The 57,671-nt window shown below is 61.2% G+C and carries 46 protein-coding genes (2 of these 46 only partly in view); 25 read left to right on the top strand and 21 right to left on the bottom strand.

All coding sequences use genetic code 11. The features are described 5' to 3' along the window. From ABIB36_RS05845 to ABIB36_RS05830, 4 genes are all read left to right on the top strand, one after another. Positions 1-69, top strand: partial view of a helix-turn-helix transcriptional regulator gene (locus ABIB36_RS05845; protein WP_354560315.1) — the 3' portion only. Its footprint begins 2,022 nt before the window's first position; only the last 69 of its 2,091 coding nucleotides appear in the window; the start codon falls outside the window, past its left edge; its stop codon occupies positions 67-69. After that, entirely contained in the window at positions 59-1,678 is a 1,620-nt protein-coding gene (locus tag ABIB36_RS05840) for a type I restriction-modification system subunit M (RefSeq protein WP_354560317.1), read from the top strand. Before ABIB36_RS05845 ends, ABIB36_RS05840 begins: the two co-directional genes overlap by 11 nt. After that, positions 1,675-2,871 carry a restriction endonuclease subunit S gene (locus ABIB36_RS05835; protein ID WP_354560319.1) on the top strand — a complete coding sequence of 399 codons (1,197 nt, stop codon included), beginning with the start codon at positions 1,675-1,677 and terminating at the stop codon, positions 2,869-2,871. The genes ABIB36_RS05840 and ABIB36_RS05835 overlap by 4 nt, the downstream gene beginning before the upstream one ends. A gap of 1,352 nt (positions 2,872-4,223) precedes the next feature. Then, positions 4,224-4,589, top strand: a complete 366-nt coding sequence (locus tag ABIB36_RS05830) for a hypothetical protein (RefSeq protein WP_354560321.1) — start codon at positions 4,224-4,226, stop codon at positions 4,587-4,589. Positions 4,590-5,673: 1,084 nt separating this feature from the next. Here ABIB36_RS05830 and ABIB36_RS05825 read toward each other — a convergent pair. Then, positions 5,674-6,252: a DUF4352 domain-containing protein gene (locus ABIB36_RS05825; protein WP_256895874.1), complete on the bottom strand. Its 579-nt coding sequence runs from the start codon at positions 6,250-6,252 to the stop codon at positions 5,674-5,676. Positions 6,253-6,303: 51 nt separating this feature from the next. Further along, a complete protein-coding gene (locus tag ABIB36_RS05820; RefSeq protein ID WP_354560322.1) occupies positions 6,304-6,801 on the bottom strand; it encodes a hypothetical protein in 498 nt (165 codons plus the stop codon). 182 nt (positions 6,802-6,983) lie between these two features. Here ABIB36_RS05820 and ABIB36_RS05815 point away from each other — a divergent pair, with 182 nt between their 5' ends. Further along, positions 6,984-10,187 (top strand): type I restriction endonuclease subunit R, encoded by a 3,204-nt coding sequence (locus ABIB36_RS05815; protein WP_502944901.1) that lies wholly within the window; start codon positions 6,984-6,986, stop codon positions 10,185-10,187. Positions 10,188-10,209: 22 nt separating this feature from the next. Here the strand turns inward: ABIB36_RS05815 and ABIB36_RS05810 are convergent, their stop codons facing one another. The 5 genes from ABIB36_RS05810 to ABIB36_RS05790 all read right to left on the bottom strand — a co-directional run bounded on the left by ABIB36_RS05810 (position 10,210) and on the right by ABIB36_RS05790 (position 15,097). Further along, a complete protein-coding gene (locus ABIB36_RS05810; protein WP_354560326.1) occupies positions 10,210-11,034 on the bottom strand; it encodes an ABC transporter ATP-binding protein in 825 nt (274 codons plus the stop codon). After that, positions 11,031-12,044: a FecCD family ABC transporter permease gene (locus ABIB36_RS05805; protein ID WP_354560605.1), complete on the bottom strand. Its 1,014-nt coding sequence runs from the start codon at positions 12,042-12,044 to the stop codon at positions 11,031-11,033. The genes ABIB36_RS05810 and ABIB36_RS05805 overlap by 4 nt, the downstream gene beginning before the upstream one ends. Before the next feature lie 26 nt (positions 12,045-12,070). Further along, positions 12,071-13,057: a FecCD family ABC transporter permease gene (locus ABIB36_RS05800; RefSeq protein ID WP_502944907.1), complete on the bottom strand. Its 987-nt coding sequence runs from the start codon at positions 13,055-13,057 to the stop codon at positions 12,071-12,073. Between the two features lie 44 nt (positions 13,058-13,101). Further along, positions 13,102-14,130, bottom strand: a complete 1,029-nt coding sequence (locus ABIB36_RS05795; protein WP_354560328.1) for an iron-siderophore ABC transporter substrate-binding protein — start codon at positions 14,128-14,130, stop codon at positions 13,102-13,104. A 199-nt stretch (positions 14,131-14,329) separates the two neighbouring features. Continuing rightward, the gene (locus ABIB36_RS05790; RefSeq protein WP_084348357.1) at positions 14,330-15,097 is read right to left on the bottom strand and encodes a helix-turn-helix domain-containing protein; all 768 of its coding nucleotides are present in this window, start codon (positions 15,095-15,097) and stop codon (positions 14,330-14,332) included. 76 nt (positions 15,098-15,173) lie between these two features. Here ABIB36_RS05790 and ABIB36_RS05785 point away from each other — a divergent pair, with 76 nt between their 5' ends. Beyond that, positions 15,174-15,512: a cupin domain-containing protein gene (locus tag ABIB36_RS05785; RefSeq protein ID WP_269302005.1), complete on the top strand. Its 339-nt coding sequence runs from the start codon at positions 15,174-15,176 to the stop codon at positions 15,510-15,512. Positions 15,513-15,875: 363 nt separating this feature from the next. On the opposite strand, the gene ABIB36_RS05780 is transcribed toward ABIB36_RS05785, so the two are convergent. Both ABIB36_RS05780 and leuS read right to left on the bottom strand, forming a co-directional pair. After that, positions 15,876-16,247 carry a hypothetical protein gene (locus ABIB36_RS05780; protein ID WP_084348355.1) on the bottom strand — a complete coding sequence of 124 codons (372 nt, stop codon included), beginning with the start codon at positions 16,245-16,247 and terminating at the stop codon, positions 15,876-15,878. Positions 16,248-16,350: 103 nt separating this feature from the next. Further along, positions 16,351-19,185 carry a leucine--tRNA ligase gene (leuS, locus tag ABIB36_RS05775; protein WP_354560331.1) on the bottom strand — a complete coding sequence of 945 codons (2,835 nt, stop codon included), beginning with the start codon at positions 19,183-19,185 and terminating at the stop codon, positions 16,351-16,353. A 69-nt stretch (positions 19,186-19,254) separates the two neighbouring features. Here leuS and ABIB36_RS05770 point away from each other — a divergent pair, with 69 nt between their 5' ends. The 3 genes from ABIB36_RS05770 (at position 19,255) to ABIB36_RS05760 (ending at position 21,891) form a co-directional block, all read left to right on the top strand. Next, the gene (locus ABIB36_RS05770; RefSeq protein WP_084348354.1) at positions 19,255-19,659 is read left to right on the top strand and encodes an SdpI family protein; all 405 of its coding nucleotides are present in this window, start codon (positions 19,255-19,257) and stop codon (positions 19,657-19,659) included. Between the two features lie 7 nt (positions 19,660-19,666). Then, positions 19,667-20,650, top strand: coding sequence for a DUF1648 domain-containing protein (locus ABIB36_RS05765; protein ID WP_084348279.1), 984 nt, complete (start codon positions 19,667-19,669; stop codon positions 20,648-20,650). A 299-nt stretch (positions 20,651-20,949) separates the two neighbouring features. Then, entirely contained in the window at positions 20,950-21,891 is a 942-nt protein-coding gene (locus ABIB36_RS05760; RefSeq protein WP_354560333.1) for a GGDEF domain-containing protein, read from the top strand. A gap of 88 nt (positions 21,892-21,979) precedes the next feature. On the opposite strand, the gene ABIB36_RS05755 is transcribed toward ABIB36_RS05760, so the two are convergent. Both ABIB36_RS05755 and ABIB36_RS05750 read right to left on the bottom strand, forming a co-directional pair. Beyond that, the gene (locus tag ABIB36_RS05755; RefSeq protein WP_084348275.1) at positions 21,980-22,588 is read right to left on the bottom strand and encodes a YqgE/AlgH family protein; all 609 of its coding nucleotides are present in this window, start codon (positions 22,586-22,588) and stop codon (positions 21,980-21,982) included. 63 nt (positions 22,589-22,651) lie between these two features. Then, entirely contained in the window at positions 22,652-23,338 is a 687-nt protein-coding gene (locus tag ABIB36_RS05750; RefSeq protein WP_084348351.1) for a TetR/AcrR family transcriptional regulator, read from the bottom strand. Positions 23,339-23,457: 119 nt separating this feature from the next. Between ABIB36_RS05750 and ABIB36_RS05745 the strand changes: the two genes are divergently transcribed. Genes ABIB36_RS05745 through ABIB36_RS05735 form a run of 3 tightly spaced genes read left to right on the top strand, consistent with a single transcriptional unit; the run spans position 23,458 to position 27,304 of the window. Next, complete coding sequence (locus tag ABIB36_RS05745) at positions 23,458-24,390, top strand: NAD-dependent epimerase/dehydratase family protein (RefSeq protein ID WP_354560336.1); 933 nt, start codon at positions 23,458-23,460, stop codon at positions 24,388-24,390. Between the two features lie 38 nt (positions 24,391-24,428). Further along, a complete protein-coding gene (locus ABIB36_RS05740) occupies positions 24,429-25,748 on the top strand; it encodes an MFS transporter (protein WP_502944902.1) in 1,320 nt (439 codons plus the stop codon). Between the two features lie 56 nt (positions 25,749-25,804). After that, positions 25,805-27,304, top strand: coding sequence for a glycoside hydrolase family 183 protein (locus tag ABIB36_RS05735; RefSeq protein WP_084348273.1), 1,500 nt, complete (start codon positions 25,805-25,807; stop codon positions 27,302-27,304). Here ABIB36_RS05735 and ABIB36_RS05730 read toward each other — a convergent pair. Continuing rightward, a complete protein-coding gene (locus ABIB36_RS05730; RefSeq protein WP_354560611.1) occupies positions 27,297-28,709 on the bottom strand; it encodes a CCA tRNA nucleotidyltransferase in 1,413 nt (470 codons plus the stop codon). The genes ABIB36_RS05735 and ABIB36_RS05730 overlap by 8 nt on opposite strands. A 149-nt stretch (positions 28,710-28,858) precedes the next feature. Here ABIB36_RS05730 and ABIB36_RS05725 point away from each other — a divergent pair, with 149 nt between their 5' ends. The 8 genes from ABIB36_RS05725 to ABIB36_RS05690 all read left to right on the top strand — a co-directional run bounded on the left by ABIB36_RS05725 (position 28,859) and on the right by ABIB36_RS05690 (position 40,439). Continuing rightward, positions 28,859-29,455 (top strand): NUDIX hydrolase, encoded by a 597-nt coding sequence (locus ABIB36_RS05725; protein ID WP_084348270.1) that lies wholly within the window; start codon positions 28,859-28,861, stop codon positions 29,453-29,455. Then, complete coding sequence (locus ABIB36_RS05720) at positions 29,455-31,839, top strand: DUF6049 family protein (RefSeq protein WP_502944908.1); 2,385 nt, start codon at positions 29,455-29,457, stop codon at positions 31,837-31,839. The genes ABIB36_RS05725 and ABIB36_RS05720 overlap by 1 nt, the downstream gene beginning before the upstream one ends. Then, complete coding sequence (locus ABIB36_RS05715) at positions 31,836-35,987, top strand: lipid II flippase MurJ (protein ID WP_354560341.1); 4,152 nt, start codon at positions 31,836-31,838, stop codon at positions 35,985-35,987. The genes ABIB36_RS05720 and ABIB36_RS05715 overlap by 4 nt, the downstream gene beginning before the upstream one ends. A gap of 125 nt (positions 35,988-36,112) precedes the next feature. Beyond that, a complete protein-coding gene (gene sigM, locus ABIB36_RS05710) occupies positions 36,113-36,706 on the top strand; it encodes an RNA polymerase sigma factor SigM (RefSeq protein ID WP_084348267.1) in 594 nt (197 codons plus the stop codon). 89 nt (positions 36,707-36,795) lie between these two features. Further along, positions 36,796-37,518, top strand: coding sequence for an RsmA family anti-sigma factor (locus ABIB36_RS05705; RefSeq protein ID WP_084348266.1), 723 nt, complete (start codon positions 36,796-36,798; stop codon positions 37,516-37,518). Between the two features lie 140 nt (positions 37,519-37,658). Beyond that, positions 37,659-38,648, top strand: coding sequence for a thioredoxin-disulfide reductase (trxB, locus tag ABIB36_RS05700; protein WP_084348265.1), 990 nt, complete (start codon positions 37,659-37,661; stop codon positions 38,646-38,648). A 38-nt stretch (positions 38,649-38,686) separates the two neighbouring features. Then, a complete protein-coding gene (trxA, locus tag ABIB36_RS05695; protein ID WP_084348264.1) occupies positions 38,687-39,019 on the top strand; it encodes a thioredoxin in 333 nt (110 codons plus the stop codon). 226 nt (positions 39,020-39,245) lie between these two features. Continuing rightward, positions 39,246-40,439, top strand: coding sequence for an N-acetylmuramoyl-L-alanine amidase (locus tag ABIB36_RS05690; RefSeq protein WP_084348263.1), 1,194 nt, complete (start codon positions 39,246-39,248; stop codon positions 40,437-40,439). 26 nt (positions 40,440-40,465) lie between these two features. Here ABIB36_RS05690 and ABIB36_RS05685 read toward each other — a convergent pair whose 3' ends face one another. The 9 genes from ABIB36_RS05685 to rpmH all read right to left on the bottom strand — a co-directional run bounded on the left by ABIB36_RS05685 (position 40,466) and on the right by rpmH (position 51,210). Next, entirely contained in the window at positions 40,466-41,152 is a 687-nt protein-coding gene (locus ABIB36_RS05685; protein ID WP_084348345.1) for a hypothetical protein, read from the bottom strand. 221 nt (positions 41,153-41,373) lie between these two features. Continuing rightward, positions 41,374-42,408 carry a ParB/RepB/Spo0J family partition protein gene (locus ABIB36_RS05680; RefSeq protein ID WP_354560345.1) on the bottom strand — a complete coding sequence of 345 codons (1,035 nt, stop codon included), beginning with the start codon at positions 42,406-42,408 and terminating at the stop codon, positions 41,374-41,376. 4 nt (positions 42,409-42,412) lie between these two features. Continuing rightward, positions 42,413-43,414: a ParA family protein gene (locus ABIB36_RS05675; protein ID WP_354560346.1), complete on the bottom strand. Its 1,002-nt coding sequence runs from the start codon at positions 43,412-43,414 to the stop codon at positions 42,413-42,415. 64 nt (positions 43,415-43,478) lie between these two features. Beyond that, a complete protein-coding gene (gene rsmG / locus ABIB36_RS05670) occupies positions 43,479-44,156 on the bottom strand; it encodes a 16S rRNA (guanine(527)-N(7))-methyltransferase RsmG (RefSeq protein ID WP_354560612.1) in 678 nt (225 codons plus the stop codon). Positions 44,157-48,549: 4,393 nt separating this feature from the next. Next, entirely contained in the window at positions 48,550-49,194 is a 645-nt protein-coding gene (locus ABIB36_RS05665) for a Jag family protein (RefSeq protein ID WP_084348259.1), read from the bottom strand. Between the two features lie 29 nt (positions 49,195-49,223). Beyond that, entirely contained in the window at positions 49,224-50,330 is a 1,107-nt protein-coding gene (gene yidC / locus ABIB36_RS05660; RefSeq protein WP_354560347.1) for a membrane protein insertase YidC, read from the bottom strand. Between the two features lie 4 nt (positions 50,331-50,334). Further along, on the bottom strand, positions 50,335-50,658 hold the full coding sequence (gene yidD, locus ABIB36_RS05655; RefSeq protein WP_354560348.1) for a membrane protein insertion efficiency factor YidD: 324 nt from the start codon (positions 50,656-50,658) through the stop codon (positions 50,335-50,337). Next, positions 50,655-51,035 (bottom strand): ribonuclease P protein component, encoded by a 381-nt coding sequence (gene rnpA, locus ABIB36_RS05650; RefSeq protein WP_354560350.1) that lies wholly within the window; start codon positions 51,033-51,035, stop codon positions 50,655-50,657. The genes yidD and rnpA overlap by 4 nt, the downstream gene beginning before the upstream one ends. Positions 51,036-51,066: 31 nt before the next feature. After that, on the bottom strand, positions 51,067-51,210 hold the full coding sequence (rpmH, locus tag ABIB36_RS05645; protein ID WP_026347786.1) for a 50S ribosomal protein L34: 144 nt from the start codon (positions 51,208-51,210) through the stop codon (positions 51,067-51,069). A gap of 659 nt (positions 51,211-51,869) precedes the next feature. On the opposite strand from rpmH, the gene dnaA reads away from it, so the two are divergent. The 5 genes from dnaA to ABIB36_RS05620 form a co-directional block, all read left to right on the top strand. Continuing rightward, positions 51,870-53,402 (top strand): chromosomal replication initiator protein DnaA, encoded by a 1,533-nt coding sequence (gene dnaA / locus ABIB36_RS05640; protein WP_354560614.1) that lies wholly within the window; start codon positions 51,870-51,872, stop codon positions 53,400-53,402. A 639-nt stretch (positions 53,403-54,041) separates the two neighbouring features. After that, positions 54,042-55,226: a DNA polymerase III subunit beta gene (gene dnaN, locus ABIB36_RS05635; protein WP_354560354.1), complete on the top strand. Its 1,185-nt coding sequence runs from the start codon at positions 54,042-54,044 to the stop codon at positions 55,224-55,226. Between the two features lie 76 nt (positions 55,227-55,302). Next, complete coding sequence (gnd, locus tag ABIB36_RS05630; protein ID WP_354560355.1) at positions 55,303-56,223, top strand: phosphogluconate dehydrogenase (NAD(+)-dependent, decarboxylating); 921 nt, start codon at positions 55,303-55,305, stop codon at positions 56,221-56,223. Positions 56,224-56,225: 2 nt separating this feature from the next. After that, positions 56,226-57,437, top strand: a complete 1,212-nt coding sequence (recF, locus tag ABIB36_RS05625; RefSeq protein ID WP_084348253.1) for a DNA replication/repair protein RecF — start codon at positions 56,226-56,228, stop codon at positions 57,435-57,437. Next, positions 57,437-57,671, top strand: partial view of a DUF721 family protein gene (locus ABIB36_RS05620; protein WP_084348340.1) — the 5' end (the start) only. 320 nt of this gene lie beyond the right edge of the window; 235 of the gene's 555 nt are visible here — the first part of the coding sequence; it begins with the start codon at positions 57,437-57,439; its stop codon lies off the right edge, out of view. Before recF ends, ABIB36_RS05620 begins: the two co-directional genes overlap by 1 nt.

Here is a 57,671-nt window from a genome sequence, read left to right as displayed (position 1 = left end):
CACGGAGTGCTCGCCGTCGGTGCCGATATACAGCTTCCACACGAAAGGGCTCCACAGAATGCCTCCTAGGAAACGGGCGGCGGCAGTCAACACGCCGTCGACGATGAAGGAACTCAAGGACACGCTCTGGAAGGCCGCGGACAAACTCCGCGGTTCGATGGATGCATCGCAGTACAAGGACGTCATCCTCGGCCTGGTGTTCCTCAAGTACGTCTCCGACGCCTTCGACGAGCGTCGTGAGCAGATCCGTGCGGAACTCCTCGCCGACGGTATGACCGAGGATCAGATCGGTGATCTGATCGACGATGAGGACGAATACCTGGGCAACAGTGTGTTCTGGGTGCCCGAGACCGCTCGGTGGAAATACCTCGCGGAGAACGCAAAAGGCATCCAAGAGTCCGTCGGTGTGACCGGCAAGTCCACAGGTGAGCTGATCAATGCCGCGATGGTGTCGATCATGGCGTCCAACTCGACCTTGACCGGCACCCTGCCCGTTGTGTTCAACAACGACAGCATCGATCAGCGACGTCTCGGCGAGCTGATCGACCTCCTCACCGATACTCGTTTCACCGGTCATGGTTCTACGAAGGCACGCGACCTCCTCGGTGAGGTGTACGAGTACTTCTTGGAGAAATTCGCTCGCGCAGAGGGTAAGCGAGGCGGCGAGTTCTACACGCCCTCGAGCGTCGTTCGCGTTTTGGTCGAGGTTCTCGAGCCGTACAGCGGTCGCGTGTACGACCCGTGCTGTGGGTCGGGTGGCATGTTCGTTCAGACCGAGAAGTTCATCGAGAATCACGGCGGCAATACCGCTGATGCTGCGGTGTACGGCCAGGAAGCCAATCAGCGGACGTGGCAGATGGCGAAGATGAACCTTGCCATCCACGGCATTACCGGCAACCTCGGCGACCGCTGGGAAGACACCTTCGCTCACGACAAGCATCCAGACTTGAAGGCGGACTTCGTGCTTGCGAATCCACCGTTCAACATCAAGGACTGGTCACGGCGCGAGGACGACAAGCGTTGGAAGTTCGGTGTGCCACCTGCCGGCAACGCGAACTACGCGTGGATCCAGCACATCATCTCGAAGCTGGCCGAGCGTGGGAGCGCAGGTGTGGTCATGGCGAACGGTTCGATGTCGTCGAACTCCGGTGGTGAAGGCGACATCCGCGCGCAAATGGTCGAAGCTGATCTGGTGTCGTGCATGATCGCACTGCCGACCCAGCTGTTCCGAAGCACGGGAATCCCGGTGTGTGTCTGGTTCTTTGCGAAGGACAAGACAGCGGGGCCCAAGGGATCCATTGATCGGCAGGGTCAGGTTCTGTTCATCGACGCCCGGAACATGGGCTACATGGTCGACAGGGCTGAGCGGGCGTTGAGTGATGAAGACATCGCGAAGATTGGTATGACTTTTCACTCGTGGAGGGGTACTGATTCGTCGGACGGTATCGAGTACGCGGATGAGGCTGGCTTCAGTCGCTCGTCGACTATCGAGGATGTTAAAGCTACGGGGTACGCCTTGGCTCCAGGACGTTACGTCGAGGCCTCAGACATCGAGGATGACGGTGAGCCGATACTTGAGAAGATCGAACGCTTGACCGAGGATCTGCTACTGCGGTTCGACGAGTCAAACACACTTCAGGCTAACCTTCGTGAGCAGTTGGAAAAGGTCATACGATGAGCATCCTAGTCACCCGACCCTTCACCGAATTATTGTCCAAAATAGTGGACAACCGAGGCCGATCGTGTCCAACCTCGGATTCCGGATTCCCTTTAATAGCCACCAATTGCATTAAGCCAAACTCAATCTATCCAGTGTTTGAGAATGTTCGCTATATCGACGAAACTACCCGTCGAGATTGGTTCAGAGGGCACCCATTGCCTAACGATCTATTATTTGTATGCAAGGGGAGTCCGGGACGAGTTGCCATTGTGCCAGATCCGGTTCCATTCTGCATTGCTCAAGACATGGTCGCGATTCGTGCAAATCAAGATATTATCGACTACAAATATCTGTTTTACTTGCTGCGAGCACGGTCTACCCAGAAAAAGATTGAAAATATGCATGTCGGTACACTTATCCCGCACTTCAAGAAGGGCGATTTCGGAAAGCTTTCCCTCACATTTCATCAATCAATCCCTGAGCAACGTTCGATTGCTGGCGTACTTGAGGCAATCGACTTAAAAATCGAGTCGAACCGGGCGCTTGTCACAGATGTCGAGGCGCTCATGCAGTCCATCTTTCTGTCCAGCACGGAAGGCATGACTCCCATACCGTTGTCGCAAACAGCGGAGTTCTGGAATGGTGGAGCATTCACAAAGAATGCCAGCGGGAGTGGGCGAGTGGTAGTTCGAATAGCGGAATTAAATTCAGGAATTACCGGTTCCACCGTATTTAGCGATTCCGATGTGCCATCTAAGAATATGGCTACCTCAGGAGACATACTCTTCGCATGGTCGGGTTCTTTAACTCTGCATCGATGGTTCCGTGAAGACGCAATAGTGAATCAGCATATTTTCAAGGTAATACCAAAAGACCCCTTCCCACCTTGGCTAGTATTTCAACTAATAAAAAAGAAGCTTCGAGAATTTAAGGGTATTGCAGCAGACAAGGCCACTACAATGGGTCACATCCAGCGAAAACATCTCGACGACCCAGTTCTGGTCCCCGATCAAGGGACGGTAGACGAGTTGAATCCGGTCATGTCTTCCCTCTGGGAGAGATGCCTGATCGCAGAGGTGGAATCCGAGCGACTGATGGGTCTTCGCGAAACACTTAGCCCACAATTACTTGCCGGGATTGTGCGCGTGCGTGATGCCGAAGAGTGGATCACGAATCCGCGAGCGCCGACCAGTAAGCAAGGCGCATCGTGACCACCAGTTCAGGGCTCGAAGCCCGCACCCATACCTGATCTCAGATAAAGCATCTAAAACGAGCTGACATCAAGTCTCAAGCGGTACTCCGCAACGGATACCTACATAGGATCACAAGCAGAACAGCATGTTCCGCTGTGGGCAGTTTCGTCGATCGTCATGGACGCCCGATAAGTGCTTGGCTAACTCGCACAGATCGTCCTCAGGGGCGTGCCCGTATTGGCAACCATGTTGCGAGGCCTCTCGAGCAGTGTGGACGAGCTGCTCGGGAAGGAAAGCGACACCAGCGCCGAGTTCGTAGTCAGCACGCGCAGAACCTCAGCACAATGGCTGAAGCCGGTACCGGTACCGGAATGCTCAGCCTCGACAACCCCGACTGGACCGCACGCAATTGCCTTGTGGCATAAGAATGTGCTGGCATCGACTGGGAGCAAGTCACGCACTGGAACGTCTGCCCGTTCCCCACAGCCAATACCAAGAACGGGGCGTCTCTCGCTGCGGAGCGTGTGCGCGGAGCACAGCGGACCCGAATGCTGCTTGCGTTATGTCCGGAGATCGAGATCGTGCTTCCACTGGGCGAAGCTGCCAGTGACGGATGGAAACGAACTGCGGTCAACCGAACGACTTTGCAGGACGGCTAATTCCGTACTGCGGAAACCGAGGGTTGAATTCGATCAAAGGGAACAGAGACCTTTTCGGCGGAGCCATCCGTGACCTCAAAGTCATGCTGGGCTAGCTTCAGACCAACCCAGAGGACACCCATGAATGTGCACGCCACGGTATTCGTCGACCTACGAGCCTGTTTGTTCCACGCCACGGCGAATTGTTCGGAGGGTGCACAAGCAGCTCACTGGTGCTCCGCGTCCAGTGCCTATCGCAGTCGACTGTTGCCATGCGGCGTCTGTGCGAAACCGCTGATGAGTTCGCTTCGTGAACAGCTTGGAAGCATCCCGAGCGGCGCTCGACGAAGCCTGAGGCTTCCTGCTGTCCAAAAACTTCCAGGCCGGACTGATGAGGACGACATCGACACGAACGTGCCTGAAATCTTGCGGTACGGCGAACCGGACGCTCCCAACAACCTACTCTTCCAAACGCGTTCGGCACTGGGATGGGCACGGCATCCTTCGGTCGTGACCCGGACGAGTTTCTGGGCGGACCGACCGATGACGACAACGACTGGCGCGGAGGCAACGCGATGTATGAGTAAACCGTCGTCTCAGCGGAACTCCGCATCAGTTGCATGCGAAGGGTCGCGAAACCACAGCGGTGCTGGACCGGCCCGCCGCGGTTTGCCGTGCAGAATCGTCCGGGAAAAGCCACGTCGTCATCGACATGGACATGGAGAACAAGCAGTGGGTGAAAGAAGCACTATCCACGCGTTCAATGACGGTGCCGACGGAGATGTTGCGCGACGTGACGACGAGACGTATCCGGTGATCGTAGTGTCGGTCTCCTTGCGCTACCAATACGACCGGAACCAGCTTGGACGCGCCGGGCAGAAGATGCTCGAACCAGGCGAAAGACGAGAACCGATGCGGTCCGCAGCGGATGAGGCCGCGGAGTTGATCCATTGGTTCTACACAGCATCGCAGATCGCTGACAAGGCTTCCGACCAAGCGCGACTGGACCGGAACAGACAGCGCGGAGCAACTGGTAGCGCCAAGGTCGTGGGCAGCCGACGGTGGATGGCCGACGCCACAGACACTTGGCGCGTGTAGCTCGAAGTGAACGAGCGCGCCGAAGATTAAACGGTCGCTTCATCGAACTGCAGGTAGATCCCCTTAGTTCGGGTTTTTCGTCGAGTTGGAATTCGACGTCAGGCAGGAAGGGGTCGATCCTGTAGCTTCCGCAGTGAAGGTGTAACTTGCCAGGTGATTCCGCAGTGAGCCTCAGGTGTGGCCTGAACAGCGAGTTCTCGAAGTTGTAGCACCTGCAAGCCAGCCAAATGTACAAAACAAATTTCTGAAGTTCCTTAGGATCCCGACCGAATGCCGAAGACGGCCCGATCTGCTCTACTGGGGGGCTGATCGGCTCCTGAAGTGCTGGTGCTTTCCGATCGACTCGATCAACCGCTGCCTGGTTGCGTTCAAGTTCGCCAACCGTCGACTGATAGGCGCCTGGGGTTGCTTGTTGATCTCTGCAATGTGCTTCTCGACTCGAGCAAGGTCGGCCCTCAGTTTGCGGACCTTCTGTCCCGACGTCGATGATGGCGCAGGTACGGGTTTCTGAACTCGCGCGCCTGTGGAACCCTTGGACGTCGCTTCTTCGCGGCAACCTGTTTGCGCGATGGCGCGGCCGCCTTCCTCACCTTGTTCAGTCCACGTTGAGCACTGGCCGCCCTACTGCGAATGTCTGCCTCTGCGACAGAATCTGCTGCCAGTGACCCACCAAGGGGTCTCAGTCCATGCAATGCGAGATGTCTTGTCGCCTCGAGAATGATCTTTTCGAGGTTCTTGCACCGCTTGCATCGACGCGGGGTCGAGGCATCGACCTTGCTCGTAGACCCACACCACTGACATGCCTGCGTTCTGGGTTTCGTCGTCACTTTCGGTAGTGCGAACTCCGGATTCGAACCCTTCACATCACGCCCACCCCACGGGGGCGCGTACGCGCCCGGTGGATTTCCAGTGTGCAGTCGAACTCGGCTTCGCGCCATCGCCTACCTCAGCTCCAATCCATGACGACCGGCCCCAACCGGTGTCTTTGCGTGAACGTTCACGAGTGCCGAACCCAGCTTGGAGCTAGGCCCGACACTCGTGGTTGACAATCCGAATCCGATCTTCGAGAGACCGCGTCATCGGATCATCTCAGCGCGACGCGAGTCCCGCCAGAGAACATCGAATCGTGCAGCTCGATCTCCGCCGGAACCGCGCCCACCGGCATGTCGAACACGACCTTCATGGTGACGCTGTTGCCCGGGTTGATCTCGTCCCAGATCGCGACATCACTGTCGAGGCCGATCGCAGCAGAAGTATCCGCACTGAACTTCCGTCCCTCGGCGTCGTACAACTCCTGCGAATCGGGGCTGAGCCCCTTCGGCTCGGCCGATGTGTTGTGGACAGAAACGGTGACAATGGTGAACTGGCCCTGAGCTTTCTCCACCAGGTACGGGTTGTCGCCAACTTCGCTGAGCCCGGTCTCCACGTCGGTGACAGTGAACTCGAACTTGCCATCACGCACCGGGGCACCGAGACCCGGCAGGGCGGCCGGCGGGGTGCCTGCACTGTCAGAGGCGTCCTCGACGACGACGGCTTGGGCAGGTGCTTCGGTCTTCGGTTCGGGATCCGAGAGGTTGGCAAGGACTCCGAAGGCGACCAGAACCGCGGGGATACCGACCCAGGGCCACTTCTTCGACTTCTTCTCCGTTGGTGCTACTGGCATGTTGGTCATGATGCTTCTCTCTTTCATGGGATAGATGTGGTGTCAGCCGAGCTAAAAGGCAAGGCCTGCTTCGGCTTCGGCTTCGGTATAGGTGAGCTCGCCGCGGTGGCTGACTTCGACCTTGTAGAACTGACTTCCGCGGGGAACGGACGGCACGGTGAAGGCCAACGAACACCCGCTGGCACCGCCGGAGCTCGTGCCGATGGCGCCCTTGGCGAGCAAAGTGCCGGCCTCGTCCATCACCGTCACCGCAACGCCCGGACCGATGTCCTTGTAGCCGCCCTTGCCTGCACACTCGTAGCCGTCGGGCAGCCCGGAGGTCGTGATGTTGTCCTCGAGGGTGATGGCGCCCTGGATTTCGAAGGTGTCCGGCGCCCGATCAGCTGTGAATGCAACGACGGCCACACCGATGATCGAAGCGATGATCGCGACCGCACCTGCGCCGACGACAGCTGCCAGAATTATCGGGCGACGTGACCTCGAGTTGGTGGCCGGCAGTGGTTCCGGTTGCGGTTCCGGTTGCGGCTCTTGTAAATCCGGGACTGTCATCCAGTGCTCCTTGATAGCGGGTGTCTGACCACAATCTTGTGGCCCACCCGTCCACGAGCCGCATCATCACGTGATAACGCCCCTTATCGAGTGGCACGGATTGCGTTTCTGGATTCCACATATCCTTCGACAGTCGAACCAGTTACGTCACCGACCAACCGTTACCGTTTAAGTTGGACAGCATGGGAGCACGAATGAACTCGCACGGACCGTCGGAGGACGACTGGGAGCAGATGGCACTAGACGACCTCGGCGAACTCGGCTGGCGTCACATAAATGGAGCCGATATTGCGCCGGGCACCGGTGAACGGGCCGGATGGGACGAGTTGCTCATTCGGCCTCGACTGCGCGCCGCTATCGCCAAGTTCAACCCGCATCTTCCGTCTTCGGCCGTCGACGATGCAGTAGCGATAATCGCGACGGCCGGGTCCACCGATGCCATCTCCGAAAACGAAGTGGTGCACGGCTACCTGACCCAAGGTCTGCGGAAGGTGCGCTATATCAACGAAGATGGCGTCTCGGTGACCCCCACCGTCCGACTGCTGTCGATGGACCCCGACGAAAACGACTGGCTCGCCGTCAATCAAGTCACAGTGTCCCGAGGCGACTACAAGCGCCGATTCGACATCGTGCTCTATCTCAACGGAATGCCTGTCAGCATCGTCGAACTGAAGAAGGCCGGCAACGCGCACACAAGCCTCGCGCAGGCCCACGCCCAACTACGAACTTATGTGCGGGAATTCCCTCTGGCGTTCAGATTCTCCGTCTTCAGCCTGGTGTCCGATGGCATTACGGCCCGGTACGGAACTCCGTTCACCGCCTTCAACCATTTCTCTCCGTGGAATGTCGACGACGACGGAAAACCGGTTACCTACGACGATTCCGAATACACACCTCTCGGCGTGGCGCTCTACGGTCTCTACAACCAAGAACGCTTCTTGCAGCTGATGCGAGACTTCACTGCCTTCGACAAGGGAGACACCGGCCTACTCAAGCGAATTGCCAAGCCGCACCAGTACTTCGCCGTGAACAAAGCAGTCGGTTCGACGGTGTTGGCGGTCGAGAGCAACGGCAAGGCCGGCGTGGTGTGGCACACGCAGGGATCGGGCAAGTCCATGGAGATGGAGCTGTACGTCAACCAGGTGGTCCGCCACCCCAAATTGGCGAACCCCACAATCGTCGTCATCACCGACCGCAACGAGCTCGACGGACAGCTCTACGAGACTTTCGCGTGTTCTCAGCTCCTGCCCGAAGCACCGACACAGATCCGCAAGCGCGAGGAACTCCGACAAGAACTATCCGGACGTAACACCGGCGGCATCTACTTCACCACGCTGCAAAAGTTCGGAAAGACCAAGGGCGAGCGTGATTCCGGCGAGAGTCATCCGCTGCTGTCCTCACGTCGAAACATCATCGTCGTAGTCGACGAGGCGCACCGCAGCCACTACGACAACCTCGACGGATACGCGCGACACCTGCGTGATGCACTCCCGCACGCCACCCTGATTGCGTTCACCGGCACCCCGATCTCCTTCGACGACCGAAATACGCAGGACGTCTTCGGCGACTACATCGACATCTACGACCTCACCCGCGCCGTCGAGGACGGCGCGACAGTTCCGGTCTACTTCGAGAGCAGACTGGTGAAAGTTGCATTCGTCGACGGCATCAGCGAAGCCGACCTCGACGCGTCTGCTGACGAAGCAACGGTCGGCCTGGACGACACCGAACGCAAACGTATCGAAGACAGCGTCGCCGTCATCAATGCTGTCTACGGCAATCCCGACCGACTGAAGAAGCTCGCATCCGACCTCGTCGAACACTGGGAGAACCGCCGCAAGGCAATGAGTCCGTTCCTCAGCACCGACGAGCACCCCGACACACCCGGAAAGGCGATGATTGTCGGCGCTACCCGGGAGATTTGCGCAAACCTGTACGCGCAGATCGTCGCCCTACGCCCTGACTGGCATTCCGACGACCTCGCCAAAGGCAAGATCAAGGTCGTCTACTCAGGCAACGCGACCGACGAGGAACCGATCAGCACCCACGTGCGGCGCGATTCGGCCAACGCGACCGTCAAGAAGCGCATCAAGAATCCCGACGACGAACTGGAACTCGTCATCGTCAAGGACATGATGCTGACCGGGTTCGATTCGCCGCCACTGCATACGATGTACCTCGACCGCCCCCTCAAGGGGGCACTACTCATGCAGGCCCTGGCACGAGTCAACCGCACCTTCCGCGGCAAGCAAGACGGACTTCTCGTGGCGTACGCACCCGTCGCGGACAACCTTGCGAAGGCACTAGCGGAATACACTGCGCAGGACCAGAAGTCGAAGCCTATCGGCCGCGATATCACCGCGGCAATCGATACGGCCAAGGACTTGGTCACCATCCTCGAGGGGATCTTGCACGGTTTCGACTGGCGCACCGCGCTGAAAACCGCCACAACGGGCCGCGCCTACTACGAAGCCGCGACGGCGACGGTGAACTACCTACGCGACCCACGCCTGCCCGAGAACCAGGTAGGGGACGGTGAGGAAACACTCGCTGCTCGCTACCGCAAATTCTCTTCCCAGCTGTCGCGTGTCTGGGCGCTCTGCGGCAGCACCGACGAACTGAGGGAGATCGCTCCCGTCGCGCGATTCTTCGAGGAAGTTCGCGTCTACATGGCGAAGTTCGATGCCGAAGAACGCCAGGCCAGAGGTGAAGCCGTTCCCGAGGATGTCCAGCGGGCACTTCGCCAGTTGATCGCTGCATCGGTCGAATCCGGTGAAGTTCTCGACATCTACGACGCGGCCGGCATGCCGAAGCCGTCACTGAGCGACATCAACGTCGAGTTCATCAGGAAGACCCAAGAGGCCAGGAACCCCAACCTCGCCATCGAAGCGCTTCGGAAACTCATCAACGACGAGTCGAAGGCGGCGACCAAGCACAACGTCGTCCGCCAGCGGGCATTCTCTGATCGCCTGTCGGAACTGATGCTGAAATACACCAATAGTCAGCTCACCTCCGCCGAGGTCATCGCCGCACTCGTCGAAATGGCCAAAGAGGTTGCTGCCGAGGCAGATCGTGGAGCGAAGTTCACACCCCCGCTGACGAGCGACGAACTGTCCTTCTACGACGCGGTATCGCAGAACCAATCGGCGGTGGATATCCAAGGTGAGGGAAAGCTCGCCGATATCGCCCGCGACCTCGTGGGGGTTATGCGTCGAGATGCGAAGACCGACTGGACCATCCGCGCAGACGTCAAAGCCAAACTCCGCTCACAGATCAAAAGGTTGCTCACCCGGCACGGATATCCGCCGGACAAGCAGCCAGAAGCGATCAAGCTCGTCATCGAGCAGATGGAGTTGATCGCCCCTGTCTTCGTGGCATCGGCTTGAGAGGTGCCCTCGTTCCCAGGACCTAGGCGCCGACGGACTGGGCGGCCGCCTGCACATGATGCCGACCCAGGGGAAGCATGAGCGGCTTTCCGGACGTCGGGTCGACGATGATGCGATTGTCCAACCCGAAGACAGTGCGCACGCAGTCCTCCGTCAATACTTCACTCGGGCTACCCGAGGCATGAATGTGCCCGTCCGCCAATGCAATCAGATGATCCGAGTAGCGAGCAGCGAGATTCAGATCGTGCAGCACCATCACGATCGTCGTGCCACGTCTGCGGTTGAGGTCGGTGAGCAGATCGAGCACTTCCACCTGGTGGCTGACGTCGAGGAACGTCGTCGGCTCGTCGAGCAGCAGTAGATCCGTGTGTTGCGCGAGGGCCATGGCGATCCACACGCGTTGGCGCTGACCACCGGACAGCTCGTCGACGGCACGGTCGGCCAACGCAGCGGTCTGGGTGAGGTCGAGCGCGTCAGCGACTGCGACGTCGTCGTCATGGGACCACCGCGCGAACATTCCCTGGTGTGGATGGCGTCCACGGCCGACGAGATCGCTGACGGTGATGCCCTCGGGAGCGATCGGTGACTGTGGGAGCAGACCGAGGACGCGGGCCAATGCCTTCGCCGGCAGTCGATGCACGTCACGGCCGTCGAGCAGGACATGCCCTTCCTGCGGCTTCAGCAGCCGCGACATCGACCGCAGCAGAGTCGATTTGCCGCAGGCGTTCGCGCCGACGATCGAGGTGATTTTCCCCGGAGCCACCGACAGGTCGAGGTCGCCGATCACGGTTCGGTCCCCGTAACCGAGGGTCAGGTGCTCGATCTCGAGTGAATGGGTGGTGGTCACAGTGTGCCTCCGACGCGGTTGCTACGGATGATGAGGTAGATGAGGTACGGCGCACCGAGGACACCGGTGACGATCCCCACCGGATAGCGGGTGCCCAGGCCATACTGACCGACGAAATCTGCCACGAGAACAAGCAGCGCACCGACGAGTGCAGCGGGAATCAACAGAGACCCGGCCGCTCCGACGATCCGCGCGGCTATGGGACCGGACAGGAAGGCCACGAACGCAATCGGGCCCGTCGCCGCCGTCGCAAAAGCGATGAGACCGACGGCCGCCACGATGACGATCAGCCGTGTTCGACTGACCCGCACGCCGAGCGCAGGAGCCATGTCGTCACCGAGCTGCGTGACGGCGAGGTTCCGGCTCTGCATCAACAGCACTGGCGTCAGGACAGCCATGGCCACGAGAACGGGTACGACGGAAGACCACGTTGTTCCGTTGAGACTGCCCGTCAACCACCGTGTCGCCTCCTGCAGATCCCATTGACCTGCGCGGGAGAGGATGTAAGCGGTGACGCTGTCGAGCATCGCGGCGATGCCGATACCGATGAGAATCAAGCGGGTACCAACGATCCCGTCCTTGAACGAGAGCACGTAGACCATCAGCGCCACCGCCAATCCACTGACGATGGCGAAAATCGATACCTGCGTCGCACCGAGTCCGAGGGTGACGATCGCGAATGCGGCTGCGGCACTGGATCCGGCGCTGATTCCGATGATGTCGGGACTGGCGAGTGGATTGCGCAGCATCGTCTGGAAGGTCACGCCCGCGATGCCGAAGCACAAGCCGGCAGTGATCGCGAGGACCGCGCGGGGAAGGCGAAGACGGCCGACGGTATAGCTTGCGCCGGCCACGTCCTGACCGAAAAGAACGCGGACTACCTCGCCCGGTGGATAGAAGGTCCGACCCACCATCAGGGTGACCGCGAAACCGAAAACGATGAACAGTGCCAACACTGCCATCGTCGTTCTGCGACGTGTCGAGCGGCTGCTGCGGCCGCGGGCTACCATCTCTACGGTGGTCTGATCTACGAGGCTCACAATGCGGATACCTTCTGGCGTCGAACGATGTAGATGAAGAACGGTGCTCCGACGAGCGCGGTGATGATGCCGACGTCGATCTCGGCCGGCCGGGCGACGATGCGTCCGACGATGTCCCCAGCAGTCAGAAGCACCGCCCCGCCGAGAGCCGAATACGGCAACAACCACCGATGGTCGACGCCAACGATCAACCGGCATACGTGCGGAACCACCAGCCCCACAAAACCGATCGGACCCGTGACGGCGGTGACTGCCCCACACAGAATGACCGCGCCTGCTGCCGCGGCCCCACGTGTGAGGGCGACGCGTTCGCCGAGACCGGCAGCGAGCTCGTCGCCCAGTGCCAGCGAGTTGAGGCCACGAGCCGAAGCGAGGGAGATCGCGAACCCGACGAGCAGAAACGGCAGGATCATCCAGATTCTGTCGAAGACCGCACCGCCGACGCCGCCGATCTGCCACGACCGGATGCCGCCTGCCAAGTCGCTGCGCGGCAACGCAATTGCACTGACGAAGGAAATGAGCGCAGCCGAGGTGACGGCACCGGCCAACGCCAACTTCAACGGCGTCGCACCGCCGCGACCGAGCGAACCGATGGCGTAGACGAACGCCGCAGTCACGGCTGCGCCGAGGATGGCCACCCAGACGAAACTCGTCGCCGCAGCGAGACCGAAGAACGTGATGCCACTGACAACCGCAAGGGAAGCGCCCATATTCACACCGAGAATTCCGGGGTCCGCCAACGGATTACGCGTCACTCCCTGCATGACCGCACCGGAGACACCCAACGCTGCACCGGCCAGGAGGGCCAGCACCGTGCGCGGAAGTCTCGTGGCCACCGCGGCCTGGTCGAACCCTTCCTTGGATCCACCCAGGGCCGCGATGACGTCGTCGAACCCGACCTCACGTGAACCGATCGTGATCGAGGCGAAAACCAACGCCACGAGCACTGCGGTGAGCACGATCAGTCCGGTCGACTTCAGCAGTGCCGGCTTTCGAACGGGTGCTGTTTCCGACGTCAGGGTCTGCGTCACTGCGCGGAGTCAGCTGCTCGATCCAGAAGATCCAGGTAATCCTCGAGAACCCAGGAGATCGACAGAGGAGTCGGATTCGATGCGGTGCCGATCGGGCCGTCACTGGGAAGTGCGACGATCGCGTCGTTCTTCACTGCAGGCATCTGCGAGAGCAGCGGGTCGGCCTCGAGCGCACTGACCAGCTCGTCGCCGCCGTAGGTGATGATGATCTCCACGTCGCTGAACGCATCGGCCTGCTCGGCGCTCTGCTTCAGGCTGAATTTGTCGGTCGACGCCGACGCCGCGGCGACGCTCGGCGGTGTCACCATCCCCAGGTCCTCGAAGAACTTCGTGCGCGTGTCGTGCGTGGTGTAGAAGCTGACCTCGCTCAAATTCGTCGTATCGACGTGGGTGAGGAACATTGCCGACTTGCCGGCAATCGCCGGATGCTGTGCCACGGCGTCGTCGATCTGTGTGTCGAGGTCCGCAATCAGCTGCTGGCCTTCCTCTGCCATCCCGAGCGCCTTACTGCTGACCGAGATCATGTCGCGCCACGGCGTGCCCCACGCGGTTTCCGGGTACGCGACGACCGGCGCGATATCGCTGAGCTGATCGTAAACTTCCTGCGTCAGACCGGAATACGCTGCCAGGATGACGTCGGGTTCGGTGTCGGCAACTGCTTCGAAGTCGACGCCGTCGGTCTCGTCGAAGAGGACCGGTGCGTCGCCGCCGAGTTCGTCGAGCTTCTTGCTGACCCAGGGGAGGATGCCGTCACCGTCGTCGTCACCGAAGTTCGCCGCGGCCATGCCGACCGGCACGATCCCGAGAGCCAGCGGCACCTCTTGGTTGGCCCAGTTGACGGTGGCGACGCGCTCGGGCTTGCTCTCGATCTTCGTCGTGCCGAGAGCATGCTCGATGGTGACGGGCGTCCAGTCCGCGCTGGTCGGCGGCGAGGTTTCGTCGGAGCTGCTGGATGAGCAAGAGGCCAGACCGACTGTGAGCGCGGCAGCCGCGGACAGAACGAAAAAGCGGGAGGCGTGGGACATGAGTTCCTTCGGGTTCTGACGCAGGGCGTCGCGCATAGTCCTGCGGCAGTGCAGGTTTCGGAAACCTGCGGACACCGAGCGCTTATGCAGCGACTCGGCTAAGCAAGGATTCCCTCACCTAAGATAGTGCACCCTCAGTAAGTACGCAATCGCGCCAAATGGACAGTCGTTGTAGCCGAACGGACACACCGTGGCCGTATCACTGGGCTCGAAACTGTCCAGGGCTCATACCGCTGACTCTCCGGAACGAAGCACCGAACGCGCTCACGGACCGGAAGCCCACCGCGACGGCTATTTCCTCGATCGCATCGCCTCGAGCCAGCATGGACATCGCGTGCTGGGTCCGGACACCCGCGACCCACTCCCTGAAGCTCGAGCCGGTCTCGGCGTGAAAAACGCGTGTGATGGTTCGAGTGCTCACGTTCAGTCGAAGGGCCCACTGCTCGAGCGTCGTCGAATCGTCGGGGCGATCTCGAACAGTGCTCACGATCGGTGCCAGCAGCTCGGACTCCGGTATGCGGATGAGCAGTTCCCGGGCTGTGGGGGCGAGAACATCGAGCACCATCGCCTCCGTCGTGACACGCGAGGAATCCGACAGCGGCTCGGTATTGAGACGATCGAGCAGCAACCGAAGCATCGGGGTGATATCGACGCCGACGGGATCGGGTGCGATCGCCGGTGCATCCTGCACTCGAAATTGGGCCGTACGCATCCGAGTTCCGGATGGAAACCACCCGGAATGCAGCAGCCCCGCCGGAATCCACAGGCCCACCGTCGTGGTGATGGTCCAGATGCGGGAGCCGATAGTCGCGGTGGATGCGCCCCACTCGTTCCACAGCAGCTCGTGAGTGGGATGCGAATGCTCCTCGAACCAGGTGTCGGTTGTGATTACCTCGTCCCAACCGTCGATGACATACGGCATCGCGATCTCACCGGCCGCGTAGATCGGGAGCGTGCGTGTGTCCATCGTCGTCACGCCCACGAGGATGCCATGGCCGGCGATAACCTCAACCGGGAGATACCACTCGACGAAGGAGAAAGATATGAAGAAGATGTCCTTGACGGCATTGGCCCGCGAACAGGTCGCAAGCGCGGAGCGGGCCTCGAGTGGTCGCGCTGCTCACACCGTGTTCGGGGGCCACGAGCACGTCCTCCGGCAAACGGTGATCGCGCTCGTCGCCGGTCAGACACTCGCCGAGCACAACAATCCAGGAGAGGCGACGGTCCACGTTCTGCACGGCCGGGTCCGCCTCACCGCAGGCGAGGACGCCTGGGAAGGATCGACCGGAGATTTGATCATCGTGCCCGACTCGAGTCATGCGCTCGAGGCGATCGAAACCTCGACGATATTGCTTACCGTTGCGAAAATCCCTGCGCCGTAATTGGTTTTATCAATTCGAAACACTCTCGCGACTGGCTTTATTTTATTTTATGGGTATGGTCGGTGTCAGATCGTGATTGCCACTTCGAAAAGGGAGCGTCAATGGCTGAGAAAACGGGACGAAATCTTCGAAAACCCGCGCAGAGCATCAAAGAGCGTCGCGCAGAGAAGCGCGAAAAGAGCAGAGAGTCAACGGAATTGCTGACCAAGCGTAAGCGCTGAAACAGCAGATAAAGCCGGTCGCACCGAATTTCCATTCATTTCAGGTGAATAAGCAAATTCCGACCGCACCCGAAATCACGTCATCGGCGTCGGTGTCACTTAGTTCCCGACGCCGATGACGGGGAGACCCCGGAGTAAGAAACTAGATCTGCCTCACAAGATCGACCGTCAGTGCAATGAGCAGAAGAACTTTGGCTACCTCGAGGACGATGTAGATCAAGTGAGTCTTCGAGCGCGGCACATCCTCGCCTGCGAGAACCCGATTCGACCTCTTGGTCAGCGGCGGACGAACCACGACGACTTGGACGACAAGGATCGTCGAGACGAGCACGAGTAGAAGCCAACCGTCGACGTCCGCGTAGAGCCACGCGATCGACAGGACGACGGCGAGTAAGACCTCGAAGACATTCAACGCCGCGAACACCTTGCGGCCGATACCGAGACCGATCGCCAATGTCACCCCTGGTGCTCTGAACTCGAGCGGTGCTTCGACGAACGAAATCGCGACCACCATACCCAGCCAAAAAATGGGCACCACCAGTTGAATATCGCGCGCGAGACCCACCGCCGCCCCCTGTTACCCTCGGCCTTCACCTGGGAAGGTACCGGTCGCGGACCTACTTCAGGACGATATTGACCATCCGGCCCGGGATGACGATGACCTTGGTCGGAGCTTTGCCCTCGAGGATCGCGAGAATCTTCTCGTCCGCGAGGGCAGCCTTCTCGACGTCGGAGTTGGTGGAATCGGCGGGCACGCTGATGCGGCTACGCACCTTGCCGTTGACCTGGATCGGATAGTCGACAGTGTCGGCGACGAGCCACTTCTTCTCCACCCGCGGGAACGGACCATGCGCGAGAGAACGATCGTGCCCGAGCTGCTTCCACAGCTCCTCGGACAAGTGCGGTGCCATCGGGGCGAGCATCAGCACCAACGGCTCGACCACTCCGCGTGGTGCGCCGGCCGGATACGCCTTGGTCAGGTGGTTGGTCAGCTCGATGAGCTTCGCCCCGGCCGTATTGTCGCGCAGCGCAATGTAATCGGCCTCCACACCCTCGATCACCCGGTTGAGGACGCGCAGGGTGTCCTCGCTCGGCTTCTCGTCGGTGACGCGGACAGCACCGGTTTCCTCGTCGAGGACCAGTCGCCAGACGCGCTGGAGGAATCGCTGCGCACCGACGACGTCCTTCGTCGCCCACGGCCGTGATGTATCCAGCGGGCCCATCGACATCTCGTAGACACGCAGGGTGTCGGCGCCGTATTCGGCGAAGATGTCGTCGGGGGAGACGGAGTTCTTCAGGCTCTTGCCCATCTTTCCGTACTCACGGTTGACGGGTTCGCCCTGGTAGAACCAGCCGCCGTCGCGCTCTTCCACCTCTTCTGCGGGCACGTAGACTCCGCGCGCGTCGGTGAATGCGTATGCCTGGATGTAGCCCTGGTTGAACAGGCGGCGATACGGCTCGCTCGAACTGACATGACCGAGGTCGAAGAGGACCTTGTGCCAGAAGCGCGAGTACAGCAGATGCAGCACCGCATGCTCGACGCCACCGACGTAGAGATCCACCCCGCCCGGATCGTTGGGTCCGTGGATCTCCGGACGCGGTCCTACCCAGTACTTTTCGTTCTCGGGGTCGGCGAAGGTCTCGGAGTTCGTCGGATCGATGTAGCGGAGCTGATACCACGAGCTTCCTGCCCACTGCGGCATGACATTGGTGTCGCGGCTGTAGGTCTGCAGGCCGTCACCGAGATCGAGTTCTATCTCGACCCAGTCGGTGGCCTTGGCCAGCGGCGGCGACGGTTCGGAGTCCGCATCGTTCGGATCGAACGAGACGGGGGCGTAGTCCTCGACCTCCGGAAGCTCAACCGGCAGTGCAGATTCCGGTAGCGCGTGCGCATTGCCGTTCGAGTCGTAGACGATCGGGAACGGCTCGCCCCAGTAACGCTGGCGGGCGAAGAGCCAGTCACGGAGCTTGTACTGAATAGTGCCGCGGCCCTTGCCTTCTTCTTCCAGACGGGCGATCACGGTGGCCTTGGCTTCGTCGACCGGGAGGCCGTCGAGGTACTCGGAGTTCACCAGCGGACCCTCGCCGGTGTAGGCAGCTTCGGTGACGTCCCCACCCGAAATGACCTCACGAATCGGCAGGTCGAACGCGGTGGCGAAATCCCAGTCCCGCTGATCGTGACCGGGAACGGCCATGATTGCGCCGGTGCCGTAACCGGTGAGCACGTAGTCGGCGATGAACACCGGAACCTGCTGACCGTCAACAGGGTTGACCGCGTAGGAGCCGGTGAACACACCGGTCTTCTGCTTGTTCTCCTGGCGCTCCAGGTCGGATTTCGCGGCGATGGCGGCACGGTAGGACGCAACTGCCTCGGCCGGGGTGCCGGCGCCGCCAGTCCACGAGGTCGGGAGGTCGGCGGGCCACTGCGCGGCGGTCAAACCGTCGACCAGTTCATGTTCGGGCGCGAGCACCACGTAGCTGGCACCGAACAGCGTGTCCGGACGCGTTGTGAACACCTCGACGTCACCGACCGGTGTGCCGAATGCCACCTGGGCTCCGCGTGAACGTCCGATCCAGTTTCGCTGCATCGTCTTGACCTTCTCGGGCCAATCCAGGTACTCGAGGTCGTCGATCAGTCGATCCGAGTACGCGGTGATGCGCATCATCCACTGGCGCAGGTTCTTACGGAAGACAGGGAAGTTACCGCGGTCACTTCGGCCGTCGGCGGTGACCTCTTCGTTGGCCAGCACCGTACCGAGACCGGGGCACCAGTTGACCATCGAGTTGGACTCGTAGACCAGACGGTACGAATCGAGAACGCCTGCCCGTTCGGTCGCCGACAGCGAGGACCAGTCTCGGCCGTCGTCCAACGAGCGTGAACCGTCGGCGAACGACGCTTCGAGCTCGGAAATCGGACGCGCCTTCGCCTGATCGACGTCGTACCAGGCGTTGAAAATCTGCAGGAAGATCCACTGCGTCCAGTGGTAGAAGTCGACGTCGGTCGTCGCGAGCGAGCGGCGACGGTCGTGGCCGAGGCCGAGGCGCCGCAGTTGGCGTCGCATGTTCGCGATGTTGGCTTCGGTGGTCGACCGCGGATGCGTGCCGGTCTGCACCGCGTACTGCTCGGCAGGCAACCCGAAGGCGTCGTAACCGAGGGCGTGCAGAACGTTGCGTCCGTGCATCCGATGGAACCGCGCGAACACATCCGTGGCGATGTAGCCGAGTGGGTGACCGACATGCAGCCCACTGCCCGATGGGTACGGGAACATGTCCTGGACGAACAGCTTGTCTTTCGGTACGTCACCGGCAAGCGCACCGACCGGGTTGGGGGCGTCGAAGATCCCCTGCTCATCCCACAGGTCTTGCCACTGCTGCTCGATACGCCCGGCCACATCCGCGGTGTAGCGGTACTCGGGTGCGGTCTCGGAGGGCGTATCAACTGGATCGGTCACACCTACCAGCCTAAGGCGTGAGCTGGGCCGACTGGTACTTCGGCCTCGTGGAGACGTATCGTGGCCACTGTGCTCATCGTGTCCGTAGTGATGTTCGTGCTCGCTCTCGTCGTCGGCGCAGTCGCCACCGCCAGTCTTCTGGGCCGGTTGCCGCGCAATCGTTGGGCCGGTGTGCGTACCCCCGAGTCGATGCGCGACGACGAGACGTTCGTCATGGCCAACCGTGTCGCCGGACCGACCAACGCCGCAGCAGCGCTTCTCCTGCTCATCGGCGGCGCTGCCAGCCTGATGCTCAGTGGCGCATTTGCCGTCGTCGCCGTCGTCGCGTGCGTGCTCGCAGCATTCGTCACAGCAGGTATCGGTGGTTCCATCGGAGCGCGGGCCGCTGCCGCCGCGCCCGTCCCTGTCGCCGAAGACGGCTGCGGACATTCGTGCATCTCGTGCACCCTGAAAGACGCGTGCCAACCGAGCTGAGCGCGAGATGACATCACGAACGCAGGATGCCCGAACAGACAAAGTACGGACATTCGATCCCGCCGGAGTCGTCTTCGGCGTACTGGTCCCGATACTCGCCGCCGGACTCGGCGTCGTAGCGGCGTACCTATGGAAGTCGCGGCTCCCGCAGCAGATCGCGACGCACTGGAGCGGTACCGAGCCCGACGCCTTCACCAGCCCTACCACCAGCGCCTGGACCCTCGCAATCGTCATCGTGCTGGTCGGCGGCGGATGTAGCGCCGTCGCAGCACTGGCCCACGCGCTCCTGATCATGCGACGCACGATGCTGATGATCGGCTCGACGGTCGTCGGACTCATCACAGTTCTGCAGCTGGCCATTCTGTCCGGGCAGCTCGACGTCAGCACGGTCGAGGATGCCGAGGTGCCCAGTTGGGCATTGGGCCTGGGCACCCTGGTCGGGTTCGCGGTGGGAATTCTGGGAGCCTCGCTCCTACGCGATTACCGTGAACGCACGCCCGCGACGTCACCGCCGCCGGCAAGCCTCCCGAGAGCCGACTTCGACGGTCCGATCGTCCAACGCCTCGGTGCAGGTCCGGTCGCCGTGATCGTCCTGTTCGTCATTCTCGGCGCAGCCGCCGCATTCACCTGCTGGGTATCGAACTCCTGGTGGCCGATTGCCATATTCGTGCCGGTCTCGATACTTCCGTTGTCTCTGATGCGGTACCAGTTGGTCGTCGACGAGTCAGGGATCGGCGTGCGGAGTTTCGGCATGGCCGCCTTCGACTACTCGATCGACGAAGTGACCGGGGCGTCCATTCGCGAGGTCGATCCGTTCGGTGACTTCGGCGGATGGGGTCTACGCGTCAAGGGCCGAGGAAACTACGCCGTCGCGGTTCAGAAGGGGCCCGCCGCGTTCATCACCTTCGCCAACGGCCAGCGTCTGACCATCACGAGCGACCGTGCCGAAGAGATCGTCGGAGTCCTCAACACGCTCGCCTCGGGGCGCTGATCGCCGAAGCAGACCGAAAGCCGGTTTCGTCGGCTAATCTCGAACTGATTGGGTTAGGGATGGAGGCCGGAACGAACGACACGACACCGCCGTTCAGCGGTCGACAGTCGGAAACGAGTCGACCGACCAGTCACCGCCGACCGGCCATACACAGCGCCCGGGCCGCACTGATCGATTGGTACACCCAGCCCTTCGATTACGAGTGGACGAGCAGGCACAGATCCATACGTGGCCTCCACCAGCCGCTGCAATACGTCTTCGGTTCGGCAACAACGCTTTACGCAGTCGCATCTATTCTGATGCTGTTCAGTTCGCGTGGCCCGCACGGATTCGGCGCACAAGCGTGGATCTCGATTGTGCTGCTCATGCAGGTAGCCGTCGCACTACGTTGGTTCTTCGGTCCTCTGCCCGTCAAGCGGGACTTCATTGCGTATGCCATCTTCGGTGATGCCGGAACCGCCTCGGTGCTGATGCTCTACTCACCGTTCGGTGCGCTCGTCGGAAGCAGTCTCTTCGCATTGACCGGTGGCCTGTGCATCTTTTTCGTCAGCCAGAAATGGATGCTGGCTCATCTGGCACTGTGCTGCAGCTTCATCGCAGCCATGACGGTGCGCAACCTTCTCGGCGGCGACGAGGACGCCCCTACCGTCCTGGCTACGTCGTTGGTAATTTTCGCAGCCACCGCCGTGGTGCCGCTCCTCGCTCACATCGCATGGACCGCCATCGGTCGTGATGCTCGACGCTCACTGCTCGACCCCTTGACCAACCTGCTCAACCGTCGCGGACTCGACGATGCAGCCGAAGCACTGTGGCATAGAGGTCACGGTCGCGGGTTCAGCCTGACCGTCCTCGTGGTCGATATCGATCGATTCAAAGTCGTCAACGACTACTACGGGCATGACAGCGGTGACGCCGTGATCGTCCGCGTCGCCGACCGCCTGTCGATGCTGTTTCAGGAAGACGGCGTCGTAGCACGCACCGGTGGCGAAGAATTCATTGCCGTCTTCGTCGCACCGGACGCCATGGTTCACGAACGGATCGACGACGTCGTGAACACTTCGAACAATTCCAGCGACCCCATCCCCATCACTGTCAGCGTCGGCGCGTGCGTCCTCGCCTCGCCCTCGAGCCTGTGGGTCGACGGCCCCTCCGTCATCAACAAGGCCGGCCGGATCGCGGACTCGATGATGTACCGGGCCAAACTCGACGGTGGAAACAGAAGCTCGACGACCAAGCTCTGACAGCATGGTCGACGCCTTCTCATCCTGAATATTAGTGCGCTACTGCTGATTTCGTTCGCCGCAGCGGTCCGAGCGCAGCGAAGCGTACTCAGTTCCGCGTAACGTCGATCGGGTGTGAGGCCAGCATCGCCAACGGCATCGGCTGACGGCGCAGGACGTGCGCCCACAGATCCTGCCGCGGAGCTCCGATGACGTCGGATGCCAGGGCCGATACGACAATCCAGTCTTCTCGCTCGAGTTCGCTCGCCAACTGGCCGAATGTCCAACCCGAATATCCCGCAAAGATTCGGACGCCCTCGACGAGGGATTCGATCTCTGCCGGATCGGAATCGAGATCGACCATCACCACCCGGCCGTCGACGCGTCTGATTCCGGGGACACCGTCGATGGCGACGCCGGTTCGGACCGTGGCCAGACACAGGGCCGAATCACGCTTGACCGGTCCGCCGACGTACAGCGCCTTCGGTCGAGCTGCCAATTCCGTCCACTGCGGCAGAACATTCTGTACTGCAGTCTCACTCGGCCTGTTGATGACCACGCCCAAGCTACCCGCGTCGTTGTGTTCGATCACGTACACCACGGTTCGACGAAACGTGGGCTCGACAAGTTCGATCGAAGATACCAACAAGCTCCCCGGGCGCACCGCCTGATCGACCGATGCCATCTGGTCTTCGGGTTCTTCTGCATGCGACGCCATGGAGTCATTGTGGCACCGCCGACCACCCGTTGTAACGCATGGCATGCCACGCGTTTTCGGGCGCTACGTCAGCCCGGCAAGCTCGACCAAGAGTGCCAGCTGATGCTCGAACAGCTGGTCGCGGGCGCTGAAAGTCGACGATCCGTACTGGTCGAAGACGTCGAAACTCACGGCACCGAACAGCGACGCCCACACCAGCACTCCTCGGGCCAGCGCTTCGTCGGGCATATTCGTGCCCATTTCGTTACGAACCTCGACAAAATTTTGGTGCAATCCGGTCAGCGACACCGTGGTCGGCCGTTCGACCAACCTGCCGGAGCGCCAGGCCGCGTCGAAAATTTCGACGAGCTTGGCGATGACCCGGGTGCCGGGACCGGTCGTGTGCTCTGCAGGCGCGTGATATCCGGGCACCGGACTTCCGAACAGCAACGCATAGCCGGCCGGCTCGCGCAGACCCCATGCACGCACGGTCCGCCCGAGTACCAAAAATTTCTCGATAGGCGAGTCCAGTGCATCCACGGCCTCGTCCACCTCGTCACCGAGCTCGGTGTACGCGTCGACGACGAGGAGGGTGAGCAGTTCATCGCGGCTCTTGACGTAGCGATACACCGCCGAGGACACGACACCCAGGTCCCGCGCGACGGCCCGTAGTGACAGTGCCGCAGCCCCATCGACTGCGAGGTGTTCGCGTCCGATGCGAGTGATGTCGGCCAGCGTCCGAGCGCGCGCTCGTTCACGGGGAGTGGTCATGCTCCCTATACTAGAGCGCTGAGCGTTTTGGAGAGCACTGCTCTTGCTTTTCGATTCGAGCAGGCGCACACTCGAAAGAACAGAGAGCAGCGCTCACACTTTCGATGGAAAGAGTTACCGTGAACCCACTACATGTCGTCACCGGAGCCGGGCCCGTCGGATGGACCGTCGCGCAACAGCTTGCCGCCCAGGGACATTCGGTACGCATTCTCACTCGTTCCGGATCCGGACCCGAACACACCTCGATCGAACGACGCCAGGTCGACATCACGACCGGAGACCTCCGCGACGCATTCCGCGGCGCCACCGCCATCTATCACTGCACCCACGTCGCCTACAGCGACAAAGCCTGGCGCGCCCAACTCCCAACCATGGAACAGCAAGTCCTCGACGCGGCCGCCGGTACCGTCGTCGTCTTCCCGGAGAGCCTCTACTCCTACGGCAAGATCGACGGAACGATTCGAGAGGACCTGCCGCGCAACGCAACCTACCGCAAGCTCGGCGTCCGAACCGGACTACTCGCCGCCCGTGACGCCCACTCGACACCGACGATCAGCGTCGCGGCCTCCGACTTCTACGGTCCACGGGTACGCACCGCACACATGGGCGAACGTGTCGTGCCGAACATCCTGGACCACAAAACTATTCGAGTTCTCGCGAACGCCGAGATACCGCATTCCTTCACCTTCGTGCCGGACTTCGCCGCGGCAATGATCACGGCCGCAGCAGACCCCACGCTATGGAACACATTCCTTCATGCTCCCACCGCACTCGCGGTCTCCCAGCGAGAGATGATCGAACTCCTCTCCCGCGCAGCCGGAGTCGACGCACCTCGGGTCGGCACACTGCCGGCCTGGCTGATCCGAACTCTCGGCGTCGTCCCCGGGCAGATCCGCGAACTCGGCGACACTCTCTACCAATTCCAACACCCCTACCGGCTCGACAGCACCCGAAGCGAAGCGCTCCTCGGCCTCCATCCCACGCCACTCGAAGAAGGGGCAGCGAGCACTCTCGCGTGGTGGAAGTCGATTCACGTAGCCCCGGTGTCCTGACGATGCTCGGCTGAACCGCACCCTTCCCTGGGGCTAATATGCGGCAAGTGAGTGAAGAAACATTGCGGATGCGGCTGCGCACATCGCCCGGCGTCGGCAAGCTCACCGCGATCCGCTTTGCCGGTCAGTTCGGGGACGGACTGTTCCAGGCCGCGCTCAGCGGAGCGATCCTGTTCAACCCGGAACGCGAATCCAATCCAGTAGCCATTGCCGCAGGATTCGCCGTCCTGCTGGTTCCGTATTCGGTCATCGGTCCCTTCGCGGGCGCGATGCTCGACCGATGGGATCGGCGCGCGGTGTTGCTGTGGGCCAACGTCCTCCGCATGATCCTCATCGCGACCACCTCGCTTCTCCTGTGCACGGGTGGTGGCGAGACCCCGCTGCTGTTGCTGGCACTCACCACGGTCGGATTGAGCAGATTCGTACTCGCCGGAGTATCGGCATCCCTGCCCCACGTGGTGCGCACCTCGTGGCTGGTTCCGATGAATTCACTGCTCGCGACCATCGGATCGGGATTTGCCGCTGCCGGAGCAGGCACTGCCGTCGGGATCATCTCCTTCTTCGGAGCCGGAGACTTCGGATCCGGCGTGGCCGTCGGCGCAGCGGCAGTCGGATCCATTGTCGGAACGATCGCCGCAGCTCGGTTCGCACCACAGTCACTCGGGCCTGCCACGGTTGCCGAACCGACCGAGCACGCCGCACTACGGGCAATCGCCGACATTGCCGCAGGTCTCGGTTCCGGTGCTGCAGCGGTGTGGCGATCTCCGACGGTCACGGCGGCGCTGGCAGGTATCGGCGCGCACCGCATCGTGTTCGGTGCCGACACCCTGATCATGGTGCTCATCCTTCGCGAGCAAGGCTCGAGTTCACTCCCCGGCGGGCTTGCCGGCTTCGGAATCGCCGTGGGAGCAACAGCAGCGGGAATGCTCCTGGCCGCAGTCCTGACCCCGTTCGTCCTTCCACGATTCGGTCGAGTGCGGTCCATTGTCGGGGCGTTGATCCTCGCCGCAGTCGTCCAGGCGACGTTCATTGCCACCATGACCCAGACGAGCTTGCTCCTCGGCGCCTTCCTGCTCGGCGTCGCCGGACAAACTGTCAAGCTCACCGGTGATGCGTCGATGCAAACCGACATCGACGACGACCATCGCGGACGCGTCTTCGCCCTGCAGGACACCGTCTTCAACATCGCCTTCGTCGTCTCGCTCGCCGCTGCCGCGTTCGCGGTGGGCGCCGGATCGACCGACCTGGCCGGAGAGGCGTCGGCGCACGCCGTCGTCTACGCCGGGGTAGCGGTCTACGTGCTGGGCCTGCTCGCCGTCACCCTCAACAACCGTCGTGCTCGCGGCTCGTCACAGTGATACCTTTCTCCAGGACCGTACGGTCTGTTCGTTTCTCGCCGGCCCTAAGGACGAAGATGCGTACCCGATCGATCGTCGTAGGATGCGCGCTCGCCCTCGTGTCGAGCAGCGTGCTGGCAGCACCGGCGAACGCGGCCCCGCCCGCCCCGGTCAATCAATGCGGAGAGACCGGCTTCGATCCCAAGGACTATCCACCCGAGCCAGTCGATCCCAACTCTCCGCCCGTGCTGCCGCCGGTACCGTCGTTACCGGACAAGTTCGTCATCCCGGTGCCGTATCCCTCCGTCGAACTGGTCCCGGTGCCCGATCCCGAACCCGACAACACCCGAGTCGACGCGGACCCGCTGCCCGATCCCTGCATGGACCCGTGCCCCGATCTCACCGACACCACCGAAGAACCCGCCGACGCGACCGGATCTGCACATCTCCCGTTCCCTCGCATCGAGATCGACCCGCAACCGGAGACCATCCCCATTCCCATCCCCGGCCCGCCCGCAGCACCGCAGGTACCGCAACTACCCGCACCTCCCGCCGTCGTGAATCCAGCCGAGGCGGGCCCGACTTCTCCAGCACCGAAACAGCCTCTGGTGGGCACCGTTTCGGTGATCTCACAGATGACCGGCCAGGGTTCGGTCAACAGAACGGACAAGCGCTGGCAGGTCGACGGCACCGACCTCGGCATCATGTGGGAATCGAAGCCAGGCGAGGTGGCCGTGGCCTTCGGTGACTCCTTCGGCAAGAGCTGGGAGTACGGAGTCGTCGGCGGCGACGACTGGCGCAGCAACGTCCTCGGCCACAGCACCGATACGGACCTGTCCGACGGCCTGACTCTCGACAGCATGGTGCAGGATTCCCGTTGCCACGCAGCCGAGTTGCTCAACAGTCGCAAGATCAAGAACTGGGAGACGACGGTCATTCCGACGTCCGGATTCGCCTTAGGGGATCGGCAGTACATGTCGTACATGTCCATCCGCCGCTGGAGCGTCGTCCCGGGTATGTGGTGGACCAACTACGGTGGCATCGCCTACTCCGACGACAACGGCTCCACCTGGGTCAAGGATCCATATGCCAGGTGGGACAACATGTTCGGCTTCTCCAAGTTCCAGGTGTCCACCATGGTTCCCGCCGGAGACTTCGTCTACATGTTCGGCACCGTCAACGGTCGGATCGGCACGGTCGGCTTGGCCCGAGTGCCGAAGGGCGACGTCCTCGACAAGACCGCCTACCAATACTGGGTCGACGGCACCTGGGCGCCGGTGGACTCCAACGAGGCAACCCCGATCGCCGACGGCATCTCGGCCGAGCTATCGGTCCGCTTCCACGACGGCCTGTGGCAGATGACCTATCTCGACCCGATCGCCGGCAATATCGTTCTCCGCGAAGCAAATTCACCTCAGGGAGAGTGGACCGCGCCGTCGACTCTGATTCGGACTGCGGAGTATCCGAAAGCCTACGGTGGATTCATGCACCCGTGGTCGAAAAACGGAGAGCTGTATTTCGCAATATCGGAATGGGACAGCTACAACGTGTACCTGATGAAGGCCGACCTCAACTGACCGATTGCGTCTTCCACCACTCGAGTAACGCGGCCTCGGCCTGCTCACGGGGGAGTGGCCCGTGATCGAGCCGCAATTCCTTGAGGAACTTCCAGGCCTTCCCGACGTCCGGGCCGGCCTCGATACCGAGCAAGTCCATGATGGCGTTGCCGTCGAGATCCGGGCGCACTCTGGCCAGATCCTCCTGTTCGGCGAGACGCGCGATCCGCTCCTCCAGATCGTCGTACGTCGCCTGCAACGCCGCCGCTCGACGCTTGTTCCTGGTGGTGCTGTCGGCGCGAACGAGCTTGTGCAGCTGAGGAAGTAGCTCTCCCGCATCCGTGACATAGCGTCGGACCGCGGAATCGGTCCACTGTCCCTTGCCGTAGCCGTGGAACCGAAGGTGCAGAAATACCAACTGCGAGACGTCGTCGATCATTCTCTTCGAGTACTTCAGCGCGCGCATACGTTTGCGCACCATCTTCGACCCGACGACCTCGTGATGGTGGAAGCTGACACCACCGGCCGGCTCGTGCTTTCGCGTATCCGGCTTACCGATGTCGTGAAGTAGTGCAGCCCAACGTAATACCAGGTCGGGGTCACCGTCCTCGAGGTCGATGGCCTGCTGCAACACCGTCAACGAATGCCAGTACACATCTTTGTGCTGGTGGTGCTCGTCGATCTCGAGCTTCATCGCCGGCACCTCCGGCAGCACGTACGCCGCGAGACCCGTCTCGCACATCACGTCGATGCCGTCGATGGGGTAGTCACCGAGCAGCAACTTGTCGAGCTCTGCCTGGACGCGTTCAGCGGTGATCCGTTCGATCTGACCCGCCATGTTCGAAATGGCCTCGTGCACGCGCGGCATCAAGGTGAAGCCGAGCTGCGAGACGAATCGCGCCCCGCGCAACATCCGCAACGGGTCGTCGTTGAACGACTTCTCTGGAGTGGACGGCGTATCGAGAAGCCCTTCGAGCACTGCGTCCATCCCACCGAGCGGATCGACGAACTCCTGCAACCCGTCCGCGCCGAGCCGAACCGCCATCGCATTGACGGTGAAATCGCGTCGGATCAGGTCTTCCTCGAGGCTGGTTCCGTACTGAACCTGCGGGTTACGCGAGACCTGGTCGTACGAGTCGGTGCGAAAGGTGGTGATCTCGATGAGCTGATCGTCCTTCGCGGCACTGATAGTCCCGAACGCAATGCCGGTGTCCCATTGATTGTCGGCCCAACCGGACAGCAACTGCTGCACCACCTCGGGGCGCGCGTCGGTGGTGAAGTCCAAATCGCCGGACAAACGACCGAGGACCGCGTCGCGGACACTGCCACCGACCAAGTACAGCTCGTGCCCGTGAGCCGCGAAGCGATCGGCAAGCGGACTCAGCACGCCGGACAACTCTCCGAGGGTCGACGCGGCCGCCGCCATCAGTCTTTCCCGCCGGTCGTCGCTCGCGTCGGAATGTCGGGGTGTTGGAGACTGTTCGGCCACGTTGACAGAGCCTAGGCGAGAGGTAGTGATCACGAGTACGCCCGTCTCGGTGCGGGAGGAGAGATCGCCTCATTTTTCCAACTAGTATGGATTGGGTGTCTGCTGGCGAACGTGCGAACCGGAGCCGCCGCAACCCGCGGCGGCGAAACGCACGCGTCGACAGCGACAAGCCCAAACTCCGCACAGTGCGCGAAACTTCTGCCGGCGGCCTGGTCGTGGACGGTCTCGACGGCCCGCCCGAAAAACGCTGCGCCGCTCTCATCGGACGCACCGATCGCCGAGGTCGGCTGCTGTGGTCGCTCCCGAAGGGCCACATCGAACAGGGCGAGACGGCCGAGCAGACCGCCATGCGTGAAGTTGCCGAAGAAACCGGAATCCGGGGTTCGGTTCTGGCGACGCTGGGAAGTATCGACTACTGGTTCGTCACCGAAGGTCGCCGCGTCCACAAGACCGTCCACCACTACCTGCTGCGTTTCCTCGGCGGCGAACTGTCCGACGAAGACATCGAGGTCACCGAAGTGGCCTGGGTCCCGCTCAGCGAACTCCAGTCGCGGCTCGCGTACGCCGACGAACGAAAATTGGCCGCCATCGCCCATCGGCTCATCGAGGACATGCATCGACCCGATTCGCAGACACCCAGCCCTCCCAAGACACCTGGCGCTACCGCCGCCGGCAAGGAGTGATCGTGCGGCGTACCAGGGTCACTGCGGCGGCATTGACCGCATTCCTGCTTGTCCTCGCGCCGGCCGCTGCCTTGACGCCGGCGACGGCGATCGCGCAGGAGCCGTGGAACAGCGACCCGTCGACGTCGGCGGATCTCACCTACCAATCGGAGGACAGCGACCTCCCCGAGACTCGCCGGGGCACTCAGTTCCTTCAGCTGTCCATCGACACCGTCGCACCCGCCACCGTCACCACCACCAGTGAACCGTTCGTGACCGTGCGCGCCACCGTCACCAACACCGGCGACCGACGCGTCGACGACATCAGCGTCCGGATGCAGGGCGCTGACGCCGTCGACCGGCCCGAGAAGCTTCGTACGTCGCTGACCCTCGAACAAGAGCAGTTCGGGGCGGTCGGGGAGTTCCAGGACGTCGCAGAGAGCCTCGAGCGCGGTGCGAGCACCCAATTCGTGGTGTCGTTACCGCTGCGAAGCACCCTGGGGCCGTCGCTGGGCATCGATGCACCAGGGGTGTACCCGCTATTACTCAACGTCAACGGCACACCCGAGTACGGCGGCACCGCGCGACTCGACGACGCCCGTTTCCTGCTACCCGTAGCCGGAGTTCCGCGTGATCCGACCGCGCCGGACCCGACGGCCCCCGACGCCATCGCGCTCCCACCGAGCACGTCGAGCCCGATAGCGACGACCGTGATGTGGCCGCTGGCGGACAAGCCCCGACTCGCTGCGGGAATCCCGGGGTCACTCGAGGACAAGGTCCGACTCGTCGACGACGAGCTTGCCGAAGAACTCGCGACGGGTGGTCGGCTGGACAAGCTACTTGCGGCCGTCGAGTACGCCACGAGCGACCAACTCGATCCAGAGAACCGCCTCGCCGACAGCATGTGCCTGGCCATCGATCCCGACCTCCTGGTCACGGTCGCCAACATGGCTCGGGGCTATCTGGTGGTCGACGATCCGGCCGATCCACGTGGCGCGGCCCGCGACGGGACCGGAAGAGACGCCGCCGCGAGTTGGCTTTCCCGGCTCGAGCCACTGGCCGATTCGATGTGCGTCACCACCGTTCCATTCGCCCAGGTCGATCTCGACGCACTCGGCAATGTCGGCGACGCATCACTGGTATCGAGTGCGCTCGACTCTCCGTCGACCATCGTGGACTCGATCCTCGGAGTGACCTCGGTCCCCGACGTCGTCTGGAGTTCTTCCGGCCAGCTCGGCGCCCGCGCCGCGGCAACGGTGCGCTCCGTCGGGCCGCGGACTGCCCTGGTCGCCGACAACAGCGTGGCCCCCGCAGCGGCAGGCGGAGTTGCGCTGGTCACCGGCGGAAGTAGCGTCGACGCCGAATTGAAGGCCGCCGTATTCGACGCAGCCACCGCCACCGCACTCGCAGCTGTCGGGTCCGAGCCGTCGACCCCTGACTTCACTCCGGAAGATCAACGTTTCGACCTCGAGCAGGACTCACGAACCGCCCGCCTGCAGGACGCCGTCGGAGCCGTCGTCTATCACGCTCTCACTCCGCCGAACGGCACCCCGCGGAACTTGACGATTGCACCACCGCAGAACTGGAGCGCCGACGGTGACGAGCCCGCCGCGATTCTGTCGTCGATCTCCTCGATGCTGCGCTCCGGCCTCGCTTCACCGCGACCGTTCACCGAACTGCTGGCCGAGCTGCCTACCGGGATGCCCGTCGAAGCCAGAACTGTCCAGCAGGCAGGCAGGGACACCAACAACGAGGATCGTGTCCGCATCCAAAGTGGCCGGATCGAATCCTTGACCGGATCCCTGATCGACGACCCTCAACTGCCGTTGACACCGCGGCTGTACACGGCGCCGCTGAAGGAGGACCTGCTGCGCGCGCTCACCTCGGCAGGTAAGGACACCGACCCCGCCGATGCAGCCGAGATGGCGAGTATCCGAACGAGCAGTTCCGAGGAAGGCGTCGACGCGCTGTTCGACGCGGTGACGGTCCTCGCCCCAGGCGGGGTCTACACGTTGGCGTCGGAGCAGAGTCCCCTGCTTCTGGTCGCGCAGAACGATCTGCCGGTAGGCATCAACGTGCGGTTGGATGTCGATGCGCCTCCCGAGATGCGCATCACCGACGTCGGCGCCACCGCGCTTCCACCTCGAGGTAGCCGTACGATCACCGTTCCGGCAGAGGTCGACGACAGCCGCAACCTGTCCGTCGACTTTTCGTTGACCACCCTCGACGGGCAGCAATTGGGCGAAGCGTCGACAGTGTCCGTACGGTCGAATGCGTACGGACAAGCGCTGGCCATCATTACCGTCTGCGCAGGTGTTCTTTTGCTACTGCTTGCCGGACGCCGACTGTGGCACAGGTTCAGGGATCAACCAGACCCGGCCGACGAAGGGTACGAACGACCATGACCGGGAACATCCCGTACGAGGGGGACGTCCCACGCACGCGGCTGCCCGCAGCGCAGGTCTTCCGCCGAACCCTGGAGCCGTCAGCGGCACCCTGGGAACGCGAGCCGGCTCCCCGCGGTCCGTTCCGGGAGATGCGGAGCTATCCAGCACCGCCGTCCCCGGATGGTGGACCTGCCCCGGACAATTCCGTCACGCAGTTGATTCCTCGTTTCCGTGACGAGGACTACCCACCTGTCGTAGAGCCGACGCATTCTCCCGGTCCGGCCGAGCCGCCGGTCACCGAAAAGCAACAGAGTTCCCTGCTGGCCGCGACGGGGTCCATCGCGATCGCAACGCTCGTCAGCCGCATCACCGGGTTCTTCAAGCAGATCGTCATGCTGGGGATTCTCGGCGGCGCGATCGCGAGTTCGTTCACCTCGGCGACGATCCTCCCGAACATGATCTCCGAACTGGTTCTCGGTGCCGTGCTCAGCGCCATCGTCGTTCCAGTTCTGGTCCGCGCCGAGATGGAGGATTCCGACGGTGGAGCGTCGTTCGTTCGACGGCTTTTCACCATCGCATTCTCGATGCTGGCCATCGTCGCGTTGATCGCCACCATCAGCGCCCCCCTGCTCAGCCGCATGTTGATCGACGAGAATGCCAAGGTCAGCAGTGATCTGACCACCGCGCTGTCGTACCTGCTGTTGCCCGCCATCCTGTTCTACGGACTCTCGGGCCTGCTTACCGCCATCCTGAACACGCGCCAGAATTTCCGACCCGGCGCGTGGGCGCCGGTCTGGAACAACCTGGTTGTGCTGGGGATCTTCTCCCTCTACTTCTTCGTGCCGGGCGAGATATCCCTCGATCCGGTGCGGATCAGTGACCCCCACGTCCTCATCCTCGGACTCGGTGTCACCGCAGGTGTGATCACCCAGGTCGTAGCGCTGATCCCGGCACTACGTCGAGAAAAGGTCGACCTTCGACCACTGTGGGGAATCGACGCCCGACTCAAGACCTTCGGCGGGATGGCTGCCGCGATCATCCTCTACGTCGTCATCAGCCAGGCGGGGCTCGTGTTCGCCACCAGGATCTCCGCCGAAGCAGACGCCGCAGGTCCGGCGATCTACTCCCAGGCATGGATCCTGCTTCAACTTCCTTACGGCATCCTCGGCGTCACCGTTCTGACCGCCATCATGCCGCGGCTCAGTCGTAACGCAGCCGACGGAGACACTCCGGCCGTCGTGGACGACCTGTCGGTGGCTACCCGGTTGACACTGGTCGCGTTGGTGCCGATCGTAGTGTTCTTGACCTTCGCCGGCCCATGGGTCGGCGAGGCACTGTTCGGCTTCGGAAACTTCGCCGACGATGCGAGTCGGCTCGGCGAAGCCGTCAGCTGGTCGGCGTTCACGCTGATCCCGTACGCCCTCGTCCTGATCCATCTGCGCGTGTTCTACGCCAGAGAACAGGCATGGACTCCCACCTGGATCATCCTCGGAATCACGGGTGTCAAGATCGCGCTGTCGGCCTTGGCACCGATGCTGGCCAGCAACGACGAGCAGGTGGTGCTGATCCTCGGTGTCGCCAACGGACTCGGTTTCGTGGTCGGTGCATGCATCGGTGGCTTCCTGCTCCATCGCAGTCTCGGCAACCTGCGGATGATCAATATCGGTAAGACCATCTGGATGGTCCTGATCGCATCGGCCGCAGGTGGCACCGCCATGCTGGCCATCGACCGGATCGCCGATCTCGGCAACATCACCGACGCACTGGGACCCGTCGGTGCAATGCTCCGAGTTGGCCTCTGCGCCGTTCTGATGCTGTCGATAACCTTCGGAATCCTCTGGTTCGGCCGGATTCCCGAGGTCCTGGCAGTGACCGTCGCCGTCAGCAAACTGGTTCGACGTTTCCGCGGCAAGACGATCGAGACCCCCGATCCGACGCAAACGGCCGACCTCGATGCGACCGAACACATAGCGGTCGTCGGCTCGGGCCGTGCATGGGAGAATTCTCCCCAACCACTCCCGTACGCTGGACCGCGGCAGACCGGGACCCCGTACACCTCAGGTCCGCCGGCGGCACAACAGCCGCTGCGACATGCGACGGGACGATATGTAGGACAACTCGGGGCAGAGACGCGTGAAGGAGTGAGAGTGACCGACGACGATATGGCTGGGGGGCCGGCCGAGTCCACAGTGAAAGGCACCCAGCGAAATGCCGGCGGTGTCGAGGTGGACGATCGCGCCAAAGACGCGTCGGGCAAGCTCGAGCCTTCCAAGCCCACCACCCCTACCAAGGCCACCACGCCTACCAAGATGCCCTCACCGTTCAAGAAGTCGTCACCACCCGAGGAAGCGGAACCTTCCACAGCAGTCGATGCAACCGAGGCCACGACGTCGGAAGCATCTGCCGAGAAGAAGACCGAGCAGGCCAAGGCCGACTCCAAGGAAACTCCGACGGCCAGCAAGGTTGTTTCGGACGTGAAGGTCGATTCGGACGCAAAGAACACCACCGCCCCGGTGAAGTCCAGCCGAGTCGTCGCACACGACTCCGGTGCCGCTCCAGTCGGATCACCAGCGTTGCCACCCGTCGGACCGGGTTCCGAACCTGCACGGTCTCTTCGCGGCCCCAAGCTCATCCCGGGTGCTTCCGTGGCAGGCGGTCGCTACCGTCTGCTCACCCCGCACGGTGGAGCACGTGGCCTCAAGTTCTGGCAGGCCCACGACGTCAAGTTGGATCGCGAAGTGGCCTTGACGTTCGTCGACGCCGACCAGCAAGCGTCCTCGCTCTCGCCCGACCGTCCCGAGGGCCCTCAGGCAATCCTGTCCCGCACCCTGCGACTGGGGCGGATCAACTCCCCAGGTCTTGCTCGCGTTCTCGACGTCGTCCGGGGCAGCTCCGGCGGCATCGTCGTCGCCGAATGGACCCCTGGTCGTTCGCTACGTGAAATGGCCGACACCGTTCCATCGCCGACCGGCGCGGCTCGGGCCATCAAGGCCCTCGCTGCCGCCGCCGAAGCCGCACACCGAAGCGGCGGAGCACTGTCGATCGACCATCCGGACCGCGTCCGGATCAGCACCAGCGGAAACGCAGTTCTCGCATTCCCGGCGACGTTGGCCGATGCAGACCCGGGTTCCGATGTTCGCGGGCTCGGCGCGATGCTGTACGCCCTGATCACGGCGCGTTGGCCTCTCGCCGACGCCGTTGGAAAGACTCCCGGTTCGGATTCGGATTCATCGCCACGAGCGGTAGGCGGCATGCGTCCTGCGGACCGTGACGAGAGCGGCAACGCCATCGAGCCGCGTCGTATCCGACCCGACGTGCCCTTCGAGATCTCGGCAGTCGCCGTCCGTGCACTCGAGCAGAACAGTGGGATTCGTACGGCTGCGACCGTCCAGCATGTGCTGGATCAGGCTGCAGTCATCAACGACAAGACCGATCTGATGCCTGCACTGCGCCTCGGTCAGCGTGCGCCGGGTGCCTCCGGCCACTCGCTGGCCGACCCTGCGGAAATAGCCGCTCAACAATTGCGGTCGAAGCGCACCAACATCGCGCTTGTCGTGTTGGGCGCATTGACTGTCATCGTCCTCGGTTTCGCGGGTTACTGGCTCTTCACATTCCTCGCAGGTGACAGCTCCGACGAGCCGCTCACGCAGCAGGACTTCGGTCTCACCACCAGCGCGACCGCCCCTGCCACACCTGGTGCAGAAGACGTCGCGCCGCCGGCAGCAGCTGCTCCGACAGCGATCGACTCGGTCGAGGTGTTCTCACCTCAGGGCAGTGCCGACAACGCCGGTTCAGCAGGCAACGCGATCGACGGAAACCCCAGCTCCACCTGGACCACGGACGCGTACTTCCAGCCCTTCCCGTCACTCAAGGAAGGCGTAGGACTACTCGCAACCCTGCCGTCTTCGCAGGTCCTCACCAGCGCCTTCGTCAACTCGCCCTCTCCGGGTACCGTTGTCGAAATCCGTTCTGCCCCAAGCGATTCCGCAAGTCTCAGTGATACCACCGTCATCGGGCAGGCGACGCTCGGGAACGGCGTCACCGACATCCCGCTGACCGTTTCCGAGCCCACGACGCATGTTCTGCTGTGGATTACCGGACTCGGCAACGACGGCGGCCGTAACCAATCGACGATCGCTGATTTCGGCTTCACCGCGCAGCCCTGACGACGACTCCTGATTCACCCGCCGTCGACCTGCGAACGTCTCGGTTCGGGGGACGTTTCGTACTCGACGGTCTCTATGCCTTAGGCTCTCCGACAATGCGGTAATACGGGGGGAGCCGTTTTCGTATGGGGGATCTACATAAGGACTGGGCTGTCGGGGGTCTTCTCGGCGGACGCTCCGACGTCGAATTGCTGAGTGCGCACGTGGCCGGGGAGGCCGATGCGTTCACTTCGCTGGTACATCGACATCATGAGCACCTTTGGATGACCGCACGCCGAACCAGCTATACCAACGAGGACGCAGCCGACGCACTGCAAGAAGCACTCCTGTCAGCCCACCGCACCGCCGCCACGTTCCGGGCCGATGCAGCTGTACGCAGTTGGTTACACAAGATCGTTGTCAACGCATGCCTCGACCGCATTCGGCGTAACCGTTCGAGACCGACCGTGTCGCTCACCAACGAGGACGACATCGAACCGGTCGACGGTCGGGATCAGATGTCTGCCGCCGAGACCTCCATCGAGGTCCACAAGGCACTCATGTCGTTGCCACCCGAACAACGATCTGCCGTCGTGGCAGTGGACATGGAGGGCTACTCGGTTGCAGATGCCGCCCGCATGCTCGGTGTACCCACCGGCACGATCAAGAGCCGATGCGCCCGCGGACGGTTGAAATTAGTAATACAACTCGAGTATTTGCGGTACGAAGGGAACCGTTAGCGGGTTCGGCGCGTCTTACCATGTGTAGGCACGATTGCCCCGTAAACAAGACGGGCCGTGGGTAGAGCTTGCGCTGGGAGGAGACCGAAGTGGCATCGCACGGAACCGAGCCTCTACCCGTCGCTCCGTACTCACCCGACCTGTTGGCGGATCTCCATGCAGGCGTACTCGACGAGTCGGTCAGTGCGAAGCTCTGGCCTCTCGTTCGACAAGATCCGAGAGCGATGGAGGTCATCTCCGCTCTCGACGCGCTTTCTGCCCGTCTCGGCTCACTCGGAAGCGACTTCGACTCCGGTGAGCCGATGCCTCCGGACGTCGCCGAGAGGATCGATCGCGCGCTGATGTCCGAGCAGGAATCCTCGTTCGGTGACCGACCCGGTCGTTATTCACGCCGGTGGGCCTATACGGGTATCGGTATCGCTGCTGCGGCCGCGATCGTCGCTTCGCTTTCCGCCTTGCTGTTCGCCCGCCCGAGTGGGCCGACCGACCCCGACACGGTAGCCGCACCGGCATATCCACCCAGCCTGGTTCTCGATTCGAGCGGCTTGAACTCCGCCGATGTCCGCGACCTCCTCGGCCGACAGGATCCAACCGAACTGAAGGACGCCGGCAATCTTCCAGAGTGTCTGGCGGCCAACGGCTTCGACCCTCGAGCAATTCTGCTCGCAGCCACTCCGGTACAGGTCGACGGACGATCCGCAACCCTGCTCGTCGTGCCGCGTTTTCCGATGGACGGCATGACCGTACTCGTGGTGGGCGCGGATTGCGGAGACGGTAACCCGCAGACACTGGTCCGTCGCGATCTGAACTGATCTCGGATGCGCAGGAGAACTACCGGGGAACAACACCCTTTACGCTGGTGTTGACATAACCGGCGGGCGCACCAGAACTATGCCCCTCGACTTTTGTTTCAACGCAATCGGTAGACAGCACATTCGATCGGAAGGTCCGCATGACAACCCCACAGGTTCACGATCTCATCATCGTCGGCTCGGGACCGGCCGGATACACCGCCGGTGTATACGCAGCCAGGGCTGAACTCCAGCCGATTCTGTTCGAGGGAACTCAGTTCGGTGGCGCTTTGATGACCACCACGGACGTCGAGAACTTCCCAGGTTTCCGCGAAGGCATCATGGGACCGGACCTGATGGAGCAGATGCGCGAGCAAGCCAAGCGGTTCGGCGCGGATATTCGTACCGAAGACGTCGAAGAGATGAACCTCAGCGGCGAGATCAAAACCGTATCCGCCGGCGGCGAGACCTATCAGGCACGCGCGGTCATCCTGGCGATGGGCGCCGCTGCGCGATACCTCGGTATACCGGGTGAAGAAAAGCTGCTCGGACGCGGTGTCAGCGCCTGCGCCACCTGTGATGGATTCTTCTTTCGCGATCAGGACATTGCCGTCATCGGTGGCGGGGACTCGGCCATGGAAGAGGCAACCTTCCTCACTCGATTCGCACGCAGCGTCACCATCGTCCATCGACGCAGCGAATTCCGTGCGTCGCGCATCATGCTCGAGCGCGCAAAGGCCAACGACAAGATCCGCTTCCTCACCGACACCAACGTTCTCGAAGTCCTGGGCGAGACCTCGGTCACCGGGGTAGCACTCGAGAATGCGATCACCGGAGAGAAGACCACTCTCGAGGTGACGGGAATGTTCGTCGCTATTGGTCACGATCCGCGCAACGAGCTGGTCAAGGGCCAGGTCGAACTCGACGACGCAGGCTACGTCAAGGTCGCCTCGCCATCCTCGACCACGTCGCTACCCGGAGTGTTCGCCGCCGGTGACTTGGTCGATCACGTCTACCAGCAGGCAATCACCGCGGCCGGAACCGGCTGCACTGCGTCCATCGACGCTGAGCGCTGGCTCGCCGAGCAGGGCGACATCTCCTCGAACACGCTCGAGCACGCCGACCAGCCGGTAGACGTCGTCAACGCCTGAATTTCGTTCCCGAACTACTACACAACCAGGAGAAATACATGTCCGACGACAAGAAGACCGTCACCATCACGGATGCGTCGTTCGTCGACGACGTGCTCAGCAGCGAGAAGCCCGTTCTCGTCGACTTCTGGGCCACATGGTGCGGGCCTTGCAAGATGGTGGCCCCGGTACTCGAGGAGATCGCGGCCGAACACTCGGACAAGCTGACGATCGCGAAGCTCGACATCGATGCGAACCCACAGGCGGCTCGTGACTTCAAGGTCATGTCGATTCCGACCCTGATCCTTTTCCAGGGTGGCAAGCCGATCAAGCAAATCGTCGGCGCCAAGGGCAAAGCAGCACTTCTCAAGGACCTCGAAGCGGTCCTGTGATCAGGCAGACAACGCCTGAGCAGTAGCCGTCACCACCGCCGCGATCCGTCGGCTCTACCTGGCGGATTGGGGCTTGACGGTCACTTTCTGCGACAATTGGTCGATGTGCCGACAAGCTCGGCACATCGACTTTTGTATAGACCCAACCCCGAATCGGAACTCCCCGTTCCGGGGTTGCGGATACAGTCGTTGCAGCAATCAATCTCGAGATCGGAAGGTCAACTGTATGCACCGACTCAGTCACGGCGATTCTGGACCCGCCGTCGCGGAGGTTCGGAGCACGCTTGTCTCGCTCGGATTTCTGGTGGAGGAAACAGATCGATCTTCCGCGAACGATTCGACGCACTGGACTCCACCCGCATCCGACTTCGATGAATCCTTGGGTGGCGCCGTCCGCGCCTTTCAGCAATATCGAGGCTTACTGGTCGACGGTGTCGTAGGACCAGCTACCTACCGATCTCTGAAGGAAGCTTCGTACCGGCTCGGAGCTCGGACTCTCATCTACCAGCTCTCGGCTCCTCTGTACGGGGACGATATTGCGACCCTCCAGACTCGGCTGCAGGACTTGGGTTTCTATAGCGAGCGCGTCGACGGATACTTCGGGCCTAAAACTCACGAAGGGCTCTCCTCTTTCCAACGGGAAATCGGTTTGTCCCCAGATGGCATTTGCGGTCCGGCAACACTGCGTTCGCTCGAACTGCTCGGTACACGTGTCACGGGCGGATCACCACACGCCATCAGTGAACAAGAACTCGTCCGAGCGGCCGGCCCACAATTGACTGGCAAGCGCATCGTGATCGACCCCGATCTCGGTGGCGCCGATACCGGACGCATAGTCCACGGCATGTTCGGCCGAATCTCCGAAGCAGAAATTCTCTGGGATGTCGCCAGTCGCCTCGAGGGTCGAATGGCCGCCACCGGGATGGAGACGTTTCTGTCCCGTGCACGTGGAACCAATCCAAGTGTTGCCGAGCGTGCCGAGACGTCCAATGGCTTCAATGCGGACCTGATGATTTCACTTCGCTGTGCGTCGAGCCCGAATCCAGCCGCGAACGGAGTGGCAAGTTTCCATTTCGGCAACTCACACGGTTCGGCGTCCTTGATCGGCCAGATCCTCACCGGCTACATACAACGCGAAATCGTCGCCCGTACTCCGCTACTCGATTGCCGCAGCCATGGGCGAACTTGGGATCTGTTGCGGCTTACCAACATGCCGACGGTGCAAGTCGACATGGGTTATCTGACAAACACTTCCGACGTCGATGTTCTCAGTGATCCCCGATCCCGGGATATCATCGCCGAGGCAATTCTCATCTCGGTAAAGCGTTTGTACTTGTTGGGTCAAGACGATCAGCCCACCGGAACATTCACCTTCGCTGAACTCCTCGCCGAGGAGCTAGCTGCTGCAGATCGGAGCTGACGGAGGTCGCGCTCAGCAACCTCCGCTCATCTGACTCCGACGGTTTCCTTGTGCTCGATCTCTACCGCGGTCAAACTGGCCGCAATCAGCAATCGCTCGAGGGCCGACTCGACGTCTTCCTTCCATCCATGATCGCGATGTAATTCGAGTCGAAGTCGCGGATATCGATGATGCGGTGCGACCACTTCGAATCCGGCCTGCTCCAAGAAGTCGGCGTCGATCATGCATTCCGTGTCCGAACACGTCAACGACATCGTCGCCCGCGGACCGACCGCCTCGTCCTCCGCAGTTCGACGAATCCCGAATGCCTCGAGCGCACGGACGCCACGATTGACGAGATCGGCGACTACCGCCTGAATCAGCGAGGCCGAGTGTCCCTCCCGATCGACATCCGATTCGATTCTCAACGTTGTCAGCAACACGGCATCAGCGCTGACAGGTGACGTCGGAAAAGTGGTGGACCGAGGTACTGCGCCCGGAGGCGCATACAACGCGCATCCCACGATCTCCGATCCGACCGACAGCATTTGTCCGCAGGATCCCCACTCGAGCATGACCATCGAAAGCCACGCCTCGTTCTCGAACTCCAAATCGAGTGACTCACCGTCGGCTCGGGTCCTCGCTGGATCGAGCACCCAGAAACGACACCGCCGCGTGTGCTTCGGTAGTTGATCGAAGGAGTCCAATGTGACTCCTGTGACGAGCGTCGACACTGCTACCTCAACCTCCATGCACCGAATTTTGTCGTTCGACCGCGATGACGCACCGGTATGTGCGTCAACAGTGAGCGATAGTCACAACCTTGAGCCTCCCGAAAGCGCGATAGGTGAATAATGCTGTATAGCAACATCATTCGTGTCCTTTCGGTTTTCGATAGGGAACTTACGTCACAGTGACATAACTGCCGCGTGTGTTTGTACCTGAGATTTCGACGCTACTTTTTCTTCTGACTTTCCATCATCTCGACAATCCTTTCGAGGTCGTCGACCGAGCCGAATTCGACGACAATCTTGCCTTTTCGCTTACCCAAGCTCACTGTCACGCGGGTATCGAAGGAATCCGAGAGCCTATTAGCGACGTCCTGAAGGCCCGGCATTTGAATCGGCTTACGACGAGGAGCGGGATTCGGACTGATGTTGTCGTTACGATTCGCCAACGTAACTGCTTCTTCTGTTGCACGAACCGACAGGCCCTCCGCGATGATTCGCGCAGCCAAAGACTCCTGCGCATCCGAACCCGCATCCAACGACAGGAGAGCGCGCGCGTGTCCGGCGGACAAGACACCGGCTGCAACTCGTCGCTGAACGGGAATCGGCAGCTTCAACAGTCGAATCATGTTGGTCACAACGGGGCGCGAGCGACCGATTTTCGTCGCAAATTCTTCATGTGTTACGTCGAATTCCTCGAGCAACTGCTGATAAGCGGCGGCCTCCTCGAGGGGATTCAGCTGAACCCGGTGGATGTTCTCGAGCAACGCATCACGCAACATCGCGTCATCGTTGGTTTCACGAACGATGGCAGGAATCGACTCGAGGCCCGCTTCCTGGCTCGCACGCCAGCGGCGTTCGCCCATCACCAGTTCGTATCGACCATCGGCAACCGGTCGCACGACGATCGGCTGCATCAACCCGAACTCGCGGATCGAGTGGACGAGTTCGGTCAAAGCTTCCTCGTCGAACACCGACCGCGGCTGCTTGGCGTTGGGTTGAATCAGCTTCGGATCGATCTCCCTGTACACCGCGCCGGTGGGGGAGAGGTCCTCTTCACTACTCCGAACGGGTGGCGTCGGAGTCGGTGCGGATGCCTCCCGCGCTGCCTTTTCCGCCGCGTTCCGACTGATCTTTCCGTCCGCTGCAGTACCGATCACTACATCCGCGGCGGCACTCCCGAGTCGAGGACCTGCCTCGGGTCCTGTGGGGATGAGGGCAGCTAGTCCGCGTCCCAGTCCACCCTTGCGTGCTTGAACCATAACCCTATTGCTCCTGAGTTCCATCGGTCGTCGCAAAGGACGAACGTGCTGCGAGTTCACGACCAGCATCCAAATAGCTCATCGCGCCACGGGAACCTGGGTCGTAATCCAAGACCGTCATTCCGTAGCCGGGTGCCTCCGAGACCTTGACGCTGCGCGGAATCACCGCACGCAGCACTGCGTCGCCGAAGTGCTTTCGCACTTCCTCCGCAACCTGGTCTGCGAGCTTTGTTCTGCCGTCGTACATCGTGAGGATGACCGTCGAAACATGCAGTTGGGGATTCAGATGGGCCTGCACCAGTTCGATGTTTCGCAGGAGCTGGCCGACGCCCTCGAGGGCGTAATACTCGCACTGAATCGGGATCAGAACCTCGGTGGCGGCAACCATGGCATTGACCGTGAGCAGTCCGAGCGACGGAGGGCAATCGATCAACACGAAGTCTGCGTCGATGTCCGCGAGATCCCTCAGCGCAGTCTTCAGGCGTCCTTCGCGGGCGACCATGGACACCAGTTCGATCTCCGCGCCGGCAAGGTCGATCGTGGCCGGAATGCAGAACAGACGCTCACTGTGTGGGCTCTGCTGGATCGCCTCTCGGGCGGTCACTTCGCCTATGAGCACCTCGTAGCTCGAGGGCACACCCGAGTGATGCTCGACGCCCAAAGCGGTGCTGGCGTTGCCTTGAGGATCCAGATCGACCACCAGGACGGTGAGGCCCTGGAGCGCCAAAGCAGCCGCGAGATTCACGGCAGTCGTGGTTTTTCCGACCCCACCCTTCTGATTTGCGATCGTCAACATTCGGCGATGCGCAAGCTTCGGCAAGGTCACGCTTTTCGGATGTAGAACCTGGCTTGCCCGCTGCGCGGCAGCACCGATCGGGGTGTCATTGGCGGAGATGCCGCTGAATGCGTCGAACCCAGATCCACCCTTCGGCTTGGAAGCGGATTGTGCATCGTTATTCGCGGTACTTGTTTCACGTGAAACAGCGGGATCAAATCCACCCGACATAGGTGCTCCTTATTGCGGAACTGGTTTGTTGCTTACGAACGAGCAGGAATGAAGTGAGCGCACATCATGTGCGGAGGGAACGCCGAGGTGCTCTTTCGGCTCGAATTACGATTGTCGGTGTCGGCAATATGTCGACGCCACACTTCACAACCTCTAGCTTGCCAGCACCCATGCGAGTAAGGGAAGCCCGATCGCGTTCTATCTCGTCTTCGGCGCTCGTTCCCTTCAACGCAAGCATCCGACCACGCTCGTGAATGAGCGGCAGCGACCACTTCGCGAGCTTTTCCAGAGGGGCAACAGCTCTCGAGGTGACGACGTCAGCTCCTCCGGCTTCCTTCTTGACCCCGGGCTGCTCTGCACGCCCTCGCACCACCAGAACGTTCAGCTCGTGCTTCTCGATGAACTCGGCCAAGTACACAGTTCGACGAAGGAGTGGCTCGATGAGAGTGATGTGTAGATCCGGGCGAGCAATTGCCAGAGGTATTCCCGGCAATCCAGCTCCGCTCCCGACATCCACGACGCGCTCTCCCTCGTCGATCAACTCACCGACAACCGCGCAATTGAGCAAGTGGCGCTCCCACAACCGAGGAACCTCGCGTGGACCTATCAGTCCACGCTCGACTCCCGCAGTTGCAAGGGATTCGTAGTATTGCTGAGCCAAATTCAGGCGCGGACCAAACACGCGTTCTGCGGTTGCCATCAACTGATCGTCATCCAACGCTTCTGGTTCCACGTGAAACATTGTCTCGCTTCCGAGCACTGTTCGCCAAACCATCTGCACATTCCGTAGCCGTGTCGTGTGACGGCTCCTGTTCTTTCTACGCAGTAGCCCAACGGTTGCAGTTTCACGTGAAACATCTGATGCCCCCAGCTTGCTAGTGCACCCGGCATCGAAGGGCCGACGACAGGTACGCAACGGTCGCTCCTCGCACTGGTACTCAGCAAACTGAGCACGGACCCACTGGGCGACGTGCACCGAGGAGGCGGTCGAGTAAAGCGAGGAATGGGCGACCATCCCGCTCCACGCCCAACCTTGTTCGACCCTGTCGATCCTTGTGGTGGGGCTCATCCGACCGTCCTAGGCCAATCGAGGTCGTCACCGTGCCGGACGGAAATAACATCAGGTTCTTCCCTTCGACATCGTGAAGGTTTCACGTGAAACTGATGTGGAGTTCGTTCATCTCAGTTCAGTCTCGTCCCACACATCTGAAGTCACGTCAGACTTCCGATCGAAAGACCGGATAGGGCAGCACACTCAGTTCGAAGTTCGACCCAAGTTATCGGGGCGCAGACGAAACTCCACACCAAAGGCCCACAAATATCTGTCACAATCAAACAGGCCTCTCGAGGAAGGGCGCGCCTGCGTACCCGGTGACTTCCTCCGCGGCGCCCTCGAGAGAGTCCGCAAACTCAGGCGATCCACATGACCCCTGTCCACACTGACGCGGAGGAACCAATAAGGACTGGGGTCTGCACAGCTTTGGAGCGGGTCCTGGGGTCGGCGCGGGGTTAGGTGCGGCGCCAGCTCGGGTTACACGCGGAGCGGCACGGCTCGAGGGCGCGGCACGGCTCGAGGGGGCGGCACGCCTCAAGGGGGCGGCTCAGCTCAGGTTGGGAGCCACTCACGTTGGGAGCCGCTCGGCGAATTTACTCTCCGTGTTGGGATTCGAACCTCCTGGCAAAGAACGTGCAGGGGGTTCGAATCCCAACTGGGGGAGTATTTGCGTAGAGATGGATTCACGCGAGACCTTTATCCACCATCTATCCCGCAGGGGTACCCACGCCGAAGCAGCTGATCCGACCCAACCTGGTACCGATTCGGCGTAGCGACTTCGTGCGATCGCCGTGAACCGAACAGTCACTCCTCGACACCGAACCCGTGCTGCTGCATTCCACGGACGACGCGGTATGCAACCACGTGTCGGCCGGCTCTTGCGCCCGGATATGGACATTCCTCTCGACACAGCTTCTCTGGACTATCGGACGACGACATCCACAAGGCAATTTGCGAACTACTCACGAGACGGGTCGAGAAGTCCTTCTGGCGAAGGAGGAAGCTCGTCAACACTCGCGGAGTAGCCCTGGACCAATATTCGCGCAACCTGTCGGCGGCTACCTAGGCAAGGCCCGTCGATCGTCCGGTGATCGAAACCGGTCGCAACTCCGGAGTTGCGACGGTCGATCCTCGCGGTCGCCGCGGCCACAACACCTTCGAGCCGAGCCGGCCCCTCGAGCCGAGCCGGCCCCTCGAGCCGAGCCGCCCCTTTAAAGCGGCGGCTCCCAACCCAAGCCGCGCTACGGCCGCGACACCATATATCCGGGTGCACCCCCTCGAGCCGAACTTTCACCCTCGAGCGGCCCCAACCCAAGTTGCCTTTCAAGCTGCCTTTCAAGCTGCCTTTCAAGGTTCGAGTAACACAGACAGGACCGATGATTCCGCGTTGAACCCCGCGCCCACGAACGCCCAGACGACGATCCATTCACCGCCGACCCCCTCGAGCGCTAACTCACCATCTGATCGATACGCACACTTTCTCGAAACACTCAGCTCTTCCCGACGGACCCAAAGCCGCACTGAATTCGCCCAACGACAACGTCACAGGTGCCGCGTAAGTCAGCACATTGGTCGAACCAACTCCACGCCTCGTCGCTCGAGGGCCGACCGGAAATGCCACCAATATGAAGTCCTCCCGCCAGTCATGACACGCCCGACGAATGACGACATTGTGGCGCGCTCCGTCGGTAGCCGAACGCGCCCGAACATCCAATCCACGCTCAACGGATGACGATCTCGCAGTGCTCTCCTTCGACAGGTGAGGTACCCCCGTACAGCGCGCTCGACCTCGCACCTACGCGTACCGAACGGACGCCGTCACAAATTCCATCTGCGACACGGGCTCCCCGTTCACTCTCGGCACGAAGCAATTGCACTGGCAGGCAACATCGCCGTTCGCCTCGAAAGTGGGTCCACTGATCCGATTCGACGTTTCTCTGCTCACGCCAAGGCTGGTCGGTTCAACAATCGGATCGAGGCGAAAGTCGAGCGATCACGTGCCGGTGCGGTCCACCCAACGATCTAACCGATCGACAACCTCTCGAAGGGCTGAAACGAATCCTGCCCGACGGTGCCGTCCTGGTTGTTTCGGAATTCCGACTCACCCCACGGTCGAACTATGTAGATCGAACCCGGACTTTCCGAGCTGGTCTGTGAATCACGGTGTGCGGAACACCCGCCTGAGTGGTGTTTCACGTGAAACACCTCCGGCCAACTTCTTGGCGAGTTCGCCTGGGGGAGGAGCCACGGCCAGAGCTGGACGGCTAGAGCTGACGGCTGGACAACTCATCGACAACAGGACTTGTCGATGCACCAATCATTCGAACGTCCAATCACAGCGCAGTGGCTGGCGTGAAGCCGGAGCTAGAACTTACGCAAAGACGGCAGAGAGGTTTCACGTGAAACATGCGCAGACGAAGTATGCGCGACTACTCGAGCTTGCGGATCCCAAACGGACAGATCGTGGTCGAAGCTATCGACCGGTCCGCCTCGCGAACCCACAATCTGAATCGGGGACAGTCGGCCCGGTCTGGACGCGATTGTCTACGCCAAGTAACGGACGGACGCCTCATCGAAGAACGTGCATCCGCAACCGAATAGACCGAGTGCTGCGAGGGGACAGGCGAACAGACACGACGACACTCGATCGCAGAGCGCCTACGACACAACGAGCAAAACCCACACGCACGTGAGTGCATCGGTTCGACCGTAGTGGATCAGCCCCACTACTATCGGCGTCGCGAATGCCACAAACATTCAGCTCACTGATGCCGGTCCATCATGCTCGTCGCGAGGGCTGTTACCGCAACGATGCGCTAGTTCTGAGCATTGCTCCGATGGACTCGCCAACCCCTGAACACGACTCGCTCGAGCGCTAACGGACAGTCCAACCGAAAGCCGGGTCGACACGAAACGCTCTAACCCACCACGTGCCTCGAGCCCCCAGCGAGAGCACTGACACCTATTTGGCTCCGTCGGGTGAATACCGGTGATGGCGCTTCTGTGAGTCGCAGCCCGACCATTCGAACTGACCTTTTCGCTGCGGTGTGCCGTCGGTCGTCGTGGCGCTGTTTGTGCGAGGAGCGGGCTGGGCCGACAAACCGGCTGGACGGACTAAGGTGGACGATCGTTGGGTTCGTTTGCAGGGTGAGTGGATTGCTTCCGCAAGCCTCAGCGACCATGTGTGGAGTTGGTTGCGACCGATGTGCTGACAAATATGGCAGGGCCTCTATGACGTTGTAGTCGGGTGGAGTGGTTCGAAATCCAAACCGACCCTTCCGCCGCGCAGGCGACACAGAGAGTGAACATGTCCCGCCCCGCAGGCGACCACTTCTTGTTACACCCGGCAGCAAGTTGACTCCATGACTCCCGACTTCAATTCGCGCTCGAGCACTCACTTTTGCATCGACTACTTGTGCGCAATTAGCAGCCTTACGGATACAGCAGAATCAGCGTTGTACGCGGCATCTCGTGTGCGTGAGGGCGTCAACTACTTCGTCGCCCAGTCGGTAGATCCCCGATTGGGAGGGAGCCCGAATCCTGATGCCCATGTTCTGTCGAGATCGCGGCCCCAGTTATTCATGCGGAACCCAACAGAAGAGCGGAGATCGTCTAGGCAGTGACGGAGCGAGACTTGTCGATTGACTGCGCTTCGACGGGCGCAGCAGCCCCATCTGTCCCTCACAGATACGTGTCAATCCCGGACGCAAAGTGGAAACGTCCCAGTTCGACTATCCGGCGTTCTCCACGCCGACTGAAAACGCGTGTCGCAACTACGTAGCGCGCCTCGAGGACCGAGAGAAGGTAAGCGGTTCCGCCGGTGAATCCGGGACCGGAATGACCGTTCCAATGCCAAGCTCGCCCCCATAGACGGTAGCCATCAATCACGGTTTCACGTGAAACATCAAACGGAGCCTCCCTCGAACGCGTCCGTCACAGTGACGTTTCGAGTGCACACCCTGTTTCACGTGAAACCGAGCCCTCCGAACTAATAACAGCGCTGTAGTTCACCTGACTCAGCCCCATTCACAGAACAAGAAAGGCCCCCGGCCGAAGCCGGGGGCCTTTCAAGTTCATCAGTTCAGGACTTGACGACGACTACTCGTCGTGACGGTTCGACACCGGTACTTTCACTTTCGACACCGTCGACCTTGGCAACCGCGTCGTGCACGATCTTGCGCTCGAATGGAGTCATGGGGTCCAGCTCTTCACGCTCGCCACTTTCGAGAACTCGCTTCGAGGCCTCGATACCCAAAGCGCTCAATACGTTCCGGCGGTTCGCGCGCCAGCCTGCTACGTCGAGCATCAGCTTGCTTCGCTCGCCCGTCGATTGCTGCACGGCGAGTCGAGTCAATTCTTGCAGGGCATCGAGAATCTCGCCCTTACGTCCCACGAGCTTCGTCAGGTCATCTCCACCGTCGATGCTGACGATCGCGCGATCACCTTCCACATCGAGGTCGATATCTCCATCGAAATCGAGAACATCGAGAAGCTGCTCGAGGTAATCGCCGGCAATCTCGCCCTCTTCGACCAGATAGTCTTCGGAATCCTCATCGTCCGAGTCCGAATCCGAGTCTTCACCAGACACGGAGCCGACGGTATTCACCTTGGCTGCTTCGGCCTCGCTCGGATCCGTTTCGGCATCGACTGCCACGATTTCACTCGGTCCGTCCCCAGCGTTCACTGCTTCGTCGGGGTTGGTCACTTCGTCGGTATCTGCAGACATGTGCTTTGTGTCCTTGTCTTCGATGCGTCTCAGCGTCGCTTGCGCTTGGCTTTACTACGGTTCGCCTGAGATTTCGGCTGGGTGGGCTTCTGTGGCTGTGAGCCGTCGGGGGCAGTCGAACTAGCAGAAGATACGTCATCTGATGTGGTGACCGCATCGGAAGCATCAAGAGTGGCGGGCGGGAGCTTCGAGAGCTTGGGGCGTGCACCGGGCTTCGGCTTGGCCGGCGGCTTCACACCGGGCTTGGGCGCATTCTCGGTCCGCTTCTCGATGGCCTGCTGCTTCTTCTCTGCTTCTTCTTTGTCGATTTTCGCGAACACGATGTGCTGCTGGGCGTAGGTCCAGCCGTTGTTCGAGACCCAGTACAGAAGGATGGCGATCGGGAGGAACGGTCCACCGACGAGAACACCCAGTGGGAAGACGTACAAGGCAAGCTTGTTCATGATCGCGGACTGCGGATTGGCTGCAGCCGCTGCGCTCTGTCGAGCAACCGAGGCGCGGGAGTTGAAGTGTGTTGCGATGCTGGCAATGATCATCAGCGGCACGGCAACAGCGGCGATAGTCCAGATAGACGGGATTCCGAGGCCGAGTTCGGGGTTCGCGAAGGCGTCCAGCTGTGCCTTCGGCATCGTGATCCAGGCCGAAATGGGTGCACCGAAGAGGCGGGCGTCCAGGAACGAGTTCACGTCGGCGACATCGAACGCATAGTTCGGAATCGTTCGGTTGTCGGCTGGATCAAGGCCCAGCTGACCGATCCCGGTGCCCGTACGGTTGAACGAGCGCAGAACGTGGAACAGACCGATGAATACCGGTGCCTGCGCAAGGACCGGCAAACAACCCATGATGGGGTTGAATCCATGTTCCTTTTGGAGCTTCTGCATCTCCACTGCCAAACGCTGCTTGTCTTTGCCGTACTTCTTTTGCAAAGCCTTGATCTGTGGCTGCAGTTCCTGCATCTGACGCGTGGTACGAACCTGTTTGACGAACGGCTTGTACAGAATCAATCGCAATGTGAACACGAGAAACACTACGGACAAGGCCCATGCGAAGCCGTTGTCCGCTCCGAGAACGGCACCGAACACCTTGTGCCATACCCAGAGAATCCAGGAGACCGGATAATAGATGAAATCCAGCACGGCTCTATGTACTCCTCTGTTCGTCCACTCTCGCGAGATCGTGGCTTTCTTCGGTCGAAGTCTGCTTGCGTACCCGCCATGACCCGTGATCGGGCACCGGGTCCCAGCCTCCAGAGTGCCAGGGAGCGCACTTCAGTAGCCGCGCGATAGCTAACAAGGTTCCTTTGATGGCACCGTGCGTCTTCAACGCTTCGACTGCGTACTCACTGCACGTGGGGGAGAAACGGCAGGTGGGGAGTCTGAGCGGAGACACATAGGTGCGGTAGAGCTCGATACAGAAGATCAGAATCCGCGCGGGGAACGACCTGACGAGGCGTAGAAATTTCATGAGCGCGTATCTCTAACCGCTCCGAGATATCCCAGCTTCTTGAGCCCGGAACGAACCTGTCGTTGCAGATCTTTCGACGACAAGGTCGCAGAACCAGGCAGTGCTCGAATAACGACGTCGCAACTCTCGGGTACTTCCAGGAGTATCTCCGAACAGATATGCCGAAGCCGGCGCGCAACTCGATGACGAGTTACCGCCGGCCCGACAGCTTTGCTCACGATCAATCCGAATCTAGGTTCGCCGACACTGAAAACAGAACTTGCATCGTCACGCGTGTAGGCGTGGACGACCAAGTCTTGTCTACCCATTCGGCGGCCTCGACGCACCGCGCGTGTGAAATCAGCGCTTCGGTGCAGTCTGTGCGGCTCAGGTAACACCCCGAGCTCCGTAAACTCAGACGAACATGGATTAGGCGGTTAGTTCCTTGCGGCCCTTGCCGCGACGTGCCGACACGATTGCACGACCTGCACGCGTACGCATACGAAGACGGAAGCCGTGAACACGCGCGCGGCGTCGGTTGTTCGGCTGGAACGTCCGCTTGCCCTTGGCCACGGTGAACACTCCTCGAAAATCAAAGACACTTACTCTGAAGCGTCCGAAACGGTTGGTAGCGAGTTCGGTCGAACTCGTTTACACCCCAACAGCGAGAAATCCGAGTGAACACAGACTGTAAGCAGCCAGCAAGCATCGGCCACCTCGCCTTGGGTGACTGTTCGACAGTACTGATCGACTTAGCGGTGGTCAAACCCGTCCGATCCTACGACTCTGCATCACATCTGTGTAATTCATCCCCAGGCCTGGGGAGCACGGGGTGTTGATAACCACTCTCAGAGCCGTTCTCTGTCGGGTCTTCGTAGGAAACCCGTAGCTCGAGGATTTCGCATTTACCAAAAGTCCTGGTCAAGACTCTGTGAGTGACAAATTCAGGAAAATCTCGCCGATCGGGGTGACACCGATGTCGTTCATCCACACCTGTGGATAATTGTGTGGAAACACGAACCAATGGCATATTCGTACACGGCAGGTCCGTACCCGATACGTTGCACTTCCGGCTGTGGTTCCCCGATGAACTCGCGATCGACGACGACGATATCGGATTTCGATGCGGTGCGAGCGTGAAACAACAGCATCTTTCGAAGGCTCTGTCCGCGGCACGTGCTGTCGACGACATGCACGTTCGCTTCAATGGCACGTCCGAATGGGGAGGCACCGTGAACGAGGATCCGGATGCGCTGGCGCGTATCTGGCCAGAGGTAGTCACGGAATTGACGTCCGACCGCCACAGTGGTCAACCTCTGACCAAAGGGCAAAAGGCATGGCTCGCTCTCGTAGAGCCCCTTACCCTGACTCAAGGCTTCGCACTGCTGGCGGTTCCTTCGTCTTTCGCGCAGGAAGCGATAGAGCGAGACCTGCGTGAACCTATACTCAACGCGCTCGGCCGTCACCTCGGCCAGGGCGTCGAAGGCCTCGGGGTGCGAATTTCAGCACCCGAAGAAGAGAAACACGAGCCCGAACAGACGCGGTATAAGGAGGCAACGAGCACCCCGACCTACCGGAGACGTTTCCTCACCAGCACCGATGACGATCCCTCCGACTCGGAAACTGCCGACTACGAGGAAGTGGACGACGAGCGGGAAGCACTGGCAAGTGTGCAGAACTCGTGGCCTACCTACTTCACCAAGCCGCCGGCAACCACGTCGTCGACGTCCGGGGCACAAAGCCTCAACTCGAAGTACACCTTCGACACCTTCGTGATCGGCGCATCGAATCGATTTGCCCACGCGGCGGCAGTCGCCATTGCTGAAGCACCTGCTCGCGCTTACAACCCTTTGTTCATATGGGGCGCGTCCGGGCTAGGGAAGACGCACTTGCTCCACGCTGCCGGCCACTATGCGCAGCGCCTCTTCCCAGGCATGCGCGTGAAGTACGTCTCGACCGAAGAGTTCACCAACGACTTCATCAACAGTCTTCGTGACGACCGCAAGGTTGCGTTCAAACGCCGATACCGGGAGACGGACGTACTCCTGGTCGACGACATTCAGTTCATCGAAGGTAAAGAAGGCATCCAGGAAGAGTTTTTCCACACCTTCAACACTTTGCACAACGCGAACAAGCAGATCGTCGTTTCCTCCGATCGCCCCCCTAAACAGCTGGCAACCCTCGAGGAGCGTCTACGCACTCGATTCGAGTGGGGCCTGATCACCGACGTTCAACCCCCGGAGCTCGAGACTCGTATCGCCATCCTCAGCAAGAAGGCTCGGATGGATCGCCTCGATGTTCCGCACGATGTCCTCGAGCTGATCGCCAGTCGGATCGAGCGCAATATTCGTGAACTGGAAGGCGCGTTGATCCGTGTTACGGCATTTGCGTCGCTGAACGGTCAGGCGCTGGATCTCACTCTGGCAGAGGTGGTCCTTCGAGACTTGATGCCCGACTCGTCGAGCCTCGAGATCAATGCCGCGACGATCATGGCCGTCACGGCGGAATACTTCGACACCTCGATCGACGATCTCTGTGGACCCGGTAAAGCGCGTGCGCTGGCGATGGCCAGGCAGATTGCCATGTATCTCTGCCGTGAACTCACCGACTTGTCACTGCCCAAGATCGGGCAAACATTCGGCAGAGACCACACAACGGTCATGTACGCGGATAAAAAGATCCGTAAAGAGATGACCGAGCGACGCAAGGTGTACGACCAGGTCCAAGAGCTGACCGCTCGAGTGAAGCAGCGTTCCAAGCGCTGACGAACAGCCCCGTCTCATCGCTGAGCGGGTTTCACATCCACTTTCCCCGCGGCTACCCGCGCTGGCACGGTTGAGTGCATTCCACATCACTCAACCGTGCCCCTCGAGCGACGTCCGCCACTCTTCGCAAGAATTTTTTGGCCTCTGGATGCCAAAAAAAACGTGCTTTCAGGACTCCATTCGAATGATTCACACCTGTGGATAACCGTGTGGATAACCGGCTGGATCTGGGGATGGATTGTGGGAGCCTGTGAACCGATGTGATTCATCCACAGGCTGTTGGCTCACCACCGGTGATCGGTCCCGAATTCATCCCCACGACACCACGCTTGGCGACCAGGGAGTACATACCTCGGTGCACAGATTCCACAGGACCTATTAATACTAAGAATTTCTCTTGAAAAGACCTTCTTCTAAAACAGGTGTTGGGGAACGATTCGTTCACAGGCCCCACCCAGCAGCCGTGAGCCTGCGACGTCGACGTCGTCGTTCGGCTTTCAAGTTGGTCGGGAAGGGCATACGGTGTGCTTCTGCTCGGTTGTGTCAGACTCTTCGATGCACCGGTCATGAGCGCACGCCGCGCTCACCGCAGACATTGTGGGAACGAACTGCTGCCGAACGAGAGGAAAGACTTTAGCGATGGAGCTTGGAAGTCTGAAGTTTCGCGTTGCTCGCGAAGATTTTTCCGATTCCGTTGCCTGGGTTGCTCGAAGCCTCCCGTCCAGGCCGCCCGTTCCCGTTCTCGGTGGAGTTCTTCTCGCCGTCGACGAGCAGGGTCTGACTGTTTCTGGGTTCGACTACGAGGTATCAGCCCAGGTCCGGGTATCTGCTGAGGTCGCAACTGCCGGTCGAGTCCTCGTCTCCGGCAAGCTTCTGGCCGATATCACGAAATCTCTCCCGAACAAACCCGTCGACGTCGGTGTCGAGGGAACTCGAGTACTCATCAACTGCGGCAGTGCGAAGTTCTCGCTGCCGACGATGCCCGTCGAGGACTACCCTCAGCTTCCCGAGCTGCCGACGCAGACCGGATCGATTCCGGTCGAGGTGTTCTCCGAAGCCATCGCGCAGGTTGCAGTTGCGGCAGGCAAAGACGACACCCTTCCGATGCTGACCGGTATCCGAGTCGAGATTGCGGGCACCAAGGTCGTGCTCGCAGCTACCGACCGATTCCGCCTGGCCGTTCGCGAACTCGAGTGGACACCCGTCGGCGAAGACGTCACGACCGAAGTTCTCATACCTGCGAAGACTCTGTCCGAGTCCGCGAAGACCTTGGTCGGAAACGCGAGCTCACCCGTCGAACTCGCACTGGGTTCGGGGTCGACCATCGGCGCTGACGGCTTGCTGGGAATTATCAGCGAAGGCCGTCGCACTACGACCCGACTCCTGGATGCAGACTTTCCCAAGTTCCGCCAGCTGTTGCCACCGGAACACACGGCCGTCGCGGTCGTGGAGATCGCTCCGCTCGTCGAAGCCATCAAACGCGTCGCGTTGGTTGCCGAGCGCGGTGCCCAGGTGCGCCTCGAGTTCTCGGCCGAAGGTGTGCTTCTCTCCGCGGGCGGTGACGATGCCGGGCGTGCCGAAGAAGGCCTGCTTGCAGACTTCCAAGGTGAGGCATTGACGATCGCCTTCAACCCGGGGTACCTGATCGACGGATTGTCGTCGCTGCACAGTGAAAAAGTCACGTTCGGGTTCACCACTCCCAGTCGGCCGGCAGTTCTGCGTCCGACTTCCGACGATGAGCTCGTTCCGGATTCTTCGGGCAAGTTTCCAGCACCGCAGAGCGCGTACACGTATCTGCTGATGCCGGTTCGACTACCTGGCTGATCGGATACGGAACACGTCCGGATGCGGTTTACTCGACACCAAGGGGCATCCGCACACTAGAGAAGGACATCTCCTCATGCAGCTGGGACTGGTCGGCCTCGGGAAAATGGGCTTCAACATGCGCGAGCGTCTGCGTGCGCACGGACACGAAGTGATCGGGTACGACCCAAGACCAGAGGTTACCGACGCCCCGTCCCTCGAGGAGTTGGCCAAGACGTTGGTGGCGCCGCGGGTCGTGTGGGTCATGGTTCCGTCCGGTGACATCACCCGAAGCACGATCGCGTCGTTGAGCGAGGTACTCGACAAGGGTGATCTGGTCATCGACGGTGGCAACTCCCGGTTCACCGACGATGCCGCGAACGCCGAACGACTTGCAGCGAAAGGCATCGGTTACATCGATGCCGGCGTGTCCGGTGGTGTCTGGGGACTCGAAAACGGATATGGCCTCATGGTGGGCGGTTCCGAGGAGGACGTTTCACGCGCCCTTCCGATCTTCGACGCCTTACGCCCAGAGGGTGAGCGTGCCGACGGGTTCGTCCACGCTGGCCCGGTCGGCGCAGGTCACTACTCGAAAATGGTCCACAACGGTATCGAGTACGGGCTCATGCAGGCCTATGCCGAGGGATACGAGCTGCTCGAGGCGGAAGAACTCGTTCAGGACGTCCACGGGGTGCTACGTGCGTGGAGCAAAGGGACCGTCGTTCGTTCGTGGCTGCTCGATCTGCTGGTTCAAGCCTTGGCCCAGGACCCCGAGTTCAGCGAGATCTCCGGTTACACGGAAGATTCGGGTGAAGGTCGGTGGACGGTGGAAGAAGCGATCAGACATGCGGTCCCAGTGCCGGTTATCTCGGCCGCACTGTTCGCGAGATTTGCTTCGCGGCAGGACGATTCGCCCGCTATGAAGGCTGTGTCGGCTCTTCGTAACCAGTTCGGCGGCCACGCCGTCAAGCGGGCAGGTGCTGATGAATTACTTCGAGCACCCGACCCCAAGAAATAGCCTTGTTCGTTCGTTCGTTCACTCTTCGCGATTTTCGTTCGTGGGATGACGTCACCACTGATCTCGGTCCTGGCTCGGTGGTGTTCGTCGGTCCCAACGGGCATGGGAAGACGAATCTGCTCGAGTCGCTCGGATACCTCTCGACGTTGTCCTCTCACCGTGTGTCTTCGGATGCGCCGCTGATCAGAGCAGGTGCGGAGCGGGCCTTTGCGGGTGCATCGGTGATAAATCAGGGTCGCGAATTGACGATCGATGTCGAGATCCTCGAGGGCCGGGCGAACAAAGCAAGAATGAATAGATCTCCGGTGCGACGGCCTCGTGAAATCCTGGGGGTACTGCGCAGTGTGTTGTTCGCACCCGAGGATCTCGCGTTGGTGCGCGGAGACCCAGGTGAGCGTCGTAGGTACCTCGACGAACTGTTGACGACGCGTCGTCCCCGAATGGCGGCTGTCAGAGCAGATTATGACAAGGTACTCCGTCAGCGATCGGCATTGCTCAAGACGGCAGGTGGATCCTTGCGACGCGGCTCGAGCTCGAGCGACGGGGTGGGCGCATTGGCGACTCTGGATGTTTGGGATGGGCATCTTGCTGCGCATGGTGCGGAGTTGCTTTCCGCAAGAATAGGTTTGGTACACGAGCTGACACCTCATGTAGCCGAGTCCTACTCGTCGATTGCCCCGGAGTCACGCCCCGCAACGATCAAGTACCGCAGCAGTCTCGCCGAAGCGCTGCCACCGGAGTTCTCGGATCCAAATCGCGAGCCCGAATCCGATGATGTCGAGGTACTGGAAGCTGCTTTCTTGCATCAACTTTCGACGATGCGTACGCGTGAGATCGAACGTGGAGTCTGCTTGGTCGGACCTCACCGGGACGATCTCGAACTTGGGCTCGGTGATCAGCCGGCGAAAGGCTATGCGAGCCATGGCGAATCGTGGTCCTTTGCGTTGTCATTGCGGTTGGCGTCGTTCGGGCTGCTCCGTGCCGAGGGCAGCGACCCGGTTTTGATGCTCGACGACGTATTCGCAGAACTGGATCGCAAACGTCGAAGTGCACTTGCGCGAGTGGCTTCCGGGGCGGAGCAGGTCATCATTACAGCTGCGGTCGCCGAGGACATTCCGGCCGAAATTGATGCCAGGCGCTTCGGCGTCGAAGCTGTTCAGGGAGATTCGGGTCGAATCTCCACCATCACTCCCCTCGATGAAAATGTGTGCTGATGACCGATGATGCCGGAAGTAAAGATCCGGAGAACGAACCACGCGGAGTGGATCTTGCTCGACGTGCCCTCGAGGACGCACGTGCGGCGGCGAAGGCGAGTGGCAAGTCCGTGGGGCAGGGACGGTCGTCGCCCAGCGGTGGAGTTCGCGCGCTTCGAGGCCGACGCAAGCGTGGATGGTCCGGGGCCGGACCAGACGATCGCGACCCACAGACACTCGGTTCGGTGGCCGGTT

The organism is Rhodococcus sp. UYP9 (assembly GCF_040547235.1).
In the GTDB taxonomy this organism is placed as follows: domain Bacteria; phylum Actinomycetota; class Actinomycetes; order Mycobacteriales; family Mycobacteriaceae; genus Rhodococcoides.
This window is presented reverse-complemented; position numbering and strand designations above follow the sequence as displayed.

Bases quoted from the DNA above. Each gene is read 5' to 3' on its own strand.
- ABIB36_RS05815 (WP_502944901.1), top strand. From the start codon at position 6,984: ATGGGAGCACGAATGAACTCGCACGGACCGTCGGAGGACGACTGGGAG.
- ABIB36_RS05825 (WP_256895874.1), bottom strand. From the start codon at position 6,252: ATGCCAGTAGCACCAACGGAGAAGAAGTCGAAGAAGTGGCCCTGGGTC.
- ABIB36_RS05740 (WP_502944902.1), top strand. From the start codon at position 24,429: ATGCGGCAAGTGAGTGAAGAAACATTGCGGATGCGGCTGCGCACATCG.
- trxB (WP_084348265.1), top strand. From the start codon at position 37,659: ATGACAACCCCACAGGTTCACGATCTCATCATCGTCGGCTCGGGACCG.
- ABIB36_RS05795 (WP_354560328.1), bottom strand. From the start codon at position 14,130: ATGTCCCACGCCTCCCGCTTTTTCGTTCTGTCCGCGGCTGCCGCGCTC.
- rsmG (WP_354560612.1), bottom strand. From the start codon at position 44,156: ATGTTTCACGTGGAACCAGAAGCGTTGGATGACGATCAGTTGATGGCA.
- ABIB36_RS05730 (WP_354560611.1), bottom strand. From the start codon at position 28,709: ATGGCGGCGGCCGCGTCGACCCTCGGAGAGTTGTCCGGCGTGCTGAGT.
- ABIB36_RS05725 (WP_084348270.1), top strand. From the start codon at position 28,859: ATGGATTGGGTGTCTGCTGGCGAACGTGCGAACCGGAGCCGCCGCAAC.
- ABIB36_RS05840 (WP_354560317.1), top strand. From the start codon at position 59: ATGCCTCCTAGGAAACGGGCGGCGGCAGTCAACACGCCGTCGACGATG.
- ABIB36_RS05680 (WP_354560345.1), bottom strand. From the start codon at position 42,408: ATGGTTCAAGCACGCAAGGGTGGACTGGGACGCGGACTAGCTGCCCTC.
- ABIB36_RS05755 (WP_084348275.1), bottom strand. From the start codon at position 22,588: ATGGCGTCGCATGCAGAAGAACCCGAAGACCAGATGGCATCGGTCGAT.
- ABIB36_RS05805 (WP_354560605.1), bottom strand. From the start codon at position 12,044: ATGGTAGCCCGCGGCCGCAGCAGCCGCTCGACACGTCGCAGAACGACG.
- ABIB36_RS05820 (WP_354560322.1), bottom strand. From the start codon at position 6,801: ATGACAGTCCCGGATTTACAAGAGCCGCAACCGGAACCGCAACCGGAA.
- ABIB36_RS05785 (WP_269302005.1), top strand. From the start codon at position 15,174: ATGAAGAAGATGTCCTTGACGGCATTGGCCCGCGAACAGGTCGCAAGC.
- ABIB36_RS05760 (WP_354560333.1), top strand. From the start codon at position 20,950: ATGCTGTTCAGTTCGCGTGGCCCGCACGGATTCGGCGCACAAGCGTGG.
- ABIB36_RS05665 (WP_084348259.1), bottom strand. From the start codon at position 49,194: ATGTCTGCAGATACCGACGAAGTGACCAACCCCGACGAAGCAGTGAAC.
- ABIB36_RS05735 (WP_084348273.1), top strand. From the start codon at position 25,805: ATGCGTACCCGATCGATCGTCGTAGGATGCGCGCTCGCCCTCGTGTCG.
- ABIB36_RS05765 (WP_084348279.1), top strand. From the start codon at position 19,667: ATGACATCACGAACGCAGGATGCCCGAACAGACAAAGTACGGACATTC.
- dnaN (WP_354560354.1), top strand. From the start codon at position 54,042: ATGGAGCTTGGAAGTCTGAAGTTTCGCGTTGCTCGCGAAGATTTTTCC.
- ABIB36_RS05835 (WP_354560319.1), top strand. From the start codon at position 1,675: ATGAGCATCCTAGTCACCCGACCCTTCACCGAATTATTGTCCAAAATA.
- ABIB36_RS05790 (WP_084348357.1), bottom strand. From the start codon at position 15,097: ATGGACACACGCACGCTCCCGATCTACGCGGCCGGTGAGATCGCGATG.
- gnd (WP_354560355.1), top strand. From the start codon at position 55,303: ATGCAGCTGGGACTGGTCGGCCTCGGGAAAATGGGCTTCAACATGCGC.
- ABIB36_RS05780 (WP_084348355.1), bottom strand. From the start codon at position 16,247: ATGGTGGTCGCGATTTCGTTCGTCGAAGCACCGCTCGAGTTCAGAGCA.
- ABIB36_RS05690 (WP_084348263.1), top strand. From the start codon at position 39,246: ATGCACCGACTCAGTCACGGCGATTCTGGACCCGCCGTCGCGGAGGTT.
- ABIB36_RS05715 (WP_354560341.1), top strand. From the start codon at position 31,836: ATGACCGGGAACATCCCGTACGAGGGGGACGTCCCACGCACGCGGCTG.
- trxA (WP_084348264.1), top strand. From the start codon at position 38,687: ATGTCCGACGACAAGAAGACCGTCACCATCACGGATGCGTCGTTCGTC.
- ABIB36_RS05750 (WP_084348351.1), bottom strand. From the start codon at position 23,338: ATGACCACTCCCCGTGAACGAGCGCGCGCTCGGACGCTGGCCGACATC.
- ABIB36_RS05675 (WP_354560346.1), bottom strand. From the start codon at position 43,414: ATGTCGGGTGGATTTGATCCCGCTGTTTCACGTGAAACAAGTACCGCG.
- yidD (WP_354560348.1), bottom strand. From the start codon at position 50,658: ATGAAATTTCTACGCCTCGTCAGGTCGTTCCCCGCGCGGATTCTGATC.
- sigM (WP_084348267.1), top strand. From the start codon at position 36,113: ATGGGGGATCTACATAAGGACTGGGCTGTCGGGGGTCTTCTCGGCGGA.